The sequence below is a fragment of the Chryseobacterium sp. RU37D genome, from assembly GCF_900156075.1.
Taxonomy (GTDB): domain Bacteria; phylum Bacteroidota; class Bacteroidia; order Flavobacteriales; family Weeksellaceae; genus Chryseobacterium.
Map to the genome: position 1 here is coordinate 1 of NZ_FTMM01000003.1, position 57,671 is coordinate 57,671.

General features: G+C 35.0%; 48 protein-coding genes, 8 tRNA genes, 1 other RNA gene and 2 pseudogenes (1 of these 59 running past the window's edge). 12 read left to right on the plus strand and 47 right to left on the minus strand.

Annotated features, from left to right (window positions below; translation table 11 throughout):
* Positions 1 to 562 precede the first annotated feature (562 nt).
* The gene (locus tag BW926_RS01800; RefSeq protein WP_076443693.1) at positions 563 to 2,035 is read left to right on the plus strand and encodes an alpha-amylase; all 1,473 of its coding nucleotides are present in this window, start codon (positions 563 to 565) and stop codon (positions 2,033 to 2,035) included.
* A 171-nt stretch (positions 2,036 to 2,206) separates the two neighbouring features.
* Here BW926_RS01800 and BW926_RS01805 read toward each other — a convergent pair whose 3' ends face one another.
* Complete coding sequence (locus tag BW926_RS01805) at positions 2,207 to 3,529, minus strand: carboxylesterase family protein (RefSeq protein WP_076443694.1); 1,323 nt, start codon at positions 3,527 to 3,529, stop codon at positions 2,207 to 2,209.
* A gap of 293 nt (positions 3,530 to 3,822) precedes the next feature.
* Positions 3,823 to 4,725, minus strand: coding sequence for a helix-turn-helix domain-containing protein (locus BW926_RS01810; RefSeq protein ID WP_076443695.1), 903 nt, complete (start codon positions 4,723 to 4,725; stop codon positions 3,823 to 3,825).
* Positions 4,726 to 4,895: 170 nt separating this feature from the next.
* Between BW926_RS01810 and BW926_RS01815 the strand changes: the two are divergent.
* Positions 4,896 to 5,949 (plus strand): annotated as a pseudogene (locus BW926_RS01815) (NAD(P)-dependent alcohol dehydrogenase).
* Between the two features lie 91 nt (positions 5,950 to 6,040).
* Here the strand turns inward: BW926_RS01815 and BW926_RS01820 are convergent.
* Entirely contained in the window at positions 6,041 to 6,400 is a 360-nt protein-coding gene (locus BW926_RS01820; RefSeq protein ID WP_076443696.1) for a winged helix-turn-helix transcriptional regulator, read from the minus strand.
* A gap of 80 nt (positions 6,401 to 6,480) precedes the next feature.
* Between BW926_RS01820 and BW926_RS01825 the strand changes: the two genes are divergently transcribed.
* The gene (locus tag BW926_RS01825; protein ID WP_076443697.1) at positions 6,481 to 7,365 is read left to right on the plus strand and encodes an NmrA family NAD(P)-binding protein; all 885 of its coding nucleotides are present in this window, start codon (positions 6,481 to 6,483) and stop codon (positions 7,363 to 7,365) included.
* Between the two features lie 109 nt (positions 7,366 to 7,474).
* Here the strand turns inward: BW926_RS01825 and BW926_RS01830 are convergent, their stop codons facing one another.
* Positions 7,475 to 8,752, minus strand: coding sequence for an alkaline phosphatase family protein (locus BW926_RS01830; RefSeq protein ID WP_076443698.1), 1,278 nt, complete (start codon positions 8,750 to 8,752; stop codon positions 7,475 to 7,477).
* A gap of 311 nt (positions 8,753 to 9,063) precedes the next feature.
* Here BW926_RS01830 and BW926_RS14495 point away from each other — a divergent pair, with 311 nt between their 5' ends.
* The 4 genes from BW926_RS14495 to BW926_RS01850 all read left to right on the plus strand — a co-directional run bounded on the left by BW926_RS14495 (position 9,064) and on the right by BW926_RS01850 (position 10,620).
* Positions 9,064 to 9,411 carry a hypothetical protein gene (locus tag BW926_RS14495; protein ID WP_076443699.1) on the plus strand — a complete coding sequence of 116 codons (348 nt, stop codon included), beginning with the start codon at positions 9,064 to 9,066 and terminating at the stop codon, positions 9,409 to 9,411.
* Positions 9,384 to 9,872 carry a DUF4304 domain-containing protein gene (locus BW926_RS01840; protein ID WP_228403375.1) on the plus strand — a complete coding sequence of 163 codons (489 nt, stop codon included), beginning with the start codon at positions 9,384 to 9,386 and terminating at the stop codon, positions 9,870 to 9,872. Before BW926_RS14495 ends, BW926_RS01840 begins: the two co-directional genes overlap by 28 nt.
* An 82-nt stretch (positions 9,873 to 9,954) precedes the next feature.
* Complete coding sequence (locus tag BW926_RS01845) at positions 9,955 to 10,287, plus strand: hypothetical protein (protein ID WP_076443700.1); 333 nt, start codon at positions 9,955 to 9,957, stop codon at positions 10,285 to 10,287.
* Positions 10,288 to 10,341: 54 nt separating this feature from the next.
* Complete coding sequence (locus tag BW926_RS01850) at positions 10,342 to 10,620, plus strand: hypothetical protein (RefSeq protein ID WP_076443701.1); 279 nt, start codon at positions 10,342 to 10,344, stop codon at positions 10,618 to 10,620.
* A 776-nt stretch (positions 10,621 to 11,396) separates the two neighbouring features.
* Here the strand turns inward: BW926_RS01850 and BW926_RS01855 are convergent.
* The 39 genes and pseudogenes from BW926_RS01855 to rpsU all read right to left on the minus strand — a co-directional run bounded on the left by BW926_RS01855 (position 11,397) and on the right by rpsU (position 48,566).
* On the minus strand, positions 11,397 to 12,185 hold the full coding sequence (locus BW926_RS01855; protein ID WP_076443702.1) for a T9SS type A sorting domain-containing protein: 789 nt from the start codon (positions 12,183 to 12,185) through the stop codon (positions 11,397 to 11,399).
* Positions 12,186 to 12,187: 2 nt separating this feature from the next.
* Entirely contained in the window at positions 12,188 to 12,715 is a 528-nt protein-coding gene (locus BW926_RS01860) for an ankyrin repeat domain-containing protein (RefSeq protein ID WP_076443703.1), read from the minus strand.
* On the minus strand, positions 12,712 to 13,257 hold the full coding sequence (locus tag BW926_RS01865; protein ID WP_076443941.1) for a YceI family protein: 546 nt from the start codon (positions 13,255 to 13,257) through the stop codon (positions 12,712 to 12,714). Before BW926_RS01865 ends, BW926_RS01860 begins: the two co-directional genes overlap by 4 nt.
* A gap of 10 nt (positions 13,258 to 13,267) precedes the next feature.
* Entirely contained in the window at positions 13,268 to 13,606 is a 339-nt protein-coding gene (locus BW926_RS01870; RefSeq protein ID WP_076443704.1) for a c-type cytochrome, read from the minus strand.
* A gap of 2 nt (positions 13,607 to 13,608) precedes the next feature.
* The gene (locus BW926_RS01875; protein WP_076443705.1) at positions 13,609 to 14,451 is read right to left on the minus strand and encodes a DUF5777 family beta-barrel protein; all 843 of its coding nucleotides are present in this window, start codon (positions 14,449 to 14,451) and stop codon (positions 13,609 to 13,611) included.
* A gap of 108 nt (positions 14,452 to 14,559) precedes the next feature.
* A complete protein-coding gene (locus BW926_RS01880) occupies positions 14,560 to 15,207 on the minus strand; it encodes a Crp/Fnr family transcriptional regulator (protein WP_076443706.1) in 648 nt (215 codons plus the stop codon).
* Between the two features lie 119 nt (positions 15,208 to 15,326).
* A complete protein-coding gene (locus tag BW926_RS01885) occupies positions 15,327 to 17,477 on the minus strand; it encodes a TonB-dependent receptor (RefSeq protein ID WP_076443707.1) in 2,151 nt (716 codons plus the stop codon).
* Positions 17,478 to 17,511: 34 nt separating this feature from the next.
* Entirely contained in the window at positions 17,512 to 18,069 is a 558-nt protein-coding gene (locus BW926_RS01890) for a hypothetical protein (RefSeq protein ID WP_143756486.1), read from the minus strand.
* Between the two features lie 10 nt (positions 18,070 to 18,079).
* Positions 18,080 to 18,559 (minus strand): hypothetical protein, encoded by a 480-nt coding sequence (locus BW926_RS01895; RefSeq protein ID WP_143756487.1) that lies wholly within the window; start codon positions 18,557 to 18,559, stop codon positions 18,080 to 18,082.
* Between the two features lie 4 nt (positions 18,560 to 18,563).
* Positions 18,564 to 21,398, minus strand: coding sequence for a T9SS type A sorting domain-containing protein (locus tag BW926_RS01900; RefSeq protein WP_076443710.1), 2,835 nt, complete (start codon positions 21,396 to 21,398; stop codon positions 18,564 to 18,566).
* Between the two features lie 221 nt (positions 21,399 to 21,619).
* A pseudogene (locus tag BW926_RS01905) lies at positions 21,620 to 21,910 on the minus strand (DUF3467 domain-containing protein); the annotation flags it as partial.
* A gap of 146 nt (positions 21,911 to 22,056) precedes the next feature.
* Complete coding sequence (locus BW926_RS01910) at positions 22,057 to 22,362, minus strand: DUF3467 domain-containing protein (RefSeq protein WP_027380924.1); 306 nt, start codon at positions 22,360 to 22,362, stop codon at positions 22,057 to 22,059.
* 86 nt (positions 22,363 to 22,448) lie between these two features.
* Positions 22,449 to 26,714 carry a DNA-directed RNA polymerase subunit beta' gene (rpoC, locus tag BW926_RS01915; protein ID WP_076443943.1) on the minus strand — a complete coding sequence of 1,422 codons (4,266 nt, stop codon included), beginning with the start codon at positions 26,712 to 26,714 and terminating at the stop codon, positions 22,449 to 22,451.
* A 126-nt stretch (positions 26,715 to 26,840) separates the two neighbouring features.
* Positions 26,841 to 30,662 carry a DNA-directed RNA polymerase subunit beta gene (gene rpoB, locus BW926_RS01920; RefSeq protein WP_076443712.1) on the minus strand — a complete coding sequence of 1,274 codons (3,822 nt, stop codon included), beginning with the start codon at positions 30,660 to 30,662 and terminating at the stop codon, positions 26,841 to 26,843.
* A gap of 661 nt (positions 30,663 to 31,323) precedes the next feature.
* A complete protein-coding gene (rplL, locus tag BW926_RS01930) occupies positions 31,324 to 31,692 on the minus strand; it encodes a 50S ribosomal protein L7/L12 (RefSeq protein WP_076443714.1) in 369 nt (122 codons plus the stop codon).
* A gap of 46 nt (positions 31,693 to 31,738) precedes the next feature.
* Entirely contained in the window at positions 31,739 to 32,332 is a 594-nt protein-coding gene (gene rplJ / locus BW926_RS01935) for a 50S ribosomal protein L10 (RefSeq protein ID WP_076443715.1), read from the minus strand.
* Between the two features lie 18 nt (positions 32,333 to 32,350).
* Positions 32,351 to 33,043 carry a 50S ribosomal protein L1 gene (rplA, locus tag BW926_RS01940; protein WP_076443716.1) on the minus strand — a complete coding sequence of 231 codons (693 nt, stop codon included), beginning with the start codon at positions 33,041 to 33,043 and terminating at the stop codon, positions 32,351 to 32,353.
* 11 nt (positions 33,044 to 33,054) lie between these two features.
* Entirely contained in the window at positions 33,055 to 33,498 is a 444-nt protein-coding gene (rplK, locus tag BW926_RS01945) for a 50S ribosomal protein L11 (RefSeq protein ID WP_062162403.1), read from the minus strand.
* 240 nt (positions 33,499 to 33,738) lie between these two features.
* A complete protein-coding gene (locus BW926_RS01950) occupies positions 33,739 to 34,602 on the minus strand; it encodes a hypothetical protein (protein ID WP_076443717.1) in 864 nt (287 codons plus the stop codon).
* A 359-nt stretch (positions 34,603 to 34,961) separates the two neighbouring features.
* Entirely contained in the window at positions 34,962 to 35,504 is a 543-nt protein-coding gene (gene nusG / locus BW926_RS01955) for a transcription termination/antitermination protein NusG (RefSeq protein WP_076443718.1), read from the minus strand.
* Positions 35,505 to 35,528: 24 nt separating this feature from the next.
* On the minus strand, positions 35,529 to 35,735 hold the full coding sequence (gene secE, locus BW926_RS01960) for a preprotein translocase subunit SecE (protein WP_076443719.1): 207 nt from the start codon (positions 35,733 to 35,735) through the stop codon (positions 35,529 to 35,531).
* A gap of 12 nt (positions 35,736 to 35,747) precedes the next feature.
* Positions 35,748 to 35,818, minus strand: a tRNA-Trp gene (locus tag BW926_RS01965).
* 60 nt (positions 35,819 to 35,878) lie between these two features.
* Positions 35,879 to 37,066, minus strand: a complete 1,188-nt coding sequence (gene tuf, locus BW926_RS01970) for an elongation factor Tu (protein ID WP_076443720.1) — start codon at positions 37,064 to 37,066, stop codon at positions 35,879 to 35,881.
* Positions 37,067 to 37,320: 254 nt separating this feature from the next.
* Positions 37,321 to 40,422, minus strand: coding sequence for an efflux RND transporter permease subunit (locus BW926_RS01975; RefSeq protein WP_076443721.1), 3,102 nt, complete (start codon positions 40,420 to 40,422; stop codon positions 37,321 to 37,323).
* Positions 40,423 to 40,674: 252 nt separating this feature from the next.
* A complete protein-coding gene (locus tag BW926_RS01980; RefSeq protein ID WP_076443722.1) occupies positions 40,675 to 41,760 on the minus strand; it encodes an efflux RND transporter periplasmic adaptor subunit in 1,086 nt (361 codons plus the stop codon).
* Positions 41,761 to 41,762: 2 nt separating this feature from the next.
* On the minus strand, positions 41,763 to 43,004 hold the full coding sequence (locus BW926_RS01985; protein ID WP_083672235.1) for a TolC family protein: 1,242 nt from the start codon (positions 43,002 to 43,004) through the stop codon (positions 41,763 to 41,765).
* Positions 43,005 to 43,221: 217 nt separating this feature from the next.
* A complete protein-coding gene (locus tag BW926_RS01990) occupies positions 43,222 to 44,586 on the minus strand; it encodes an ATP-binding protein (RefSeq protein WP_076443723.1) in 1,365 nt (454 codons plus the stop codon).
* A gap of 1 nt (position 44,587) precedes the next feature.
* Complete coding sequence (locus tag BW926_RS01995; RefSeq protein WP_076443724.1) at positions 44,588 to 45,268, minus strand: response regulator transcription factor; 681 nt, start codon at positions 45,266 to 45,268, stop codon at positions 44,588 to 44,590.
* A 118-nt stretch (positions 45,269 to 45,386) separates the two neighbouring features.
* Entirely contained in the window at positions 45,387 to 45,947 is a 561-nt protein-coding gene (aroQ, locus tag BW926_RS02000) for a gamma subclass chorismate mutase AroQ (RefSeq protein ID WP_076443725.1), read from the minus strand.
* Positions 45,948 to 46,128: 181 nt separating this feature from the next.
* Positions 46,129 to 46,200 (minus strand) — tRNA-Thr (locus BW926_RS02005).
* 42 nt (positions 46,201 to 46,242) lie between these two features.
* Positions 46,243 to 46,315, minus strand: a tRNA-Gly gene (locus BW926_RS02010).
* A gap of 86 nt (positions 46,316 to 46,401) precedes the next feature.
* A tRNA-Tyr gene (locus BW926_RS02015) sits at positions 46,402 to 46,482 on the minus strand.
* A gap of 16 nt (positions 46,483 to 46,498) precedes the next feature.
* Positions 46,499 to 46,575: transfer RNA gene (locus BW926_RS02020), tRNA-Thr, on the minus strand.
* 94 nt (positions 46,576 to 46,669) lie between these two features.
* Positions 46,670 to 46,742 (minus strand) — tRNA-Gly (locus tag BW926_RS02025).
* A gap of 86 nt (positions 46,743 to 46,828) precedes the next feature.
* A tRNA-Tyr gene (locus BW926_RS02030) sits at positions 46,829 to 46,909 on the minus strand.
* Positions 46,910 to 46,925: 16 nt separating this feature from the next.
* Positions 46,926 to 47,002 (minus strand) — tRNA-Thr (locus tag BW926_RS02035).
* A gap of 109 nt (positions 47,003 to 47,111) precedes the next feature.
* Complete coding sequence (locus BW926_RS02040) at positions 47,112 to 47,402, minus strand: HPF/RaiA family ribosome-associated protein (RefSeq protein ID WP_076443726.1); 291 nt, start codon at positions 47,400 to 47,402, stop codon at positions 47,112 to 47,114.
* Positions 47,399 to 48,286: a tyrosine-type recombinase/integrase gene (locus tag BW926_RS02045; protein ID WP_076443947.1), complete on the minus strand. Its 888-nt coding sequence runs from the start codon at positions 48,284 to 48,286 to the stop codon at positions 47,399 to 47,401. Before BW926_RS02045 ends, BW926_RS02040 begins: the two co-directional genes overlap by 4 nt.
* Before the next feature lie 82 nt (positions 48,287 to 48,368).
* Complete coding sequence (gene rpsU / locus BW926_RS02050) at positions 48,369 to 48,566, minus strand: 30S ribosomal protein S21 (protein ID WP_062697349.1); 198 nt, start codon at positions 48,564 to 48,566, stop codon at positions 48,369 to 48,371.
* A gap of 289 nt (positions 48,567 to 48,855) precedes the next feature.
* Between rpsU and ssrA the strand changes: the two genes are divergently transcribed.
* The 4 genes from ssrA (at position 48,856) to BW926_RS02070 (ending at position 51,503) form a co-directional block, all read left to right on the plus strand.
* Positions 48,856 to 49,257, plus strand: a transfer-messenger RNA (tmRNA) gene (ssrA, locus tag BW926_RS02055).
* 132 nt (positions 49,258 to 49,389) lie between these two features.
* Positions 49,390 to 49,638, plus strand: coding sequence for a hypothetical protein (locus tag BW926_RS02060; RefSeq protein WP_076443727.1), 249 nt, complete (start codon positions 49,390 to 49,392; stop codon positions 49,636 to 49,638).
* A 251-nt stretch (positions 49,639 to 49,889) separates the two neighbouring features.
* Entirely contained in the window at positions 49,890 to 50,423 is a 534-nt protein-coding gene (locus tag BW926_RS02065; protein ID WP_076443728.1) for a tyrosine-type recombinase/integrase, read from the plus strand.
* Positions 50,424 to 50,714: 291 nt separating this feature from the next.
* Positions 50,715 to 51,503 carry a T9SS type A sorting domain-containing protein gene (locus BW926_RS02070; RefSeq protein ID WP_076443729.1) on the plus strand — a complete coding sequence of 263 codons (789 nt, stop codon included), beginning with the start codon at positions 50,715 to 50,717 and terminating at the stop codon, positions 51,501 to 51,503.
* Between the two features lie 92 nt (positions 51,504 to 51,595).
* Here the strand turns inward: BW926_RS02070 and BW926_RS02075 are convergent, their stop codons facing one another.
* The 4 genes from BW926_RS02075 to BW926_RS02090 form a co-directional block, all read right to left on the minus strand.
* The gene (locus tag BW926_RS02075; RefSeq protein WP_076443948.1) at positions 51,596 to 52,069 is read right to left on the minus strand and encodes a M15 family metallopeptidase; all 474 of its coding nucleotides are present in this window, start codon (positions 52,067 to 52,069) and stop codon (positions 51,596 to 51,598) included.
* Positions 52,070 to 52,467: 398 nt separating this feature from the next.
* Complete coding sequence (locus BW926_RS02080; protein ID WP_076443730.1) at positions 52,468 to 53,754, minus strand: hypothetical protein; 1,287 nt, start codon at positions 53,752 to 53,754, stop codon at positions 52,468 to 52,470.
* Positions 53,755 to 54,391: 637 nt separating this feature from the next.
* A complete protein-coding gene (locus BW926_RS02085) occupies positions 54,392 to 55,144 on the minus strand; it encodes a carbonic anhydrase (protein WP_076443731.1) in 753 nt (250 codons plus the stop codon).
* Positions 55,145 to 55,159: 15 nt separating this feature from the next.
* Positions 55,160 to 56,569, minus strand: coding sequence for a hypothetical protein (locus tag BW926_RS02090; RefSeq protein ID WP_228403376.1), 1,410 nt, complete (start codon positions 56,567 to 56,569; stop codon positions 55,160 to 55,162).
* 1,052 nt (positions 56,570 to 57,621) lie between these two features.
* On the opposite strand from BW926_RS02090, the gene BW926_RS02095 reads away from it, so the two are divergent.
* A protein-coding gene (locus tag BW926_RS02095; RefSeq protein ID WP_076443732.1) for a hypothetical protein crosses the window boundary here: on the plus strand, positions 57,622 to 57,671 show its beginning. 1,372 nt of this gene lie beyond the right edge of the window; only the first 50 of its 1,422 coding nucleotides appear in the window; its start codon is at positions 57,622 to 57,624; its stop codon lies beyond the right edge, outside the window.

Consider the following 57,671-nt stretch of genomic DNA (forward strand, 5'->3'; position numbering starts at 1 on the left):
TCTTGCCAGTTCCGAAATATTAGATCGCTCATAGCTCAATTGGACTGCTTGTTTTTTAAAAGCTGGATCATAGATTTTTCGCCCTTGTTTCATACATTAAAATTAAGGTTTTATGCTTAACTCTAACTGGAAGCTAAATTAGTATATCCAAATTAGGAGAATTAGAAATACTCAATGATACAAATAATATCGGTAAAATTAAGTATATTGATAAATTAAAAGTAACAAAAGTTAATATCGGTAGCGAAGCATGGATTAAAAAAGAAACTTCATATTCACTTAATTTTCTTAATAATAATGGAAATTGGTCAACAATAAAATCAATTATTTCTGGTAAAGATTCTGTGGCTGTATTTAAAAACATTCCGCTAAAAAAAATTTACTTACTTAAAAATAATTCTTCAAGTAAAAAAACAGAACGCCCATTTATGATAAAAAATTCAACCATTGTCTGGTTTTAATAAAAATCAGATCTTTGTTCAACTAAAAATTCCGTTTAAAGAATTTGAAAATTAAAATTGAAAATTTTTCACTACATTGTAATGACCAAATTGACAATTTTATGAATGAAACGATGATTCAATTTTTCCACTGGTATTCGGAAGGAGATGGAAAATTATGGAAGAAGGCAGAAAAAAACGCACAATATTTAGAAGAATTAGGAATCACTTCAGTATGGTTTCCTCCTGCTTATAAAGGTGCAAACGGCGGGCATTCTATCGGTTATGATGCCTACGACCTTTTTGACCTCGGCGAGTTTGATCAGAAAGGCACCATTCCCACAAAATACGGAACCAAAGAAGATTATATTCGAGCAATAAAATCTTTAAAGGAACATCATATCCAGGTCATTGTCGATATTGTTTTAGGCCATAAAGGCGGTGGCGATGAGCTGGAAACCTTTAAAGCTTTCAAAGTAGACGAAGACAATAGAGAAAAAATTATTTCAGACGAGATAGAAATTCAATCGTATACAAAATTCACATTTCCCGGCCGGGGAAAACAATATTCTGATTTTGAATGGAATTTTACTTGTTTCAGCGGAGTAGATTATGCAGAAGGTATGGATTCTCACATTTTTAAAATAAAAAATGAATACGGAACCGATTGGGAAGAAATGATTGATGACGAAAAGGGAAACTATGATTACCTTATGTACAATGACATTGAGCACCGTAATTCTTTTGTGCGTGAAGAGTTGAACAAATGGGCAAAATGGTATTTTGATGAAACAGATTTTGACGGCGTAAGGCTTGATGCTCTCAAGCACATCTCTTTTGATTTTTATAAAGAATGGCTTACTTTATTAAGATCCAATTCCGGGAAAAATATATTTGCGGTCGGCGAATACTGGGCTCCGGGATATTTGAATCTTCTTCAAAAATACATTGAAGTTACGGAAGGCTGCATGAGCTTATTTGACAGTTCATTGCAAAATAACTTCCACAACGCCTCCAAAGAAGGAGACTCTTATGATTTACGAAGAATCTTTGATGGAAGCCTCACTCAGGCTGATCCGCTTCATTCGGTAAGCCTGGTCGATAATCATGATACTCAACCACTTCAGGATCTGGAAGCGCCTGTTGAAAAGTGGTTTAAACCATTGGCTTATGCAATAATTTTATTAAGAAAAGACGGCTATCCTTGTATTTTTTACCCTGATTTATATGGCGCTCATTATATCGACAAAGACCGTGAAGGTAATGATCAAGAGATATTTTTAGATAAGGTGGACGGTATTGAAGAACTTCTGAAAGCCCGGAAATATCACGCTTACGGCGAGCAGAGAGATTATTTTGAAGATACCAACTGTTTGGGATGGGTTCGTGAAGGTGATGAGGAGCATTCTGGATGTGCGGTAGTTTTAAGTAATAAAGACGCTTATGAAAAGCCGATGGAAATGGGTGAAAAATATATCGGAAAAACTTTCTACGACCTTCTTGGTAGATTTAAATATAAAGTAACGATTGACGAAAACGGATGGGGGAATTTTCCTGTTCCGGCGGGGAATGTCAGTGTTTGGGTTGCTGAGTAGTTTTTGGTTGGAAGATTGGGGTTGGAAACTGGAAGCTTGATGCGCAAAGATTTCCACAACGTTTGTCATTCCGCAGGAACCTATGTTAGTATTATTTTATCTCTATTACTATGTCTGGATTCCTACCGGAATGAGAAATACTATGTATATTTCTTTTATTAAATTTTTAAACTAAACTTTCCGGAGTTCTAATATTTCCGGCCTTTCCGAATCATCGGAAATCCTTCCGGTTCTGGCAAACTCTGCCCAAAGTGCACGTAATTTCCGCCCGTTTTCCTGGATATAGTTCCACGGAACATCTTTCAATAATCCTGAATTTTTCCATGCTTCCTCATTTTCAAAAATCAAGGGAAGATCAATGCAGTGTGAGTCTCCGATGTAATTATTTTTCAGAGTTGATTTAATTTTAAACTGATAAATATTTCCACCTCCCTCTTTATAATTCTGAGCAAAGATATTTGCGGGTTTTCCGTAAATGGATTCTGTAGTTTTCTGAACTATTTTATTAAGAATTTTTTCAGGTAAATACGTATATAAACCTTTTTCGGCAGTTTTTATATAGAAAGCGGTTTCGTCATTATTTATCCCAATCAGGACATCATATTTTTTAGCATTTTCTTTCCATTTTGGGAGACTTTCTTCCTCTTTGCATAAAGGTGGAAAACCATATTGAGTACAAAATGGCATTGAGGTTTTTAAACCATATTTTCTAAAAGAAGGTAAAAAATTTAGATAATCTTCCACCATTTTCAGGACATCGGTTTCATCTTTTAAAAATTTTGTTTTCCTGAGAAATTCCAGTGACATTTTTTGTCTTTTGAGACGAAAACCAAGCGGTGCACTATGAATGATTGCTCTCCTAAATAAATTCCCTACACCTTCCGAAATCATCAAATGAGCAATAGCATCTCCTCCGGAAGATTGTCCGAATAGCGTAATATTTTCCGGGTTCCCTCCAAACCCCTGAATATTTTTTTTAATCCATTTTAAAGATTCTATTATATCAAACAGTCCTAAATTGGCGGGCCTTTCTTCATCACCTCCAAGAAATCCAAAAAGGCCGAGACGATAAGAAATGGAAACAACGATAATGTTTTGTTCTTTGACCCAAAGTGCAGGATCGGAAGTTGGTAAATCACCACAGCCAATTTCATACGAGCCACCATGAATCCACACTACGACAGGTAATTTCTCATTTTCATTGAAATCTTCTGGCCTCGTGATGGTCAAAAACTGAGGTGATTCGTCCGGCAGAAAATGTTCAACATCAGTTTTCCCGATCAGTCTTTCCAAAAGCGGGCTGATATGCTGTGGACAAACCGGGATTTTATCCAAAATTTCGTGTAAGCCTGCAGCTTCTAAAGGCTTTTTATATCTTTCCGAGCGGGCATAGCGAATGCTCTTAGCTTTAATAACTCCCTTTTCTTTTAATGCCAAAATTTCCCCAGAAGGGGTATGAAATGTATGAGTTCCTATATTTTGCTGTGTGGTCATAGAAAAAACAAAATTTATTTTTCATATTAAATTTATGAATTTTTTTATTTGCTGATTATACACTTATGACACTATTTTTTTCAACCACAAAAGTCACAAAAAGATTAACACTTTAGTTATTTAAGTTTATTATAACCATAAATAAGAACACATAAGTTCTCTTTAAGTCTGTTTCAAAGTTTGTCATCTCCGTAGGGATCTAAGCATAATATTAGAAAATAGTAAGTAAAGATTCGTGCCTGGATTCTTTCAGAATAACAAGCTGAGTGGATATTTTTCAATATTTTAAAAAATTAATTTAAAGTTTTATATTCACTCGGAGAAACGCCCACCTTACTTTTGAATAATCTTGTAAAATGCTGCGGATACTTGAATCCAAGATCATAAGAAATCTCACTGATTGATTTTAACGGATTAAAAATCTGGTCTTTTGCTACATTGATCAATTTATTATGAATATATTCTTGTGCTGAAATTCCAAGCTCTTTTTTAATTAAGTCACCAAAATAGTTCGCCGAAAGATTTAGTTTTTCTGCAAAATAATTTACCATCGGAAAGCCTATACTTTTAGGTTTGTCAGACTGTAAATATTCATCCAAAAGATTTTCAAACCTGCCGATCAAGCCTTGATTGATATGATCCCTTGTAATAAATTGGCGGTCATAAAAACGCATACAGTAATTCAAAAACAATTCGATATTATTGATAATTAATGATTTACTGTGTTTGTCTATAGATTGTTCAAGTTCAAGTTTGATATTCTTAAAACATTCCAGCACGATTTCCCTTTCTTTTTCGGAAAGGTGAAGCGCTTCGTGAACATCATAAGAAAAGAAGTTATAATCCCTGATATTTTTACCGAGATTCGTTCCTTTGATAAGGTCCGGATGAAAAATTAAGGCAAAACCAGCAGGCTGAATATAAGTATTTGCATTATCAATCCCGTAAGTCTGCCCCGGAGCAATAAAAACCAATGTCCCTTCCTGGTAATCGTAGCTGTGCTTGCCATATTGCATATCCCCACATATCACATCTTTCAGGAAAACAGTATAAAAACCGAACCGCCTTATATGCTGGCAAATAGGATTAGACCTGGAAAAATCAATAACACTCACTAAAGGATGCAGCGTTTCGTGATTCATCATTTTATTATATTCCGAAACGCTATTGTAAATCTCAACTTCCTGATTTCCCATAAAATATATTTTATTCCTATTCAAATGTACCACTTTCTGCATTGATGTTTGCTCTGTCAGTAAAATTGGTAAATCTTTCTGTAATTTATATAAGTATTGTTAATTTTAAACTATCGACTTTTGTAATCGAGAAAGCAAAATATTAATTTAATTAAAACTTAAAAAAACAAATGAGCACATTCACAGTAAAAGCTTATGGAGCAGAATCTAAAACTGCTGATTTAAAAGAGCTAAATATTGTAAGAAGAGAAGTAACTCCAAAAGACGTGGAAATAGAAATCCTATATTGCGGAGTATGCCATTCTGACCTTCACACCGCGAGAAATGACTGGGGTGGGTCATTATATCCAGTATCCGGGACATGAGATCGTGGGAAGAATTACAAATGTGGGAAGCAAAGTTTCTAAATTTAAAGTTGGAGATCTAGCTGCAGTAGGCTGCCTTGTAGACTCCTGCGGGGAATGTGAAAGCTGTAAGCATGATCTTGAACAATACTGTCAAAACGGATTCACAGGAACCTACAACGGTCAGGATAAACATCTGGGAGGCCATACTTTTGGGGGATATTCTCAGAAAGTGGTAGTTGATGAGCACTTTGTATTGAGTGTTCCTGAAAATCTTGATCTGGCAGCAGTTGCACCGCTTCTTTGTGCGGGAATTACAACCTGGTCTCCATTAAGACATTGGAATGTAGGCCCTGATTCTAAAGTAGCAGTTGTAGGTTTGGGAGGTTTGGGACATATGGCCATCAAATTAGCAAAAGGTTTGGGAGCAGATGTCACATTATTTTCTAGAACTCCGGAAAAAACGGAAGATGCTAAAAAATTGGGAGCAGATCATGTGGTGATTTCAACAGATCAAGCACAAATGGATGCAGTAAAAGGCAAATTTGATGTAATTATTGATACCGTTCCATACGAGCATGATATTAATCCTTATATGCAGACTGTTGCATTAGACGGAACGCTTGTTTTGGTAGGATTTGTGGGTGAATTCGAAAATGAATCCCCAAGTACAAGACCAATGATTTTTCAACGCCGTTCAGTAGCCGGTTCATTGATCGGAGGAATCGCTGAAACTCAGGAGCTGCTGGATTTCTGCGGTGAACATAATATTGTCTCTGATATTGAATTAATCAAAATGCAAAACATTAACCAGGCCTACGAAAGAATGCTCAAAAGCGATGTAAAATACCGTTTTGTAATTGATATGCAGTCTTTGTAACGTCGTATATTTTTTAACTATAGCTCTCCTCTGGGAGGGCTTTTTCCATTTAGGGTTTAGGAAATTACGCTTTTATATTGTCATAGTAATTTTATTTATTTTTCTTCATATGCTTGAGGGCCCATTCTGCCATAGCATTTATGACCGGGATTAAGCCTTTCCCTGCGTCACTCAGTTCATATGTTACGTAAGGGGGAACAACCGGTTTTGCTGTTCTTATAATCAAGCAGTCGTTTTCCAATTGTTTGAGATGTTGAATCAACATCTTTTCTGTCACTGCCGGAATGGCACGTTTCAATTCGCTGTATCTTTTATCACCATTTGAAAGATGGTATAAAATAATGGGTTTCCAGAACCCTCCGATTTTTTCCATAACATACGTTACCGGACATGAATCCAGCGCATATTTCTTATTCTGCTGGATAGTTGAGCTTTCTTTAATTGCTGTCATAATACATACTTTAGGGTAAGTACTTGTATAAAAGTAAGTACAAATATAACTTTGCTGCAAGAAATAAAAAAATATTTATTATGAAAATTATCATTACAGGATCATTAGGAAATGTAGCAAAACCTTTGGCTCAGCAATTAATTACAGAAGGACACGATATCACCGTTATCAGCAGTAACGATTCTAAAAGAAATGAGATTGAAGCTTTAGGTGCAAAAGCAGCTATTGGTTCTATCACTGACCTAAATTTTTTACTTAAAACTTTTGCAGGTGCAGATTCTGCATTTCTGATGACCCCTCCCAATATGGGCGCTGCAAACATTGTAGAAAATACTACGAATGCCGGAAAAAATTATGCTAAGGCCATCAGAGAGACCGGAGTTAAAAGAATCGTAATGCTCAGTAGCATCGGTGTGGAATCCCCAATTGAAAACGGCCCGATTAAAGGTCTCCATCCTATTGAAAAATTCTACCGAGAGCTGGAAAATACTTCTGTAACTTTTTTAAGAGCCGGATATTTTTATTACAATTTCTTTAATGATATTCCTTTAATTAAAAATGCAGGAATTATAGGCGCAAATTATCCTGCCAGTGCAAAAATACCCATGGTTCACCCAAAAGATATTGCAAGTGCTGCCGCTGAAGAGCTAGTAAAAATATCCGAAGGCAAAAACATAAGATATATTGTAGGGGATTTACGTCCAGCCTCTGACTTTGCAAAAGTTTTTGGAAAAGCTATCGGAAAGCCGGAGCTTCCTTGGATTGAATTTATAGATGAAGAATCTTTAAACGGAATGCTTCAGGCGGGTGTACCAGAGGAAATGGCCGGATTGTATACAGAAATGGGACGTGGCATCAGGACAGGGATCGTTCAGAAAGATTTTATTAATCATGGCTCTGCTATTTCAGGAAAGATTAAATTGGAAGAGTTTGCGCGAGAGTTTGCGGACAGGTTTAATGTTTAATTTTTCTCTGAAATTAATTTGAATTATATTAAAAAGTTTCGGCGAGCCAAAGGCTCGCCGAAACTTTTTACTAATTTGAGATTACCTTTATTAACCCCGGGTAGGTAATTTATTTTCTTAAAATTCCTTTCAAAACTTTTAATTTTCCATCGATGGGCTGATCTATTTTTAGGCCAAGAATTTCAGCAACCAAAGGGTAGACATTGATATTTTCAAATTCGTTAATATTCAGATTATTTTTGAATTCAGGCCCCCAAGCGAAGAAAGTAGCTTTCATTTCCGGAACAAGTCTCGGATTGTAGCCATGTTTTCCCGCAGATGTTGTTTTTCCTTTCGGTAAAAATACTTTTGGAGCTTTTGGAACCAATAAGATTTGTCCGATTCTGTTGTATTGATCATCTTTAGTTCCAAAATGAAGATATTTAGGAAATCTTTTGTCCATATAAACATCATAATCATCGGTTTTATTGGATTTTAATGTCTTGTAAACATTTTTAACTTCATTTTTATCTTTAACGTGGACTCTTAACAAAGTCTGGGAATTATAAATATCAAATTTATCTTTATCTAAAAGCATTGCAGGGATTTCCAGGGGATTTCCTCCATCAACTTTTATCATCCCGTGATCCGAAACAAAAATAAAATTGACGTTTTTTAGTCCCAAATCATTCACTTTCCGAACCAATTCTCCAATTGCTTTATCAACCAAATGTACTGCCTCTTCAGTTTCCTTGGTATCCGGCCCGAAATGATGTCCGGTGCCATCAACTTCCGGAAAATACAGTGAAATAAAATGCGGCCTTCTATCCATCGGAAGCTTCAGCCAACCAACCACCTTTTCTACTTTTTCAGTGGGCGTGAATTTTTCGTGGTAAGGATAATAATAGGATGGTCTTTTACCTCCTGCATTGCTCGCAGAACCTATCCACATCAGTGAAGCTGAAACCATTCCCTGCTTTTCTGCCAACCCCCAAAGCGGAACGCCACCGTACCAGCTTCCGTCTTCCGCATTCTTTTTATCGCTCATCGCATAACCTTGTTTTCTTGTGTAGTCGTAGAAATAGTTATCAATCAAACCATGATGAGAAGGATATAAACCTGTAACTAATGTCCAGTGATTAGGGAAAGTAATGCTCGGATAGCTGGGAATCATTGCTTCTGAACATATCCCCTGACTTGAAAACTTCAAAAGGTTTTCGGCATTATATTTTTTAGCATAATCATAACGGAAACCATCTGCAGAAATCATGATTACATAAGGCTTCGACTGAGCCTCAGCACTATTATATCTATTGGAAATAACCACCTGAGCTGTGTCAGTTTCTCCTTTCTGGGCAAAAAATAATGTTGAAAGAATAAGTAGTAAAAATTGTAATCCATGCTTCATTGTAAAATTTTCTGTAAAGTTAGCCTGAGTATTTCTGACAAAAAAGCTTTCGGGATTAAAAAAGCATTAAATGTTTGTTAGTCTTAATAATACGTCAAGTTCTGTCGTTATGCCGGTTTATCTTTGCTTCAGAAAAAATAATTCATCCCGGGATGAAAAAAAATATAAAATTTCTTTGATGTCAAATAAAAAATTTATTTCTTTGCAAAAATTAACAAAAAACACATATGAATAAAAATCTTCTCTCTTAAGCGCATAGTTTCTTAGCGCATATTTCAAATCAACATTTAACACACAAAAAAATACAAAAAATGAAAAAACTCTACATGGGTGCATTTGCCTTATGTACTCTCCTCTCATATGGGCAGGAAGTTCTCTGGCAAAAAGATATCCCCTCCTCTACGCAGGATTTTCTTTCGCAAGTTACCACAACCATTGACGGCCAGTACCTTATTACGGGAAGCCCTATCCAAAGCATTAAACAAAAAGAACGAGTTGGGAAAGGCACTTCTCAATTTAAAATCATAACAATCTATCCGTTTAAGGCAGGGGAAAAACAATTAGAAATGTATTTAAAAGAATTACAACATCCTACAACTATTGAAAAGTATCCTCAATTTAAAGGTGTGGAATGGAAAAAGATTTTAGAAACTTATTAATAATTATGGATAGTAAAGAGTTTAAAGTAATATTTGGTGAAATTGCAAAATCCTATGGTTTTATTAAAGCTTTTAGTGGTTGGTATAAAAAAAATGCTGAAAGTATAGCAATTTTAGAACTTCAAAAATCAAATTTTGGAGATTATTATCAATTAAATATAAAAGTTTTTGTACAAAAAGTATTTAATAGAACTTATGAACCAAATAAGGATTTAATTAAATCCTCTTTAGGTCATGTAAATTCTAGCGAAACAAAACCTTATAGCAGGATTCTTAATTTTGATGATCATATGGAAGATAATATTCGGATTGAATTGGTCAATGAACTCTTTAACAATCATATTGTTCCATTTATCAACAAAACCTCATCAATATCAGGCATTCTCAATTTAGAGGAAGCTGGAGAAATTTTTCTACTTCCTGCAATAAAAGAAGAACTTCAAAATTTGCAATATAAATAGTACCAGAAAGTATCTTTTGGAAGACTATGTATACTGAGGGTATAGATGATATGAAAGCATGAAGTATTAAGCCAATTAAAAAATGATGAATAATATTAAATTTTCAGAGCTAATTGAAAAAATTCAAAAAGGAGAAACAGAACAATTTTTGTTAGACAATTCAATAGAAATTGAATATGATTTAATCGATTTATATACAAAAGATACAGTAAATATTAACTGCGAAGTAAGATTTTTTAATGCAGAAGAAATCGTAAATGAAATTTTTATCAATGTCGATGGAATAGACTATGAAAATATTTGCCCGTTAAATATGCTGGAAGATTTAGTTAACGATTTTACCCCGGATAATCCTGATTTAAATTCTACAGAAATAGCAAATAAAATTTTGAGTTACCTAGAAAATGATGCTTAATAATAGCATAGGCAGAGTATTAAAATTAATACTCTGCTTTTTATACTGTATATTATGAATATAATTAATTTTATAAACGACATTGACAAAGTAGATGAAGACTTAATAATCTTTTTACAAGATATTAACAACTTTAAATCAAAAATGATTTTGGATTATCCAGAAGATGGGGATAATGGTATTAAAGAAAAAGATGGACAGAAGTATTATTATTTACTTGAAGTTTTTCTAGCAAAGGAATTTATTGAAGATTGGATTGAGAGCTTAGATTATTCTCCATCAAATGAGGAAATAGCAAAAAGAGTTTATGAATACGGAATAAATGATGCTTAAAAGGACATTAAAGATAAGGAGCCGTTTTTCGGCTCTTTATTTCATGAAATTTTTGGACATTTAAAATGATGAGATAAATATTATGAAACACAGTGTTATTTTTGCAGAGGGTTATAGTGATGATGTAGAGTTATTTACTCGAAATTTAAGAACGGATATACTTATTATTGATAAACAAGGAAACTTATATAACCCTTTTTAATTTAAACTATTTATTATGAATATAAATGAATTAATGTTTTATATTGAAAAAAGACCTCAGATGTATTTCCGTGAAAAAAATGTATACTATTTGGAAGCTTTTTTAGGAGGTTTTTTTGTAAATGAATTTATGCAAGATAATAATTTAAAAAAAGACTTTAGACCGAGTTTCTATGAATAGTTACAAAATAAATATAGCCTTGAAAATACGTTGACATGGGCTGATTTTATTGATATTATCAGTAAAAAAGAAAATCTAAACTCAGTAGATGTTTTTTTAGAGAATATCATTTATTTAAAAAATAAAAAATCATTAAAAAAAGAGACTGTCTAGAAACAGTCTCTTTTTGTTTAATATTGAAATTTTCTATAATTCATATATATAATTATCATCTATTTAGACTACTGCCCCCATGCTGATGCGAGCGTCTCGCTCGTATCTGTAGATAAAACAAGAGGCTGTCTCAAAAGTACGCCCTCTCTCGGAATCCTCTGACAAATTTTGTCATTTAGGAGATTCTCAGAGCATTAGTTTACCTTTTGAGACAGCCTTTTAATATTATTTCAAAAAAAATCTATTCCTTAATCAATTTCTCAAAAGAAGTCGATCCATCTTTCAATGCAATTTCCAAATAATAACTTCCGGCTTTAAGCTCCGAAATATTAATATCTTTTCCATTCATTTTTACAATCTTTACCTTTCTTCCTGTTGATTCGTAAATATCTACAGACTTTATTTTATCAAAATTTTTGAAACTCACAGTTTCTTTTGCGGGATTAGGGTAAAGAAGTACTTTTCTATTTTCTGCTGCGACATCATCTGTTGCCAATACTGTAGCAAAAGTTCCATTTGTAACAGCCGTATTCGCAGCTCCTCCATGTGGCGCTATCGATAAACCTGCGGAACTTGTAATAACACATTTCGTGGTAATATTATTTGCTGTGGCATAATCAAACTGATAATCATTAGCTCCATCCGCCGTTGTTAAATTACGTTCATATGACATTGAAACTGTTCCTGCAGATATTGAAGGTGCATTTATTACTGTCCAATCCTGGGTATCTGAGTTGTAAACTCCAATGCCACCAAGATTTCTGTCATTAAATCCGACATCACTATATGTTAAAGCATCTGTAGGAGCACCGGACATTCCCGAATTTGCTGCACTTCTAAAAGTAAATCCAAACCATCTGTCAGAAGGCCCTGTTAAATCTAATCTCACTTTGTTTGTGGTATTGTTTAAAGTAATATTAGCCGTTACCGATCTTGTACCCACCGTACACGTCATAACTCCTGTAGATTTTAGTTGAGAAGCTCCCCAAAATCCTACAATTAATAGTAAAGAAGATAATACTTGTTTCATACTTAATTTTTTAATAAATTAATAATTTCGTGATTTTTAGAGAAGATGGCATATTCAAACGCTGTTTTTCCTTGTTTATCTGCCAAGTCTTTATTTGCATTATTTTCCAGTAGTATTTTTACCAAATCTTTGTCCTGAAGTTGCACTGCATAAATCAAAGGAGTCACTCCATTACTATCTGCAAGATTGGCGTTGGCACCATTTGCCAGTAATTTCTTAGTGAGTCCTTTGTTACCTTTAAAAACCGAAGCAGTAAGTGCAGACCCCTGGGTAATACCATAATTAACATCTTTCACTTTTTCTATTAAAAATTCTGCAACAGCTATATTTTCTCTATAACATGCTAAAATTAATGGCGAGAACCCATTCTCGTTGGTTTGGTTAATAATATCCGGATTCTGCTTCATCAGCTCTTTAACCTCAGCTACGGTTCCGGTTCTCGCTATATCGAAGATCGATTTTGCTTTTTCCTGAGCAAATACTACTGTAAAACTCACAAAAATACCCAATAGTAAAATCAGCTTTTTCATTGTTTAGAAAGAATATAATTATATTGAACATTTACGCTTTCCGCTATTTTTTTGGTCACCATTTTTGGGATAGTTACATTATGATCCGCGGGTTTAACAACAAACCCTCCATTCATATAGATTTTCCCATCCTTGGTATAAATCGTGGCGGCTGAAGTATACATCTTATTCACCCCGTGAAAATTCAAAGTTCCCTGAACCGAATATTTCTGGGGAGATACGGAAAGCTTATTCTTATCAAAATTCACGATTTTACCGGTAAAGGTTGTTTTCGGATATTTTGCCGTTTCGGCGTAGCTTTCATTGAAATGCTCTTCCATTAATTTTGTTTTAAAATGAAAATTTTTCACAACAGAAACGGATGCAAAATCTCCCGTATCTGCATTGATGACGGCCACATTGTTGTCATCCTGCGCAAAAACATCTTCAAATAAAGGTACAGAAGCTTCAAACGTTACTTTTCCTGTCTTAGACATATACTTTTGTGCTAAAGCAAGGTTGGTAAAAAGCAACGAAATAGTGAGTAATACTAGCTTTTTCATATTAATTTCTTTAATTTTCAAGAAGCCCGTCGGCTTTCCATTTTGTGATAATATTAATTTGTGATGGTGATAAGCTTCCACCCTGCGGCATTTTCAGCGGATCTCCGTTTGGACGGCTTATTCTGTCGATAATATTGTTAATATTTGCTTTTACCTCAGAATAATTCGTAAGAGCCTGCGCCCCCGGTGAATGACAGCTGACACAATTGGCATCAATAATGGGCTTTACATCTTTGGTAAAGGTCACTTGCTCTGCAATCGGCGTATTGTCGGAGATTTCTTCATAAGTTCTGCTTTCACAAGCGATGAGTACAACAGCCGATGAAAATATAAATAGTAATTTCTTCATAATCAAAAGACTCTATAAAGATTAAACCCAAAGAAAATCTGTCCTTTTCCCCACTTTCCAGTTGCATTTGTCAGATAACCAATGTCTGAATTGAGTTGGGAATTGGTAAATAAAAGCTGGAAAACGTGTCCTCCGGTTTCTATATCCATCCCCAATGACAGGGGGTTTTTATAAAAACTGTGATTGTCGAAATTCACAAAATATTCTGCGTTGATGGAAATTCTTTTGGAAATTTTATAGCGGCCGCCCAAGCCTGCCAGAAATTGATTTTTATCTTCTATAGCCGGATCATAAAGGTTTTTATGAACATATGAAGGGGTCAGCTGTAAAGAAAAATCATCGCTGAATCTTCTCGAGATCAAAGCCTGGGTAAGATAAGAAAGTCTGTCCCCGAACTGAAGATGCGGATAATTGTCTTTGCTGAGATCAGTATTCACGGCCAAAACATTGTATCCTACAATATCAACGGGAAATTTTTCACTTTGCTTCACCAGCTTGTATTTTGCGCCTCCTTCAAAAGTTTTAAGGTTGGTTTCCCTGGAAAGGCTTAATGAAAGCCCGTCGGTAACGCCATAGATTACTCCTAATTTAGTAGAGGCATCATCTAATCCAAAAAATTCTTTAAAACCTTGGCTTACATCCCCGAATCGGTGTGCAACAACGATATACCACTCATTTTTTGCAGAGAGTTTTGTAGATTGTCCCGTGACAATCTGTAATGCCTTAAAAGCAGGCTGGGAAATTCCTGTATTAGTTTGGATGGTGTCAATATCCTTCAACAAGTCTTCCTGTGCAAAGACAAGACTTGAAACGAACATTGACAAAAATATGAGAGTTTTTGTCATACACATTTCAATTAAGTTAATATAGCAAACATATAGACTTATGAATTCAAAATCGTGTGATAAAAGTCACCGACTAAATAGTTTTTATCAATCACGATTTTAAAACCTTTAAAATCTAACATTTTCATTTACAGGGATTTTTATTCCTTCTTTTGTCTGTGTAATTTCTCCCTCATTTTCGATTTTTTTCAAAACTCTACTCACAACTTCCCTTGATGTTCCTAAATTGTTGGCAATTTCCCTGTGTGTAAGCTTGATCGGGTTATTTCCTGTGTTTACAATCTGTTGTTTGATATATTTTAAAACTCTCTTGTCAAGTCTGTGGAATACGGCATCATTCACCATATTCATTACATCAGAAAACCTTTTGTCATATTCATTATAAAAAAGCCTGTTGATTTCCGGGAATCTGATCAGCCATTCATGAACTGCAGAAACAGGGATCAGCAATACTTCCGAATCCTCTTCTGCCACAGCATATACTCTGCTTGTATAATCTGTAAAAATGGAAGAAAAGGTCATCAAACAGCTGTCATTAGCTCTTATATAATAATAAATAAGTTCTCGCCCGTCATTTAAGGTAAAAACCCTTATGGATCCTTTCACCAAAAAGGGAACAAACTTATTTTTCTGTCCTTCTCTGATAATTTCGACTTTAGCTTTAATATCAGTAATAATGGCATGCTTATTAAGCTCTTTTAAAAATTCATCACCTAAAAAGCTGAATTTATTAACAATAAATTGATTATTTATCATATCCGTTATATCAAATCTAAAAACAAATTTAAAAAAATAAAGATATTAAGATAATCATTAACAATTGATGAATTAAAGAAAAAACTGCTTTACTTTCGTAAAACAGTTTTTGGTAAATTTTATAATCTGTATTTTAAATTCAAGCCATAAAAGAAATAAGCTTTGCTCGGTCCCGGATTGAGATCTGTTGCAACACCTTTCGGGTAACCATTTCCTGCATCTGCATCATTAATACTGTTCCCTAAGAACAGGAATGTATAATTGATCTGACTGGTTAAGTTATTTCCCATTACATAAGCATCAAGATCAAGCCTTCCGAAAGATTTCTTGTATCCTAATTTTGAATTTAGCAAACCGAAACCTTTTACAAGATTAGTATTCGCAAAATCTGTATATACATTTCCTAAATAATTGTATGTATTTACAAGATAAAAACCGGGTTTTGTATATAAATCCAGGCCAATTGCATATTTATTTCTGGGAACGCCCACTACAGTTTTATAATCGTATATCTGATCCGCCCCTAACAACCTGGTTTTAAAATCTTTATACTTCGCATCATAATAAGAAAGATTCACAAACGGTACCACTCTATTGATAAATGAATTATCATTCTTATACTGATATCCGATATTCACCTCAAGACCATTATTTTTCTGACTTCCGGTATTTGCCCAATATGTTTGGTTATTAGAGTTTGGTATTGTTAATTGGGTTAATTTATTAGAATAATCTATTCTGAATAAAGAAACCTGATAATCTAATTTTGTATCTAGCAATAATCCGTGAACACTAAAATCAAACATTTTTGCACGCTCCGGTTGCAAATCATCATTTGCGGTATTGGTATAATTGATAAAAGAGGAACTTGCTGTAGGCGCATTATACCCTTCGCTATAGCTTAAATTAAAAATCTGATGCTGCCATTCTTTCTGTAGAGCGAAATGCGGAGTGTAAGCAGTTTCATATTGTTTTCCAAATGACTGATCTTTTTTCCCTGCAATTAATCCTGGAAGAGCATACAAATCTTTTCTGTCATAATTAGTCTTATTAGCACTTACTCCTGCAAGGAATGTTAATCCCCAAGGTTTGTATGTTAAATAATCTATTGCAAAGTAAGTTGCCTGATTGTTATTGAACTTAAAGTAAGTTGCCCCGGAAATCCCTGTAGTTTCCAATGGGTTCGTAATTGATCCTGTAAAACGATAACTTGATGTAGTAGACATTGAGTTCTGAATCTCAGCTCCAAAATCCAATTTATTTTCAAAGTCTTTGAAATTATTTTTTAATGTAAATGTAGAGCGCAATCCTACATTTGGAGAGCTCGTTACTCCATAAGATCCTGCAGAAACACTTTCTGTATTCCCATTGTAATAGAACAACGTGGTATAGTTTCTAAGATTCGGAAGAATATCTATAAAATTGCTTAGTCCTACTCTTGAAGATTTTATTTTTGTTCCAGAATTTTTACGGATATAAGCCGGATTGCCATTGTCAATTCCTGCATAATAATCGTCATAAGAAATCTGCCCTGAAGTATGCTCATAAGAATAAGCCTGACTTCCTAAGAAACTCAACTGGTCGCTTTTCCCGAGTTTAACTGTTCCGTTTACATTAAAAAAATTCTTCAATCCACCTCCGCTTGGCCTGTAACCATCAGTTTCTAGGTGGCCATAAGCTGCATTAACAGAGTAATTTTCATCAGCAACATTCAGCTGTGTACGAGACTGAAATGTTTTAAACGCTCCTATCAAAGTATTTTCTGAAACCGTAATGCCTTTTGTAAAATCGGGACGTGTATAAAAACGGACTACTCCCCCTGCTCCGCCTCCATACATTGTTGCAGCCGGCCCTTTGATCACTTCAACGTTATTTACATACGCAAAATCAACATCATCCAGAATGGTGACTCCTTCTGCATTAGTTAACGGTATATTATTCCAGTAGACTTTTACCCCCCAGTTATTAAATTTCTGATCGTTTCCATATCCTCGGACAACCAATCTCTGTCCTCCAAAATTTGTTCGTTTATCAACCTGCAAACCCGGCATTGTAGACAAAGTCTGGTCTATCGCTGCAGGATTGTTTCTGTTCAGTTCTTCTTCTGAAAGGGTTTCTACAGATTGTGCATGTCTTTTGAATTCTGCACGTTCTTGTTTTATTTTTTTCCTTCCATAGATAGCAACTTCCTCAATGGCATTTTCAGGTGATTGTTGGGCATTCGCTATCATACAGCTTAATAAAGCTGCAATACATATATATTTTTTCATTGATTAAAAATTAATTATTATCGTCTTAAAGTTTTTATAAAAGTTGGAAAAACGATTCGGGAGGCGGAATGATGATCGACTGACAAAATGGATTTTCTAATCTTTTGAGATATTCTGATGTTAATTTTAAAAGAAATAGATTTAAAAATTGAATTTCCTTATTTATAAGAAAAATAAAGGAATTAGAAGTTTTAATAATTTTTTTTCCGTGAATCGGCAAGTCAAAATGTCGCCATGCATATACTTTTTTATTTACGAATAATCCCGAAAATTTTAATATGGAATTTATAATTATATCTTTTTTATCCTGATAACAATAAAAATATTTAGTTCCGTCTATAAAATTGGTATTAATAACATCGTATGAAAAACCATTGAGTGTAAATTCTTTTTCTTCCCTCCATTCAGCTTTCACTAAGTCTTTTTCGAAAAAACAAATGGTTTTCGATTTATCAAATTCATGTTTTGAAATGTGGTATTGTGTATTTTTGTATACCTCACTTTTAATAAAGGAAATAACAGAATGAGTCATATTAAAAAATACGACTGTTAAAGGAATACATAAAAATATAAAGAATTTTTTTTTGTTCAAAAGAAAAAGATTATTGTCTTTGAGGAATAAGATCCCCCTCAGGTTCTACTGAAACAAATTCCGGAATGGCTATTTTATACGCTTTTTTAGAATTTTTTGTTACGAATTCTATCCAGTTATCTTTAGAATTTATTTTTGTAGATGCTTTGGGGCTTTTAAAAGTTGCTCCCGAAGGCATATCTTCAAAGTTATCAGGCTTAGGAGTAATTGTTATATTACCTTTTACAGTGATTATATTTCCCGAGATGTTTTGTGTAGGGCTGACCGTATTTCCTTCGGCTCTTAAAGATTTTACTGTAATAAGATCTTTATTGTTTTTTAATTTTAATTTAATGGTATACATTGTACCTCTCACTCCTGGCCTTCCACCAAACCAATCTGTTTTTTCTGCTGATATCACCGAAACTTTATCTTGATGTAACGAGGAAACCGGCGCCTTACAAGAAAGCGCCAATATCCAAAATATTATTATCAATAACTGATTATTCATTTTTTTAATCATTATCACCTACTCCACCTAAAACCAGATAGTTACCTCTATAAACAATTTCTTCTTTATATTCAGCTTTTAATACGTAATTTCCAGCTGTTAATTTCTGACCAAATTCTTCATCGGATTTTACATTCTTTTTACTATAAACTAGTCTTCCTGACCCGTCAAAAATACTGATGTCAAGAGCGTTATATTTTGTCGAATCAAATCTCATATGTGCAATTCCTTTTGAAGGATTTGGATATATTCTTACCTCGCCTTTATTAGACTTAACTTCTCCTGTTGCTAAATTTAAAGTATTCTGAGTAGTCCATGCTCCTCTACCATAAGTTGAAACCAAAACAGTTCTTGTAGCTGGTCTGTAATCTAAGTTTGTAACTCTCACATTGCCTATATTGCCAGAAATAGAAGCCCAGGTTGGTGATGCAGAAAGGAAATTTGTTGTTCCCCACACTCCCATTTCCGTTCCAATAATTACTTCATTGGCATCATCAGGATTTCTTAAAACAGTTCTTACCGGCATATCAGGAAGATCTCCTTCTTTGTTTTGCCATGTTGTTCCACCATCTGTAGAGAAGAATATGCTTGTAAGATTATAGTTTGATAATGTTACAATAATTTCGTTTTCATTAGCTCCAAACTCTATATCCGAGATGGTTCCTGCAGCAGGTGTCGTAAGTACAGTAGATACATATGATGCTGTGTTGGCATTCGTTACTTTAAAAATTCTTCCTAAGTTCGTTCCTACAAATAGTGTAGTGGAAGCTGTTGTATAAGGTGAAACCTTCATCCAAGAAATCTGCTCATTAGTTTGTGCAGTTCCTACTGTCATTGTCACGTTGGTAAACGTTGTTGCTGTTGCCGACAGGCCACTTGTCCTGAAAATAGTTAAGCCTGAACGGTAAGAATAAAATACATTATTGATCCTATCTAAAGCAATCTCATTTACAAAATGACCGTAATTCCTGTTTGCACTTGAAATCAGGTAATTGCTACTGTTGTTCGCCAACAAAAAGTGGTTATTATAAACATAGCTTGCAATTTCATATTTATCCTGATCATCGTATTCTGTATACATCCCGTCCCCACCAGTAGCATTCTGGCTGGTTAAAAAATTATTTGTCTGTGGAACACCATATAACCACCAGGAACCATTATCCTGGGCACCTGCTAATAGTTCTTCATTTGCAGGAGTTGTTGTAGGATTCAATATTGCACTGTAAAACTGCGTAACATTGTATCTTGTATTTCTGGCAGAAAAACCAGATGTGGTTGCAATATTATTTTTATTTGCTACAAAATAAATTCCGCCATCATTTCCGAACATCATCTGATTGGTAGAATAGTTATTAAAGGGATTAAAAACTATTTTGTGCTGATCGGCATGCACCAGAGAAACCTGTAGTGCGCCCATATTATTGTTGTTCGACCACTTCGAAATCTGCGTCCAGTTTGCACCTCCGTTTGTAGATCTGTAAAGATCAATTCCTCCGATATACACAATATTATCATCTAATGGGTCTGTAGCAATAACAAGATCATAAAAAGACTGCCCCCTCGTAAAATCATTTGCCGGAATACTAGTATCTGTAGCTGTGGGAAGAGTGATTACAGGAGTTGCATCATTTGTTGCCTGCCACGTTACACCCCCATCAATAGATCTTGCTATTCGTATAGGCTCCGAAGTGCTGTTTGCTCCCTGCATGAATGCATAGGCTTTATTAGCATCTGTTCTGGAAAGGGTAAAATTAACTCTTGCGCCAGAATTCCCAACATTATAAACTTCGTTGAAAGTATTTCCATCTGCAGATTTAAGAATTCTACCTCCTGAGTCTATATTAGAATATATTGAAAATCTTGTAGAAACCCAAACAGAGTTATCTGCTCCGATTTCTATCTGCTGAATAGAATATCCCGTTGTACTTGTTGTATTCGTAGTAGTATTAAGCGCTAATAAACTGTTATTTTTTGTAAATGTTACACCTTCGTCCGTAGATTTATACAATCCTGCCTGGCTTAGTCCTTGAAATACTCCATCATTGTAATTACCGCTTACTCCTGCATAAACTTCTGAAACACCTGCATTATTTCTAACTTTGATATCATTAATATAAAAATTTCCGTTTCTTATGGCCCCGGAACTGGAGTATGTCGGTGAAATAGTAAAAATCTGTGTCCATGTAGTTCCTCCATTTGTAGATTTCCAGATTCCCGACCCGATAGCATCAGCTGTAGGAGATTCTCCGGTTCCGACGTAAATAATCTGTGGATTGTTAGGATCATAAGTGATGCAGGAAACAGAAGTATTCGCCCAGAATGTACTTAAAGGAGTCCATTCATTCGTGCTGATTGAAGGATCCTGATTTACCCAAAGTCCTCCCGAAACTCCTCCCGCAAAGACTCTTTTTCCAGTGGGGTCATTGGGATCATACATAATAGCTCTCGTTCTTCCTCCTACGCTATAAGGACCTCTTTCAACCCAAGGTTCGTTTACTATTTTATTTGCAGAGGAACCACTCCTGTTAATGAAAGACATTGGTTTAATAGGAGCATATTTCCCCTGAACTATATCCTCATTTAATTTGGCAAGCGAGCCAAAATTATTTTCGCCTGTAACAGGATCCATTGTTCTTTTGTAATCTTCTTCATTATAAAGATTGGGTGGAATTCCTGCACTCTTAGATAATTTATGTTGTTTTTTTAAATTTTTATTGTATTCGGAATATAATTCCTGAATATGTTTTTGATTAGTTTGAATTGTCGTTGTAGTATGTTTCTGTGCATATATCTTTCCGGCTATGCATAACATAACAGTAAATAGAGAATAACGTTTCATTTTATATTTTTCACAAATATACGCACATATAATAAATATATAATAATAAATCATCATATAAGTTATTAAATTAAAACAAAAACAAATATTTTAACGAAAATTAAAAATTTTACATTATTTTCGTTTTATTTTATTAAATTATTTAATCATAAAACAAAAATCATACATAAAAAGTGCTTCAATTTACTTTGAAGCACGTCTGTTTATTTTTTGAGTACATCTTAAGCGTTTATATTATTCCCTCCTAGTACGAAAGATTCAACTTCTTTGATTTCTCCGAACTGCTGCTCATAGTTAGCAATATTTTGTTGAAGAGCTGAAAGTACTCTTTTAGCGTGAAGTGGGGCAAGAATGATTCTTGATCTTACTTTAGCTTGTTGTACACCTGGCATTAATTGGATGAAATCTAAAACGAATTCAGATGGAGAGTGACTTATCAAAGCTGGGTTAGTATGGATACCAGCAGCTATCATTTCGTTTAATTCGATGTTGATGTTTCCGTCTTGTGGATTTTGTTTGTTTCGGCGCGGCTTCGCCGCGCCGAAACAAACAAAATAGTGTGTGCCGAAAGCGGGAAAAAGCTACAAAAATAGACTTTAGAGTACAAAAATGCCCCAATTTTCATTGAGGCATTCTTTATTTATGATTAAGAAAAATCTTAAGCGTTTACATTGTTTCCTCCTAATACGAAAGGCTCAACTTCTTTGATTTCTCCGAACTGCTGCTCATAGTTAGCAATATTTTGTTGAAGAGCTGAAAGTACTCTTTTAGCGTGAAGTGGGGCAAGAATGATTCTTGATCTTACTTTAGCTTGTTGTACACCCGGCATTAATTGGATGAAATCTACAACGAATTCAGATGGAGAGTGGTTTACCAAAGCAAGGTTTGCATAAACTCCTGCAGCTACCATTTCATTTAATTCGATGTTGATGTTTCCGTCTTGTGGATTTTGATTGTTGTCCATTGTTATAAAATATTTTTTATTCGAAATTTTTGAGGTTGTGAAAATATAAAAATAAATCCAAACCTCAAATTTCCGAATCATTAATTTTAGTTAAGATCTTCGAATTCTTTTTTAGAACCTACGATCACGTTTTGGTATTCTTTAAGACCTGTACCTGCAGGAATTCTGTGTCCTACAATTACATTTTCTTTAAGACCGTTAAGATCATCGATCTTACCTGCAACCGCCGCTTCGTTAAGAACCTTAGTTGTTTCCTGGAACGATGCTGCAGACATGAATGACTTCGTCTGAAGAGCCGCTCTTGTAATACCTTGAAGTACAGGCGTTGCTGTAGCAGGTAAAGCTTCTCTTACTTCAACTAAAGCTTGATCTTCACGCTTCAATTTAGAATTTTCATCTCTTAATTCTCTTGCAGTAATCATCTGACCTGGCTGGAAGATTTTAGAATCTCCCGCTTCAGTAACTACTTTAAGACCGAATACCCTGTTGTTTTCTTCTAAGAAGTCATACTTGTGCTCAAGAGCTCCTTCAAGGAATTGAGTATCACCTCCATCAACGATAGATACTTTTGTCATCATCTGTCTTACGATGATTTCGAAGTGCTTGTCGTCAATTTTTACCCCCTGTAAACGGTAAACTTCTTGGATCTCATTTACTAAGTATTCCTGAACCGCAGTTGGGCCTTTAATTCTCAAGATATCTTCCGGAGTAATAGAACCGTCAGAAAGCGGAGAACCTGCTCTTACGAAGTCATTCTCCTGTACTAAGATCTGGTTTGATAATTTAACTAAATAAATTTTTCTCTCACCCGTTTTAGCCTCAACGATCAATTCACGGTTACCTCTCTTGATTTTTCCGTAAGAAACTACCCCATCAATTTCTGTAACCACCGCCGGATTGGAAGGGTTTCTTGCTTCGAATAATTCGGTAACTCTTGGAAGACCTCCGGTGATATCCCCTGCTTTTGCAGATTTTCTAGGAATCTTGATTAGTACTTTACCCGCTTTAATTTTTTCACCGTCATTTACCATCAAGTGAGCTCCTACCGGCAAGTTGTATGCTTTCTGCTCAACACCTTTAGAATCTACAACCTTCAAAGTAGGTACGGCTTTCTTATTTCTAGATTCAGAGATTACTTTCTCTTCGAATCCTGTCTGCTCGTCAATTTCAAGCTGGAATGAAATACCCTGGATGATATCCTCGTATTCTACCTTACCTGAAGTTTCAGCAATGATAACCGCGTTATAAGGATCCCATGTACAGATTACATCTCCTTTTTTCACTTTATCACCCGGCTTCACAGCCAATATGGAACCATAAGGCACGTTAGCGATCATTAATGGAGTTCTGGACTCATTATCAGCAACTAATCTGAATTCCGTTGAACGGGAAACTACAACCTCAGCTGTATTACCGTTTTCATCTTCAGAAGTAATAGTTCTTACTTCGTCCATTTCTACGATACCGTCTCTTCTTGCAACGATAGATGGGTTTTCTGATACGTTTCCTGCAGTCCCCCCTTGGTGGAAGGTTCTCAACGTAAGCTGAGTACCCGGCTCCCCGATGGACTGTGCTGCAATTACACCTACCGCTTCACCCATATGAATCACTTTGCCTGTTGCTAAGTTTCTACCGTAACATTTTGCACAGATACCTTTCTTAGCTTCACAAGTTAACGGAGAACGAACTTCCACAGCTTCTAGACCTGCTTCTTCGATTTTCTTCGCCAATTCTTCAATGATTACCTGATCAGCCTCAGCGATCAACTCATCAGTTTCAGGATCATAAACATTATGTAAAGAAACTCTACCTAAGATTCTTTCAGAGATTCTTTCAACGATCTCGTCATTTTTCTTAAGCGCAGTAACTTCTGTACCTCTTAGAGTTCCACAGTCGTCTTCTGTAACGATAACGTCCTGTGCAACGTCTACCAATCTTCTCGTTAAGTAACCAGCATCGGCTGTCTTAAGAGCGGTATCCGCAAGACCTTTACGAGCACCGTGGGTAGAGATAAAGTATTCTAGGATGGAAAGACCTTCCTTAAAGTTCGCAAGAATCGGGTTTTCGATGATCTCCGCACCGGTAGAACCGGCTTTTTGCGGTTTCGCCATCAAACCTCTCATCCCTGATAACTGACGGATCTGTTCCTTAGAACCCCTCGCTCCAGAATCAAGCATCATATATACAGAGTTGAAACCACCTTGGTCAGTTTTCATTCTGCTCATGATCATTTCAGTTAATCCGGCGTTGGTGTTTGTCCAAACGTCGATTACCTGGTTATAACGTTCTGTATCGGTAATAAGACCCATGTTATAGTTGGCCCTAATCTCGTCTACAGCTTCGATAGATTGTGCAATCATCTGCTTTTTCTCAACAGGAACTACGATGTCCCCTAAAGAGAAAGAAAGGCCTCCTTTGAATGCGTTTGAATATCCTAAGTCTTTCATTGCATCAAGGAACTTCACAGTGGTAGGGAAATCTGTTTCAGCAAGGATCTTACCGATAACATTTCTTAATGATTTCTTAGTAAGAAGTTCATTAATATATCCTACCTGCTTAGGTACAATCTGGTTGAACAAAATTCTACCCACAGAAGTTTCGATCAGTCTTGTAACGATTTCTCCGTTTTCTTTTACAGGAAGTCTACATCTTACTTTAGCATTTAAAGATACTCTACCTTCAGCATAAGCGATTTCCGCCTCTTCAGGAGAATAGAATGCAAGACCTTCACCTTTTACTTTCATCGTCTCAGTAGAGCTTAATTCTTTAGTCATAAAATAAAGACCAAGAACCATGTCCTGAGAAGGTACCGTAATTGGCGAACCGTTTGCAGGGTTCAAGATGTTTTGAGAACCTAACATCAATAACTGAGCTTCAAGGATCGCTTCTGGTCCTAACGGTAAGTGTACCGCCATCTGGTCTCCGTCGAAATCGGCGTTGAATGCTGTTGTTACCAACGGGTGTAGCTGGATTGCCTTACCTTCAATCATCTTAGGCTGGAAAGCCTGAATACCTAGTCTGTGAAGCGTAGGTGCTCTGTTCAATAGAACAGGGTGACCTTTCATCACATTTTCTAAGATATCATAAACTACCGGTTCTTTTCTATCAATAATTCTCTTTGCAGATTTTACTGTTTTTACAATACCTCTTTCAATTAGTTTTCTAATGATGAACGGTTTGTAAAGTTCCGCAGCCATATCTTTAGGAATACCACACTCGTGAAGCTGTAAGTTTGGACCTACAACAATTACCGAACGCGCAGAGTAATCTACCCTTTTACCTAATAAGTTCTGACGGAAACGACCTTGCTTACCTTTCAATGAATCTGAAAGTGATTTCAATGGTCTGTTTGATTCAGATTTTACAGCTGAAGATTTTCTTGTGTTATCGAATAATGAATCTACTGATTCCTGAAGCATACGCTTCTCGTTTCTCAAGATTACTTCAGGAGCTTTGATCTCCAATAATCTCTTCAAACGGTTGTTTCTGATAATAACTCTTCTGTAAAGGTCATTCAAATCGGAAGTAGCGAAACGTCCACCATCCAACGGGACTAATGGTCTTAGTTCTGGTGGGATAACTGGAAGTACACGCATGATCATCCACTCAGGCTTGTTGATCATTCTTGTATTGGCACCTCTTAATGCTTCTACAACGTTCAATCTTTTAAGAGCTTCAGTTCTTCTTTGTTTTGAACCTTCGTTGTGAGCCTTGTGTCTTAAATCGAAAGACAATGCATCAAGATCGATTCTTTTTAATAATTCCTCAACAGCTTCAGCACCCATTTTAGCGATGAATTTGTTTGGATCAGAATCATCAAGATACTGGTTCTCAATTGGAAGAGTTTCCATGATATCAAGGTACTCTTCTTCTGTTAAGAATTCCATGCTTTCGAAATCAGAACCGTCTAATTTCTTAGCAATACCCTGCTGGATCACCACATATCTTTCGTAGTAGATGATCATATCTAATTTCTTAGAAGGAATTCCTAAAAGGTAACCGATTTTGTTTGGTAAAGAACGGAAATACCAAATGTGAGCAATTGGAACAACAAGGTTGATATGCCCAATTCTCTCTCTACGTACTTTTTTCTCCGTAACTTCTACTCCACAACGGTCACAAACGATCCCTTTGTAACGAATTCTCTTGTATTTACCACAAGCACATTCGTAATCCTTTACAGGACCAAAGATTTTTTCACAGAACAAACCGTCTCTTTCAGGCTTATGCGTTCTGTAGTTAATAGTTTCAGGTTTAAGAACCTCCCCCCTCGACTCTTGTAGAATCGATTCCGGTGAAGCTAAACCGATGGTTATTTTATTAAATCTACTTGATTTATTTTTATTTGACATTTTTTTTAATTTGAGATTTGACATTTGAAATTTGAGATTAATGAATCTCTAAAATTTTGTTTTGATTTTTGTTTGAAATCTGCGTACAGAATTTCAAATTTCAAATAAATTAATTTCAAATGGAATTTATTCCTCAAGTCTTACGTCTAATCCAAGACCTTGTAACTCGTGAAGTAATACGTTGAATGATTCCGGAATACCTGGTTCAGGCATCGATTCACCTTTTGCAATTGCTTCATAAGTTTTTGCTCTACCAATCACGTCATCCGATTTCACAGTAAGGATTTCTCTAAGGATATTCGATGCTCCGAATGCTTCAAGAGCCCAAACCTCCATCTCTCCGAATCTCTGACCTCCGAACTGAGCTTTACCTCCTAACGGCTGCTGAGTAATCAATGAGTAAGGACCGATAGAACGTGCGTGCATTTTGTCATCAACCATGTGCCCCAGTTTCAACATGTAGATTACACCTACTGTAGCAGCCTGCGTAAATCTTTCTCCGGTACCACCGTCATAAAGGTAAGTGTGACCGAATTTAGGAAGACCTGCTTTCTCAGTATATTCAGTAATCTGGTCTAAGCTGGCTCCGTCGAAGATAGGTGTAGCGAACTTCAATCCTAATTTCTGACCAGCCCATCCAAGAACTGTTTCATAGATCTGACCGATGTTCATACGAGAAGGCACCCCAAGTGGATTCAATACGATATCTACCGGTGTTCCATCTTCAAGGAATGGCATATCCTCTTCACGAACGATTCTCGAAACGATACCTTTGTTACCGTGACGGCCCGCCATTTTATCTCCTACATTCAGCTTTCGTTTTTTAGCGATGTAAACTTTAGCCAATTTCATGATACCTGCCGGTAATTCGTCCCCGATAGAAATTGCGAATTTCTCACGGTTTTTAACCCCTTGAATATCATTGTACTTGATTTTGTAGTTGTGAATTAATTGTTTGATTAATTCATTTTTATCGTTGTCAACAGTCCAGTCTGAACCGCTTACGTTTACATAATCTTCTACTGAAGTCAATAATTTGTGAGTGAACTTCACACCTTTACCGATGATTTCTTCGTCAAGGTCATTTTTAACCCCTTGAGAAGTTTTACCACTTACCAGTGTATTTAATTTTTCAATTAAAGTGTTTCTCAAATCATCAAACTTAGCTTTGTAAGTATTTTCAATCTCTTCAAGCTTAAGTTTTTCTTCAGTTCTTTTCTTTTTATCTTTAATGTTTCTTGAGAACAATTTCTTGTCGATAACAACACCTCTTAGTGAAGAATCTGCTTTTAATGAAGCATCTTTTACATCACCAGCTTTGTCACCGAAGATTGCTCTAAGAAGTTTTTCTTCAGGAGTCGGGTCAGATTCACCTTTTGGAGTAATTTTACCAATCATGATATCTCCAGGCTTCACTTCAGCACCTATTCTGATCATACCATTTTCGTCAAGATCTTTAGTAGCTTCTTCAGAAACGTTAGGAATATCAGCTGTAAGCTCTTCCATACCTAATTTGGTATCACGAACTTCAAGAGAATATTCATCCACGTGAATTGAAGTAAACCAGTCTTCACGAACCACTTTTTCGTTGATTACGATTGCATCCTCGAAGTTGTATCCTTTCCAAGGCATGAAGGCCACTACTAAGTTTCTACCAAGAGCCAATTCCCCGTTTTCAGTAGCATAACCGTCGCAAAGCACCTGCCCTTTTTCCACTACATCACCTACTCTTACATTTGGCCTTAGCGTAATGGTTGTACTTTGGTTGGTTTTTCTGAACTTAGTAAGGTTGTATGCTTTCGTAGCAGACTCGAATTGTACTAAATCTTCGTCTTCGCTTCTTTCGTATTTAATAATGATTTTATCAGCATCTACATATTCTACAGTACCTTTACCTTCAGCATTGATCAAAATTCTTGAATCTTTCGCAACCTGCTGTTCCAGACCTGTACCAACGATTGGAGCTTGGGGCTTCAATAGAGGAACTGCCTGACGCATCATGTTTGATCCCATCAATGCACGGTTTGCATCATCATGCTCCAAGAATGGAATTAATGAAGCTGAAATACCGGAAATCTGGTTTGGCGCAACATCAATAAGGTCGACCTGACTTGGCTCAACCACAGGGTAGTCTCCGTCTAGTCTTGCAATAATTCTATCTGTTTCGAATTCACCGTTGTCACTTAATTCAACGTTTGCCTGAGCAATTACTTTAGCTTCTTCGTCTTCTGCATTTAAATAGATAGGTTTTGCATTAAGATCAATCTTACCATTTTCTACTTTTCTATATGGAGTTTCGATGAAACCTAAATTATTGATTTTAGCATAAATACCTAAAGATGAAATCAAACCGATGTTTGGTCCTTCCGGAGTTTCAATCGGGCAAATTCTTCCGTAGTGGGTATGGTGAACGTCTCGAACCTCGAAACCTGCTCTTTCTCTCGATAAACCACCAGGCCCTAGTGCAGAAAGTCTACGCTTGTGCGTGATTTCTGAAAGCGGGTTGGTTTGGTCCATGAACTGAGAAAGCTGATTGGTACCAAAGAACGAGTTGATAACTGATGTTAAAGTTTTAGCGTTAACAAGATCAAGCGGAGTAAAGATTTCGTTATCTCTAACATTCATTCTTTCCTTTATTGTTCTTGCAATTCTGGAAAGACCTACACCGAACTGTCCTGCCAATTGTTCACCAACAGTTTTAATTCTTCTGTTTGATAAGTGGTCGATATCATCAACCTCAGCTTTAGAGTTTACAAGCTCGATCAAGTGTCTTACAATAGCAATGATATCTTCTTTTGTAAGAACCTCAGTTGTAGGAGGAATATTAAGACCTAATTTTTTGTTTAGTCTGTAACGTCCAACCTCACCCAATGAATATCTTTGTTCAGAGAAGAATAATTTTTCAATGATTCCTCTTGCAGTTTCCTCATCTGGTGGATCTGCATTTCTTAATTGACGATAGATGTACTCTACGGCCTCTTTTTCAGAGTTCGTCGGGTCTTTTTGTAATGTATTCTGGATGATAGAGAATTCGTTGCTGTTTTCTTTGTGAATCAGAATTGATTTCACCCCAGCATCAAGAATAAGATCTAAATGCTCTTTTTCAAGGATCGTTTCTCTATCCAGGATGATTTCGTTTCTTTCGATAGAAACAACCTCACCTGTATCTTCGTCTACGAAATCCTCAAACCAAGTGTTCAATACTCTCGCAGCCAATGTTCTTCCTTCTACTTTTTTAAGGGCAGCTTTAGAGACTTTCACTTCCTCAGCAAGGTCGAAGATCTGAAGGATGTCTTTATCAGATTCGTAACCAATCGCTCTTAATAAAGTTGTTAATGGTAATTTTTTCTTACGGTCGATATACGCGTACATTACGCTGTTGATATCTGTTGTAAATTCCATCCAAGATCCTTTGAAAGGGATAATTCTTGAATAGTACAATTTGGTTCCGTTTGCGTGGTAAGTCTGTCCGAAGAATACCCCCGGAGATCTGTGTAACTGAGTTACAATAACACGCTCTGCTCCATTAATGATAAATGAACCAGACGGAGTCATGTAAGGAACAGGTCCTAAATATACATCCTGAACCACCGTTTGGAAATCCTCATGCTCAGGGTCTGTACAATACAATTTAAGTCTTGCTTTTAAAGGAACTGAATACGTTAATCCTCTTTCCACACACTCATCGATTGAGTAACGTGGAGAATCTACCAAATAATCTAAGAATTCCAATACGAACTGGTTTCTAGAATCGGTAATCGGGAAATTTTCCTGGAAAGTTTTGTACAAACCTTCGTCTGTTCTGTCTTCCGGAAGGGTATCTAGCTGAAAAAACTCACTGAAAGACTCGATCTGGATATCCAGGAAGTCCGGAGTGATGATTTTTCCCTTCGCTGAAGAGAAGTTAACTCTCTGATTTCCCCTAGTTGTAGGTGTTGTTTTACTCATAAAACTTTTAAGAAAGGTTAAAAAATATTTTGATTCATTAAAAAATATCAGAAAAGGGCAAGAAACAAGTTAAAAGTAAAAGGTAAAAGTGTTTTTGGCGCTCACGAAAGACCTTGGACTCTCTTAACTTTATATTTGGCTCTTTCTAACTGCAACACTGGTATATCTTTTCACAGCGTAATGCAAAATATTTTTATTACTTTTGAGGCAGAGCTGCCGCATTATCTATATACACGAAATCCCTTTCATTTTCATGAAAGAGGTGATTTTCAATATTTTATAAATTTACGTACAATGATTCGCGCCAAAAGAGGAGCAAAGATACAAAAAGTTATCCGTATTCACAATATTTGTTGTATTAAAAATGCGTGACAATTTGTGAGCTTTATTTTTAATGCCAGGATCACTAAGAATGGATAAATAGATTCTATATATTTTTGTTCGCAAAGGCGTTTTACTCAGTAAATGATAACAATGTATAAACTTAAATAATAATTTGAGAACACAAAGTAAACGAGTTTTCTTTGCTAATTATTAGTTTCACAAAGCCGTTTCACTTATAAGAGATCACAACTTTTTAGCCAATATAATTATTTAACTTGAATATAAAAAAACCTGAGTAAACAAATACTCAGGTTCATATTTTTAATGTAAACTAGAATTATTTCAATTCTACTTCAGCACCAGCTTCTTCTAATTGCTTCTTAAGAGCTTCAGCTTCATCTTTAGACACACCAGTCTTGATTGGAGCAGGAGCACCGTCTACGATATCTTTAGCTTCTTTAAGACCAGCACCAGTTAAATCTTTTACTAATTTAACAATAGCTAATTTAGAAGCACCTGCAGACTTAAGAATTACGTCGAATTCAGTTTTTTCTTCAGCAGCTTCACCTGCACCACCTGCAGCAACTACTACTGCAGCAGCAGCTGGTTCAATTCCGTACTCATCCTTAAGGATAGTAGCTAATTCGTTTACGTCTTTTACTGTTAAGCTTACTAGCGTTTCAGCTAAATTTTTTAAATCTGACATTGTTGTAATGTTTTTGTTGATTATTTATTTAATTTTTTGAGTGTAATTATTCAGCAGCTGGCGTTTCGTCAGTGCTTTCTGCTGCAGGAGCTTCAGGAGCCTCAGCAGTAGGAGTTTCTTCAACCGCTGGAGCTGCTTCTTTAGCTTTAGCTTCTACAGTCTCAGGTTTGTTCTGAAGAGCAGAAACAACTCTCTGGATTGGAGATTGAAGTAATCCGATGATTTCACCGATCATTTCTTCTCTAGACTTGATATTAGCCAACATGTCTAAGTTGTTGTCTCCAACGTAGAAAGTTTCCTGAACAAAAGCAGACTTCAATGCTGGCTTCTCTTCTTTCTTTCTGAACCCTTGAATTAATTTTGCAGGAGCGTTTGCAGTCTCAGAAATCATCAAAGCTGAGTTTCCTTTGAAAGACTGGAACATCTCAGAGTAATCTACTCCTTCGATTTGCTCCATTGCTTTTTGTAAAAGTGTATTTTTTACAACTTTCACTTTAATATTTTGCTTGAAAGCCTGTCTTCTGAAATCAGAAGATTTAGCAGCGTTCAAACCTTCTAGATCTGCTACGTATACTACTTTTGCATCCTGAAGCAAATCTTTGATCTCTTGTATTGCTACAACTTTTTGGTCTTTTGTCATTGTCTTAAGGATTTAATATTAGTTAACAGATTTAGTATCAATAGCAATACCTGGGCTCATTGTAGAAGACAAGTAGATGCTTTTCACATAAGTTCCTTTAGCAGCTGTCGGCTTCATTTTGATCAATGTCTGGATTAGCTCCTGAGCATTTTCTCTTAATTTATCAGCATCGAAAGATACTTTACCGATACCTGCGTGGATAATTCCGTATTTATCTACTTTAAAATCAATTTTACCAGACTTTACTTCAGCAACAGCTTTACCAACTTCCATTGTTACTGTTCCTGATTTAGGGTTGGGCATTAAACCTCTTGGTCCTAAAACTCTACCTAAAGGTCCTAATTTACCCATTACAGCAGGCATAGTGACGATAACGTCTACATCTGTCCACCCGTTTTTGATTTTATCTAAATACTCGTCAAGACCTACATAGTCTGCACCAGCAGCTTTAGCCTCAGCTTCTTTATCTGGAGTTACAAGAGCTAATACCTTAACATCTTTACCAGTACCGTGAGGAAGAGATACCACACCTCTTACCATTTGGTTTGCTTTTCTTGGGTCTACCCCTAGCCTTACAGCGATATCTACAGAAGCATCAAACTTTGCAGTGTTAACTTCTTTTACAAGAGCGGAACCTTCTGCAAGGTTATAAATTCTACCTTTTTCTACTTTGCTTAAAGCTTCCTTTTGCTTTTTAGTTAATTTTGCCATTTCAATAAGTTTTAAGCGTTAGTTGGTTTAGTTCCTGTTACTCTTAATCCCATAGATCTTGCAGTACCTGCAACCATAGAAATAGCTGAATCCATTGTAAAGCAGTTAAGGTCTGCCATTTTATCTTCAGCGATTTTTTTCACCTGATCCCAAGATACAGAACCTACTTTGTTTCTGTTTGGTTCACCAGAACCACCCTTGATCTTAGCCGCATCCATTAGCTGGATTGCTGCAGGAGGAGTTTTGATTACGAATTCAAAAGATTTGTCTTCGTATACTGTAATTACTACAGGTAAAACTTGTCCTGGCTTATCTTGAGTTCTTCCGTTAAATTGTTTACAAAACTCCATGATGTTCACACCTGCAGAACCTAATGCCGGACCTACTGGTGGAGAAGGGTTAGCTGCGCCACCTTTCACCTGAAGTTTTACCATTTTAAAGACTTTTTTAGCCATTTTTTGTTTTTTAAATTTGAATAATTAATGAGTTTGGAAGCATTTATTATTCAGTAGATTAACCATTCTCACATTAGATAAACCTACTTTTCGGACTGCAAAAGTATAAAATATTTTTGAAATAGCAAACGGATTGGCTTGATTTTTAGAAAGTTTAAATAAAAAATAATTTAAAAATAAAAACCTCCCCCATCAATAGATGATAAGGAAGGACACACATTGTGAAAAAAAAATTGTAATTTATAAAATCTTATTGATAATTAGCTTTGATGATGTTTTATCAATCTTTAAGTCGCTAAGAGAGGTTACCATATTACTGGTACCATAAGTAAGGAACTGTAGGGTGATTTTTTGCCCGGCCTTAAGCCATATTGTAGAATTCGTTACCAAAAAAAATAAGTTCGCTGCCATTCCCGGATTTTTAGTTCCTTTATATATAACATTGTGAGCTGTGGAAACTCTACCTCCATCAACTACTAAAGCAGTGAATGCATCTCCGGAAGTCCCATCAAAAACTTCTGAATTTTCGGCAGGTGTTATAAAACCGCATACACCATACATAAAATACAATCCGTCTTTCGGAACAATAAACTCACCGGTAGATGGATCATATGAATTCATCGTATCATATTGTTCATTAAGTTTTAAAGTTGTAAACTCATTATCATTCCAATCATTATCTGCAGATAAATTAGATCCGGCTGTCGCATTTAAAATTCTGTTTCCTGAATTGTTGACAGAAAAAGCTTCACCACCAGCAACTTTAATTACACCATTAGAATCAGCAACTAAAAGTTTATCAGAACCTAAACCAATATTGTTATTAATGTCTCTTATTCTAATACTACCATTCACTATGTCAATACGTTCAGTAGGCACAACCGTTCCTATACCAACTGATATTGTTCCCTGTCCGATTCCTGAATTTACCGCTACTGCAAAATCATTTGATTGCTGTACAACAGAAGGAGTTCCACTTTTAGGATTATCCTTACTTCCGTCGATATGGAATATCCCTTGAGGATTTGATGTATAAATCCCAATCTGTGCGTAAATGAATTCTGATAAAAATAATAATACAATAATCTGTAAACTTTTATTCATCTTGTAAATTAACTCTACAAAATTAGAAATCTTAATAACTTTATCAAACAAACTGTGATAAATCTATACTAAAAACTTTATTGACAAACTTTTCTTTTGTTTTAAAAAAAACATAAAAATAAAAATAAACAATAAAAAAATAATTGAAATTAATTCATCACACAAATATGAATAAAATAAAAAGGTTTATTAAAGAATATTTTTCAAGTCTCGGTGAATTCATTGTTGGATAAATAAATATTACAATATTTCAATTTTAAAGAAAATTTTACACAATCAAAAGTAGATATGCCTTAGAATACGTAAATAAAAAAGACTATCTCACGATAGTCTTTTATTTAATTATTTATAATTTATTATTAAACCTTTTCAACCTGCATATAACTCAACTCCATTGGAGTTTTTCTACCAAAGATAAGTACCGAAACTTCAATTTTCTTTTTATCTTCAAGAATCTTCTCTACCGTTCCATTAAACCCATTAAATGGTCCGTCAATTACTTTAACGTTTTCACCCACTACGTACGGAATCTCAACATCACTTGCATATTCTGAAAGCTCGTCCATTCTTCCCAACATTCTATTTACTTCGGACTTTCTCATAGGCACGGGATCACCTCCCTTTGTTAAGCTTAAGAAAGAAATAACCCCAGGAATATTCTTAATAACATGAGGAATCTCACCCATCAAATCAGCTTCAATCATCAGGTAACCCGGATAGTAAGGTCTTTCCTTAGGAACTTTTTTACCATTTCTAATCTGGATAACCTTTTCCATAGGAATAACCACTTGAGTAACGTACTGCTCAAACCCAAGACGTTTGATTTCTGTCTCAATATAGTTTTTCACTTTATTTTCCTGTCCGCTGATAGCTTTCAGCACGTACCATTTCAATTCGCTCATTGTGGGAAAATACTTTTATTATAATTAATTGAACAAGTTGATAAGCATTCCTATTATATTGCTAATTGCTTTAGAAAACAATTCATCAACTCCAAAGGTAAATAATGCCAGAATCACTGTTGCAATAGTTACAACGATTGTAGAAGATTGCAGATCAGCCCACTTTGGCCATTCAACTTTATGTCTGAATTCGTTATAAGAGCCTTTTAAAAAATCGATAAATAAACTCATAATTATTATTTGCACGGGCACAAGGATTCGAACCCTGATCAACGGTTTTGGAGACCGGTATCCTACCATTGGACGATGCCCGTAGATTAAAAAAGCTCCGTAAAGAGTCCCTTACGGAAGCTTTTATATTTTTAAGATATTAATTAATCTAAGATTTCAGTAACCTGACCAGCACCTACTGTTCTACCTCCTTCTCTGATTGCAAATCTAAGACCCTCATTAAGAGCGATTGGCTGTAACAATTCTACAGTGATAGTTAAGTTATCACCAGGCATTACCATTTCTACACCTTCTGGTAAAAAGATCTCACCTGTAACGTCAGTAGTTCTTACGTAGAACTGAGGACGATATTTGTTGTGGAATGGAGTGTGACGCCCACCTTCTTCTTTAGAAAGGATATAAACCTCAGCTTTGAATTTTTTGTGCGGTTTAACAGAATCTTTCTTAGCGATAACCATACCTCTCTTGATGTCAGTTTTTTCAATACCTCTCAACAATAGACCTACGTTATCTCCAGCTTCACCTCTGTCTAGGATTTTTCTGAACATCTCAACCCCTGTAATTGTAGAAGTTAATTTTTCATCACCCATACCAACGATATCAACTGGATCACCTGTGTTAATAACACCAGCCTCGATTCTACCAGTTGCTACAGTACCTCTACCTGTGATAGAGAATACGTCTTCGATTGGCATCAAGAATGGCTTATCTTGATCTCTTACAGGTTGCTCGATCCAAGTATCAACAGCATCCATTAATTCTTCTACGGTTTTAACCCACTTATCGTCTCCGTTAAGAGCACCAAGAGCAGATCCCTGGATTACTGGAGAGTTATCTCCGTCATATTCGTAAGTAGATAATAAATCTCTAAGTTCTAATTCAACAAGCTCTAAAAGCTCAGCATCATCCACCATATCCACTTTGTTCATGAAAACAACGATTCTTGGCACGTTTACCTGACGGCAAAGTAGGATGTGCTCTCTAGTTTGAGGCATTGGTCCATCAGTTGCAGCACATACTAAGATAGCTCCATCCATCTGAGCAGCACCAGTAACCATGTTTTTTACATAGTCGGCGTGACCTGGACAGTCAACGTGAGCATAGTGTCTGTTTTCAGTTTCGTATTCGATGTGAGCCGTATTAATAGTGATCCCTCTTTCTTTTTCTTCTGGAGCAGAGTCAATTGCAGAGAAGTCTTTTTTCTCAGCAAGACCTTTATTAGCCAATACACTACTGATAGCTGCAGTAAGTGTAGTTTTACCATGGTCAACGTGACCAATAGTACCAATGTTCAAGTGTGGTTTGTTACGATTAAACGTTTCCTTTGCCATGATTTAAAATTATTTATTTATTGTTTTTCAAATTTTCGGTGTGCAAATATAATGAATTTTTAAATACCAAAACCTTTTTCTCTAAAAAAGTTTTAATATTCAAATCCAAAGAAATACAAACCTTATAATCCAATGTATTGAGATTGCAAATTTACACATTTTTCTCAATTGAAAAAATCTTTATAAAACCTTTTGCTAAAAAGCCTGAAAGACAATCCCTTCAGGCTCTAGATAATAAAATTATAATGAAAGAATTATGAGATTTGTTGTGACTTTTTGGTCCTGTTGAAAATCCAGAAAATAATTGGGAATATCAATAGTGTTAAAACCGTTGCCGTGATTAATCCGCCGATAATTACAATGGCCAGCGGTTTTTGAGATTCAGACCCTATCCCTGTAGACAATGCCGCTGGCATCAATCCTATTGAAGCCATCAAAGCAGTCATGATTACAGGTCGTGTTCTGGATTTCACACCAATTAAAATGGCGTCATCCAAGCTTAACCCGTTTTTTACATTCTGATGGAATTCGGTAATGAGGATCACCCCATTTTGGATACAGATTCCGAGGAGGGCAATCATCCCTACCCCGGCAGAAATTCCGAAATTAATCCCAGTTATATGAAGTGCAATAATCCCCCCAATAAGGGCAAAGGGAACATTCGCCAATACCAATAAAGAATCTTTCATGTTTCCGAACAGGACAAATAAAAGGAAAAAAATACCTAAAATACTGATCGGAACAACCTGTGCCAATCGCTTTGAAGCTCGCTGCTGGTTTTCAAACTGGCCTGTCCAGCCCACAGAATAACCGTCGGGAAGCTCAATTTTTGAAACCGCTTTCTGTGCATCTGCAATCGTGCTTCCTAAATCCCTGTCGCGAATCGAGAATTTGATCCCGATATATCTTTTAATGTCGTCCCGATAAATAAACGCAGCTCCATTATCCTTAACGATAGAACTGATTTCCTTCAAAGGAATTTTTGTACCATCCTGTGTTGGAACCATTAATGCCGCAATATCATTTTCATCCTTTCTATATTCCTGTGAATACCGGAGACGTATAGGGAATTTTCTCTCTCCATCAAACATTTCCGAAGCTGTTTTTCCACCGAAAGCCATTTCCAGAACAGATTGAGCATCATCAGGCATCACTCCGTATGCTGCCATCTTATCTCTATCTAGCACCACACTTACTTCGGGCTGACCAATATTTTTAATGATTCCTGGATCTTTTACTCCATCAACATCTTTAATCTGCTTTAAAACCTCATCAGCCAATCTGTCTAATGTTTCCAAATTATCACCGTAAATTTTAATCCCATTTTCTGCTTTAAAACCAGCCACCGCTTCAGCAACATTGTCAGAAATAGGCTGTGAATAATTGAAGGTAATCCCTTGGTACGTTCTCAGTTTTTTATCAATTTCTTCAATTAATTGTTCATATGTTATTTTACGCTTCCATTCTTCTTTGGGTTTGAGGCTTACTGCAAACTGTACAAATCCAAAACCGTTCGGGTCGGTTCCATCGTTGCTTCTACCCGTTTGGGCGAGAACGTCCGTCACTTCGGGAAAGCTCATGATATCTTTCTTTAAAAGGTCGGCCGTTTTTAAAGATTCTTTTAATGAAGAACTCATCGGCATTTCTGCAGTGATCCAAAGTGAGCCTTCGTTTAATTGAGGCAAAAATTCCGTTCCTAGAAATTTCCCTGAGAATAAAGTCACCACCAAGAATGAAATGGCAACAATTAAACTCATTTTCTTATGTTTAAAAGTATAATTAAAACCTTTCAAAACAATTCTGTCCCAAAAATTGACAAAAGGATTATTTTTTTCTTTAACATTTTTATTTAGAAGAATATGGGAAAGAACGGGAACCAAAGTCAAAGTAAAAATCAAAGCCCCCATCAAAGCAAAACCAAGAGTGAAAGCCAATGGCGAAAACATTTTACCTTCTACTTTCTGGAATGAGAAAATTGGAATTAATGAAGTAATGATTATTAATTTTGAAAAGAAAATTGCTTTTCCCAATCCGGTTCCAGTTTGCTTGATCCAGCCTCCTTTTGCTAATTTGTTGAATCGTTCTTCGCCATATTTATGTGCTTTGTGGTCCAGCATTACAAACAATCCCTCGACCATGACGACGGCTCCATCGATAATAATACCGAAATCCACGGCTCCAAGTGATAATAAATTGGCACTCATTCCGGCAAGTTTTAAACATAAAAATGCAAACAATAAAGATAATGGGATAATGATGGAGACGATGAGAGTTGTTCGCCAATCTGCCATGAAAATTAAAACAATTACAGTAACTAAAACAATTCCCTCAATAAGGTTGTGCATTACGGTATGCGTGGTGAAATCCATCAAATTATCCCGATCGTAAAAGGTAACCATTTTTACATCTTTCGGAAGGATCTTTTCATTAAGTTCTTTAATTTTAGCTTTAACTCCAACCAGCACCTCGCGAGGGTTTTCACCTTTTCTCATAACGACGATTCCTTCCACTGTATCTTCCTGATTGTTTAATCCTGCCTGTCCTACCCTTGGCATCGAGCTTTCGTGAACTTCCGCTACATTTTTAACCAAAACAGGATTTCCATTATCATTTTCAATAGTGATATTTCCAATATCCGCTATAGATTTCACTAATCCGATTCCTCGGACAACGTATGCCTGTCCGTTTTTTTCGATAACATCACCACCTACATTTAAGTTACTTTTCGTGATAGCATCATATACCTGAAGCGGTGTGAGATTATACTTATCCAAAGCTCTTGGATCAATACTTAATTCAAAAACCTTATCCTGACCTCCAAAAACATTGATATCTGCAACTCCGGGAACGCCCCTTAAGGCCCTGTCAATCACCCAGTTTTGCAAGGTCAGTAATTCTCGGGAATCTTTTGTTTTGCTTTGCAAAGTATAACGGAAAATCTCTCCGGTTGGGCCGTAAGGCGGCTGTACTTCCGGGTCAACCTCATCGGGAAGGCTAACTGTACGCAGCTGGTTATTGACTTGATTTCTGGCAAAAGTATCGTCTACACCATCATCAAAAAGAATTTTAACAATGGAAAGCCCAAACATCGTGGTACTTCTGACACTGGTTTTCTTTTGAACCGGGCTCATTGCCAACTCAATGGGTGTTGTGACGAAACGTTCTACCTCTTCTGCACTCCGCCCGTTCCATTGAGTGATGATGACAATCTGAGTATTGGTAACGTCCGGAAAGGCTTCAATGGGCATATTTTTGAAGCTTATGAACCCAGAAACCGCCAGAATCGCTACCCAGATAAAGGTAAATGCTTTATTTTTTAAGGAAAAAGCAATTATATTTTTAATGAATTTGTTCATGATGGATTTTTTGATGATGATTTTTTAACGCAACGAGCGCAAAGATATTCATGACTTTCTTTCTGCATATTTTGTTCGCTAAAGCGTTTCATTCAGCTAAGTATTGAACTTAAGTCATTGAGGAAATTTTAGCAGCTAAGAATTATTAGTGATTCGCAAGCGAATTGATAAAACACGATTCTAAAAATATTTTTAAATATTTTCTTAATTCAACTTAACTTCTTAATTAAAATCTTAATGGTTTAAAATGAATTAACTATTCAAAGAACGGTAAATCAGCAGTTGATTGTTGATAATCACCTGTTCGCCTTCAGATAAGCCTTCGGAAACATAGGTGATGTCACCGACCTGCTTTAATATTTTTATTTCTTTCACTTTTACCTCCGTTCTAGATTTAAAAACCACTACAAAACTTCTGTTATCATCAAAAATGACTGCCTTTGACGGTACTGTAAGTGCCATACTTTTTTCTGAGCTTGTTACTTTTATGGTTGCCTTGCTTTCAGGAATCAATAATCCGTTTTGATTGTCCAAAACTACTCTGGCCTGCATGGCATTGGTCTCAGGATCGATGATTTTGAAAATTTTGTCAATTTTTCCATCAAAAACTTTGTCGGGATATGACAATGTGGAAACCTGCGCTTTCATTCCGAGACTGATTTTATCAATATCAGATTCATTGACATTCATAATGGCCCAGACGTTTGAAGTGTTTGCAACATCGAAAATATTTTCGCTTCTATCGCTTCTCAGCTGCATGTCTTTATTGATGTTTTTCTGAACGATGTACCCGCTGATGGGAGCTACTACGCTGTAAATATTTCCTTTTTTCACATTGTAAACCGTACTTACTGCGCTTGCTCTTTGCAATTGATCCTGTGCTTTCTGCAGTTGGCTTTTGGCTTCAAGTACCTCCCTTTCCGTGTTCAGTTTTCCCTCATACATTTCTTTTGCGACACGCAGATTATTTTGGGCAACTACAAGATCTGTTTTCGCATCACTTACATCTTTCTGAACTTCCGCAAGCTCCGTACTTCTGATGGTGGCCAGAACCTGTCCTTTTGTAACATGATCTCCTAATTCCACGTTTACATTCAAAACATTTCCCCCAACCAGCGGATAAACATCGATATAGCTGTTTTTGTCAGCTGAAATTTTTCCGTAAAAATTATAATCGTCTTCTATATATTTCTTTTCAACTTTTGCTAAACTGATTGAATTCAGCATTGTGTTGCTCAGCTCAAAGCCTTTTTTTGCCTGGGGCTTAGTTTCTTCTGTCTTTTTAGAGCAGGACAAAATTGACAAAGCTATCATCACCGGAATTATGTATTTTTTCATATTTAATAGAAGATTTTCATTTGTACTAATTGATTTAATTGTTCTGCAGACTGCATGATATTGTTTTTCATGTTGTAGATCTGGAGGGCAGTTTCCCTGTAGCTGTCCATGAAATCTGTAAATTCTATAAGGCTGATGTTTCCTTTTTTGAAATTGCTTAGCATTCCATTGTAGACCAATTCCATATTATTAAGGTCTTCCAGCTTGATTTCTGCCAGCTGATCGTATTGTGACTTCCAGGTTTTGTAAGCTGCCTGAACTTTGGTTTCAAGGTTTAGTTTATGGAAATCTGCGTTTTTCTGGTTTTGCTGAACGGCAAAATTTGCCTTATCTACATTTCCTTTGTTTGATTTCCATAACGGCAGTGGAATTCCTATCATCAGATTGACTTCATTTTTGAAAGTCCCCCCGTTTTGATCCCATCCGGCTCCAAGATTTAAATCCGGAACATTAAGAGATTTTTGCCACTGGGCGTATAGTTTGCTGTTGTCAATCAGCTTTAAATTATATTGATAATCTGCATTGTTTTCCAGTGCTTTTTTCTGAAGTTCCGTTTCGTCTCCGAAAGGTTGCGCTGTGAGAATATCCTTAGCTTCAGATTCGGAAAGACGGGGTTCGATTTCATCTGTAATGCCGGTAAGAATTTTTAAATTTTGTTCAAACTCCAAGATATTTTTATTGATGTCTGTTTTATCATTATTTAACTGAATAACAAGGCTTTGCAATCTTACTTCATCTTTAAGGGAAACATTTCCTTTGGCAGACTGCACTTTGTATGCCGCCAGAAGGTCATTCATATATCCTAATTGCTTATTGGTGTTTTCAAGCTTTAATTTTTCGTAGTAAAGATTATAGTACATTGTATGAAGCTGAGTTTTAAGATCCACAAGAAGCTGAGAAAACTGAAGCTCTGCCAATTCTTTATTTGATTTTGCAAAAGCAATTTCATTTTTCTTTTTACCGCCCATGTAGATCAGCTGTGTAATCTGCGCACCTTTAGCGTGACCGATATCGAATACTTTCCGGTCCTGAGGGTTATATGCATTGATCTGCCCGCTCAGCTGTGGCAGCTCCCAGATTTTAGCCTGCAAAATATCTGCATCAGCCATGTTGATGTTGTACTGTTCGGCGAGCAGTTGTAAATTGTTCTTCTGGAAAGACTCTTCGCAATCCAAAAGCGTCATTTGCTGTTGTGCAGTCATGAATGAGGAAATGACGATGAGCAGCCCTGCAAATTTGTTCATTTTATTGATTTTATGATACAAAAATGCCTTTATAGTATTAAAATGCTCTTAAAGATCGCTTAAAAAAAAATTAAATTTGGTAGACTTTGTTTTAACGGTTTGTTTTTTTGAACATCAGGTCTGCCAAAGAGTTTTGATAAGCTAGTTATTTTTTAGTTTCACCAAGAATACACATAAGCTTAAAAAAACCTGTGGACTTTGTGTTTAAAAATTTAAGTTACTTATTAAAAATCACACTGAATTTATTAAGAAAATCTGCAGGAGATGAATATCTGATTTCCGCGCCGTGATATTCAAGGATTCTTTTGACGATCCTTAGCCCAAGCCCGGAACCGGAGATATTCTGAGAATTATTTCCCCTCATGAATGCTTCAAATAGCTTTGACTGCTCTTCCTCAGGAATGGTGTTTCCGTGTGAAATGACATCAACAATGAGATTTTCGGAAGTTTCTTTAATTAAAACATCTACTTCCTTATTATCGGAATAAATAGATGCATTTTTAAACAAATTAATAAAGACAATATCCAGTAAAGACTGTACTCCTTTTATTGTCAAGAGCGCGTCTTCAGAAGTATCTTCAGAAATGAGAAAATCCATTTTCATTTTTGGATAGCTCTTTTCTACCGCTTCAAATGATTCAAAAATCACCTCATCAATTCTTATTTCTTCGTAAATGCTTTGAATGTTTTCCTTGTCAAATTTTGTTAAAAGCAAAAGGGAATTTGTAAGATCCGACAATTGATAAACATCCCGCTGAATCTGCTGTAACGAAGATAAAGTTTCAGGAGAATGCTGTGCCAGTTTGATTAAATTTTCCAGCTGAAAAGCCATTCTTGTAATCGGGGTCCTGATTTCGTGGGAAGCACTTGCTGTAAAATCTTTCTGTGACTGGAAAACATCATCCAGCCTTGCAATCATTGTATTGAAAGATTTGGCCAAAACATCAATCTCGTCATTGGATTCGCGAACGGGAATTTGTGTGGTAAGCTTATGAGCAGTCACTTCAGAAATCTCTTGGTTCAGATCTTCCAAAGGTTTCAGGAACTGCCCCATAAAATAATAGCTGAAAAAACCGATGAGAAGCATACTCATCACATAAGATGTAATTAAAAGATATTTCAGGTATTCCAGTTTAGATTTTCCGTTGGAGTCTAAAGCACTTGTAAGAATGTAATAATTTTCTCCGCTGATGTTTCGAAGGGCTGCGTAAATTTCGGGAACCGTTTTTTCAGAATAGATAACCTTTTTTTCGTCAAGTTCCTTTAATAAAGTATTGTCCCAGGTAACATTTCTGTCTTTAATGGTGCTGTAAATGAGTTCTTTTTTAGCATTAAAAATTAAAATGGTTTCATTTAAAAGAATATTATCCGAATTTTCATTAAAAAAAATCGGTGCCTCTTCTTCAAAATCCTTAGACTTGGCAATAAAATGAGAAGTGAACTCCAACCTCTGCCTGAATCTTTCCTTAAACTCTTCCTTGCGGAAGTCATTAAAAGACATATAAATTACCGCCATCACAATACCAAAAAGCAATGAGAAGGCAATACTGAGATTGAGCGCTATCTTTCTTTTTAAAGACATTCTACAATGGACTTAAATAATACCCGAAACCGGAACGCGTATGAATAAGCTTAACCTTAAAATCTTTGTCAATTTTCTTTCTTAAAAAATTAATGTAAACCTCAACTGTATTAGTGTTGGTATTGAAATTATGCTCCCAGACATGTTCCGTGATCTGCTGTTTTGAAACAGTTCTTCCCTGTGCTTCGGCAAGATAAACCAGTAGCTGGAATTCTTTTAACGTTAAGCTGATTTCATTCCCTCCGCGATATACTTTTTGCTCTGTTTTGTTGATAATCAAATCATCAATCCTAATGATGTCCTGATCTGTCACATCTGACGGAGCTTTTCTTCTTAACAATGAATTAATCCGAAGTAAAAGCTCCTCAAACTGGAAAGGTTTTACCAGATAATCGTCTGCCAATCTTGTAAAAGCATCTTTTTTATCAGACAGATCGCCATAAGCAGAGATGATGATGATCGGGGTATTCTTATCAAAAGAACGAATGGTCTGGCAAACATCCAAACCATTAATTTTCGGGACATTAATGTCGAGAAGGTATAAATCATACGTGCTGTTCTTTATTTGACGAAGAAATGTTTCGCCGTCATAGATTTTATCACAGGTAAAATTATTTGACTCCAGAAACTTACAAAGCTCTGCCGAAAGAATTAAATCATCTTCCAATAAAAGAATATTCATCAAAAATTATTTTATACGAATGTAACGAATTTTTTATGATTTTAAGAGTATCGGAATACCTGGTAAATGGTTTTTAATTAAATTTTAAGGTTGAATTTCATTTGTTAGAAAAATCGTTTTATTTCATTTTGCAATAGTTTTCAACAGGCTTTATAGCTGTTTCTACAATTTGGTTATCATATGAAATATCTACTATCTTCCGAGCTTCTTTCCTCCATCTTTTTAATGATTGAATATTACAATTTATTTTTTTTAGCTGCAATAACAAAAGTGGGTTCAGGCTATCTAAAATGGGACGCACTTCGGTAGCTAAATCCGGAACAGGATTAAATAAGCCTTGATTCTCAGTTTTCCATTTATCGTGTAATTGTCTTTGCTTAATTTTTCCTGCTTCAAATTGAGCCTGAAAAAAACTATGAGCAAACACTCTATTTATGCCCATTTTCTTTGATTGGACTTCAATACTGTCCAGTATAATTTTTTCGCGTACAGGATCATCGATTGCCTTTTTTGTATTCCATTTGCTTTTCGCCACCAATGGAGCTACCTGAAGTCTTTTATTAATTAATTTCAATAAAATACTATTTTCATTTCCGTCAAAAGTCCGATTTTGAGTTTTACATGAAATAACACATAAACATAAAAAGGACACTGCTAAAAGAAAATTTAAGATTTTCATACCTTTATTTTAAAATATAAAATTAAGAATAATGGATCTGCTTTTCGTTTCGTTATTTAAAATGCTTAGCAATTATCTAAGGTAAGATTCTAACATCATTCTTGTTTAAAGGTATGAATTGAAAATGATATTAGAAAAATCCCGACATAAAAAATCCCGACTAAATCGGGATTAAAATGTGAGCCAACTACGGGACTTGAACCCGTGACCTCTTCCTTACCAAGGAAGCACTCTACCGCTGAGCTAAGTCGGCCTGAACTAAAAAATCACACTAGGATAGCGTGATTTTCTGTTGAGCGGAAGACGGGGGTCGAACCCGCGACATTCAGCTTGGAAGGCTGACGCTCTACCAACTGAGCTACTTCCGCAATTTTGTTTTCCAAAATTATTGGTAACGCTGTGCAAACTTAGGGAAAATCCTTTATTTATGCAACTTTTTCTCTAATATAAAATGTGGGGAGAGCAGGATTCGAACCTACGAAGCCGAAGCAACTGAGTTACAGTCAGTCCCATTTAGCCACTCTGGAATCTCCCCAGATATTTTATATTAATGGAGCCTCCAGAGGGATTCGAACCCACGACCCCGAGATTACAAATCACGTGCTCTGGCCAACTGAGCTATGGAGGCATTTAATATAATGGACTGAATGCTGTGAGAAACTCTACTCTACATCATTTCAGTAGTGAAAAAAAAATCACCCTATAAAAGTGTGATATTTTTGAGCGGAAGACGGGGGTCGAACCCGCGACATTCAGCTTGGAAGGCTGACGCTCTACCAACTGAGCTACTTCCGCAATTTTGTTTTCCAAAATTATTGGTAACGCTGTGCAAACTTAGGAAAAATCCTTTATTTATGCAACTTTTTCTCTAATATAAAATGTGGGGAGAGCAGGATTCGAACCTACGAAGCCGAAGCAACTGAGTTACAGTCAGTCCCATTTAGCCACTCTGGAATCTCCCCAGATATTTTATATTAATGGAGCCTCCAGAGGGATTCGAACCCACGACCCCGAGATTACAAATCACGTGCTCTGGCCAACTGAGCTATGGAGGCATTTAATAAAAAGAATTCAAAAGATCGCTGTTCCCTTTTTGCGAGTGCAAATATAGAGCGGATTTTTTGAATTCTCAAATTTTTCAATAACTTTTTTTAACTTTTTTTGTTATGCTAGTTCTTTTTTCTTGATTAATAGCTTTTTAGCAGTATCAACGCAAAGGTCTAAACTTTCTTCAAAAGTTATGCATGTCTTTTTAACAACGATATCGTCTCCCGGAACTACCAATATTATTTCTGATGTTTTGTTTATTTTATCTGCATTGTTTTCTACTTTTAAGAATACTTTACATTCTTGAATTTTGTCATAAAATGTATCAAGTTTACTTACTTTTTTTTCAATGTGAGATTCTAGTGGTTCATGAGGAGTTAAACCAATTGATTGTACTGTGATCTTCATAATTCGTCATTTTTTGAGGCTCTTGGATGAGCCTGATTAAACACTTTTTTCAATTGTTCAATATTAGCATTCGTATAGACTTGAGTACTTGCAAGGCTCGAATGTCCTAATATTTTCTTTACTTTGGAAATTTCCGCCCCATTATCCAAAACGTGTGTAGCAAAGCTGTGACGAAGGATATGAGGACTTCTTTTTTCTTTTGTTGTTATAAGACTAAGGTACTTATTAACTACCACATAAACAAATTTTTCGGTGAGTTTTTTCCCTTTCTTATTCACAAAAAAATATGATTTATATTCTGTCTGCGGATGGCGTATTTTCAAATAGCTCTTCAACAGATCAGATAAATCTTCGGAAATAGGAATCACCCTTTCTTTATTTCCTTTTCCGATTATTTTTAATCCATTTCCGTTTAAGTTAACATTTTCAAACATCATACCACAAAGCTCAGCCTTACGAATTCCTGTCTGATAAAGCACTTCCATGATACATTTTTCCAAAAGATCGTGGAGCTGGTCAAAAACACGGTCATTAAGCAGCTGCATCTCCTCCTTAGACATGGGAATTTGTTTTTCGGGATAAAATTTGAGGGAAGATATACTTTCGGCAGGAGAAACTTTAATTTCACCTATTTTAAGCAGAAAATGGTAAAAGCTGCGAAGTGATGACAATTTTCTGTTAATGCTTCTTTTTGAGATATTATTTTCGCTTAACTCTACAATAAAGTTTCTGATTATTTTTTTGTCCGCCTTTGAAATATCTTCGGAGGATTCTGTTTTCAGGTAAAAATAAGAGAAATCTTCAAGGTCTTTTTTGTAGCTTGTGATAGTGTGAGGCGAATACCTCTTTTCGAATTGTAAATATTCTAAGAATTTGTCCAGCATCATAAAGTATAAAAACAAAAAATTCACTCCTCAAATATAACCATTTAAAGAGTGAATTTAGTATGCGAATTAAGAAAATTTCTTAAGCCTGTTCTTCTTTGCTAAGATTTCTTTGCTTGTGAGCAGCTTTAAGTCTGGCTTGTCTTAAAGTTACAGAAGGCTTAATAAACTGTTGTCTAGCTCTTAACTGACGAACTGTACCCGTTTTATCAAATTTTCTTTTATATTTTTTTAATGCTCTGTCGATAGACTCTCCGTCTTTTACTGGAATTATTAACATATTTTACATCTCATTTTGGATTGCAAAAGTAGGAATTTTTTATTGATCCGCAAAATTAATCGCAACAAAATACTTAACTATTAATTGTTAATCTTAATTTTCAAATGAATGACCACCACCATAGCCCCGTTGTAACGTTTACCCTGCAACTGGGCTAGAGGGCTTTAGCTATGGCGTGAGGAGTATGAGTGGAAGACGGGATGAAGCTCCAAATAAAAAATAAAAGTTTAGTTTGACAATATTAATGGTATTTGAACAAAAGTATTATCTTTGTATTCACTTTATCAACGGGGTTGACTGGTTTCGACAGCAAGACCAATGGGTAAGTAAGCATGCAGAGAACCGTAGCGCGATCTCTATAATCCCTTGCTACAAAATTTTAACTGGCAACGAAGAGTTCGCTCTTGCAGCTTAATATCGAAGTATAGTAGATCAAGCGTTTCCCCGAAGACTTTAGTAAGGGAGCAAGATATTCCACAAATGCTCTGTTCTGCGGCGTTTGATCCTGGGATATAGGAATGCGGAAATAAGGTTTTAGGTGCTTCGACTAAAACTCGAAAACCTCAGAAGATAAGCTGAAAGTTGGGTGTCTGCTCTCTGCCTCCAGTCGAAAACCAATAGCAGAATAAGCATGTAGAAAGCTTATGTATTGCTTGTTTGGACGAGGGTTCGAATCCCTCCAACTCCACAGAATCTCTCTAAACCACTATTAATACTACGTTTTTGATAGTGGTTACAAAGAGAAAAAACACAAAAAAGCACAAAAGGCACAAAATATCTGATTTTCACCACCCCTGGTATCTGAAACTAAAAATTCAGAAAAATGAAAAACAGATGGACAACTCCAAAATTGAAAACTTACCCTTTAGAAAATGGTAAAGATTGGTATGTATGGTTCCGGTTTAATGGTGGTAATCCTATCCGAGTGAAGGAAGACCTTAACAAAATCGGTAACTATCAAGAACGTGAGCAATATGGACTAGCACTCGCAGAAGTGGTTGAAGACCGACTGAAAAAAGGTTGGATTCCAATAAAAAAAAATGTTACCCCAACCCGAAGACGTAAGTTATAATATTATTCAGGCATTTGATTTTGCTTTCAAAATTTTTGATAAAAAACTTGCCTTAAAAACAAATCAAGATTATAATTCTATTTACAGGTCCATTAAACCTGAAATAACCAATTTAGGATGGCAAAATTACAATATAAAAGAATTTGAATCCTACCATCAAATTATTGTTAGAAGCTACAAAATAAGCTAAAAATTGGTCAAATATCAGATACAATAAAGGTGCTAATGTTTTGCGTTCAGTATTTTCAGTTTTGAAAAAAGAATTCATTGTCAAAAACAATCCGGCACAAGGTCTTGAATATTTATTGGAAGAAGAATCGCAATTTATTGATTTAATTACAGACAAAGAACAGACGCAAATTATCAATCATTTCAAAATTGTTTGTCCGAATTTCAATATTTTTCTAAAAATCATCTATCAATGTGGAATAAGACCTAATGAAATACGCCAAATCAAATGTTCAATGATAGATTTGAACAAACAAATTTTTGTACTACCTAAAGAAATAACAAAAACAAAGGCAAGAAAAGTTCCTATTTCTTATGATTTAAAACTTGACTTGTCAAATTCTGACAATTTTTTATTTGGAATTGAAAGTCCTTATTGCAGAAGAAAAAACAAGCTATTTGTTGTTTCACCTTATCAGTTATCAGTCAATGTTGCAGGGAATATGTGGCGTGATAATGTCCACAAAGGTCTGAAAATCTATAAAAAAATGTACTGGATCAAACATAAAGGGGCAAATGACAAAGAAGAAAATGGAATGAAAATTCAAACTGTTTAAAAAGTGTTTGGTCATTCTTCTGAAAAAATTACAGAAATCTATGCAACCAAACATCAAGAACGAGAATTTGAAATTGCAAGGGAACTGATGCCAAAATTCATTTAGTTATATTGTTGACATTCTATAGACTGCTTCGCGCAGTCTTTTTTTGTTATGAATTCAGTTTTCCGACAAAAAGTGTACATAGTATAGATAAAAAGTATTTCGTTTGGATAATATTTCAAAAAAGTAATACATTTACGCGATTAAGCTTAGTTACATTAAAAACAATAATTTTTTAAATAAAAAAGCATGAAAAAATTCTCTTATTTTATGATTTTATGGACTGTATTAATAGGTTATACCGTAAATGCTCAAACTATAGAGCTTAATGGCACTGCAGACCAGATTATAAATGGAATAACAATAAGCAAATTATTAGGGTCGGGAACGACTGTTAATTCACTACCTGGAGTTTCCTGCTCAGCATCTGTAACATCAACGGGTTATACTTTCCAAACTGCAACATCTACATTTTTAACGTTCAACTTCAGTTCTCCTATAGTTGGATATGTTGATGTAAGCATGAATTGGTTATATAAGGATGAAATTTATCAGGTAAGCACTGATACTGGAATATTTCAATTGCAAAATACTGGTACTAACTGTATAATTGTTGGCCCAAATTACTATAGTGGAGTTTCTCAATATGGTAGTAGCAATGATGGTGGTACCGTGAGAATAAAACTAGATTCACCAACTAATTTTTTAAAAATAACAGCCAGCGGATCAGGCCTTTATTCATTTCAAAATTTCTACTTGACAGTTAATAATGTTTTAGGAGTAGATGATGTTAATATAAAGGCAAAAAACAATACAATAAATATTTTTCCCAACCCAGTAAAAAATAATTTTACTATTTCTTCCAAAGAAGGGTTAAAATCGTATAAGATTTTTGATGAATCAGGAAGAGAGATAAGCTCTTCATTACTTAAAGGAACTCAAGATGAAGTTAATATGTCTTCTGCTTTACCAGGCAATTATACAATAATCATAGAAACAGAAAAACAAAAAATCACAAAAAAACTATTAAAACAATAAGTCGTTCTAAAACAGATTGAATTTAATTAAACAACATTTAATCCCCTTCTTTCGGAGGGGATTGATTTTTGATGAGATTTGTATAAAATTATTTAGAGAAAAACATATCCTTCCGAATCTCTCTTCTTCTGAATCAGATTACGCCATTTGTAGCCTTTCTTTTCAAAGTGTGGAAGGTCTTTGAAGGTCTTCCAGTTACCGCCCCAGTCCCAGCCATATTTTGCAAATATCTTTACACATTCGTACCAGTCGGCCACCTGGTCGTTATCCCAATCCTTTACCGTGTCCCAACTGGCTATTTTTCCATCAATAATAAGGCAAATATCAACGGCTAATCCGTAATTATGAATGCTTTGTCCGGCTTTGGCATTTGTTACCTTTTTTCCGGGTTTGGTCCTCCCATACGCGTACAATTCATCTTGTTCAGCAAAAGTTCTTAAACCCTGTGTAATTCTGACTTTAGCCCGTCCTGTAAGAGCAATATCACACTCTTTTATGATCTGAGTAATCTCCTCTCTTACACTTGGATGAAGCTTCCTTATCCTTTCTTTTGTTGGTTGATCTATCATTCTTATTTTTGAAATATTTTATGTACATTTTATCTAATATCTTTCTACAACAAATTGTACCGGAATAACACAAATAACAGTTAAAACAGCAAATGCTAGTTTTATAAATTCCATGTAATGGATAGCCGGGGACCAATATAATGAGGCTACCTCAAAAGCTCGCTCTCTCGGGCTCCTCTGTCTGAAAACTTTTGTCATTTAGGACATTTCAGAATACCTCTTCCCCTCTTGAGACAGTCTAATTTAGCTTAAATTTAATAAAAAGAATAATTCAAAATCAGAAGAATCAAAATTGAGTTTCATATTGTCAATATAAAATATCAACTAAACGTCATTATCTATTTTTCTAGTTCTAAACGCTGAAAATATTTTGCCATTTTATCTGGAAAGTATATTTAATTGCCAATAACAATCCAATCTTTACCATCACTTTGAATTTGGTAGCGCTGACCAGATGATATGGTTGATATACTAAGGTTTTGAACATCATCATATATAACTGCTCCGCCATTTACAGTTATTGATTTTGTACTAATTCCATTACTTCCTATTAAAATATAAATTCTTCCTTTGCAAGTATTTGGATTTGGAAGATTTACAGATGAAATTTGGTTAAATATTCGTAATGTAAAATTATTTTCAGACAATGTGTATATGCCTGTATTATTAGCAGTAGTATCATATTTAGTAGATAGTGATCCTTCTGTTTGAAGACTTGAATGTGGTAAATTAGTTCCTATTCCAATTTTTCCTGCACCTGTTATAACAACATCTTTTGTATTGACATCGTCCCCATCATAATAAAAGGAGTATCTATTTACTGCAGATCCAATATTTTCCTGGTAGAATCCATAGTAATTGGTATACCCTACCAAGCTGCTATGAATCCCAGAATAAAAACCATAATAATTGGTTATATTACCATTAATTTGGCCTGTAAATTCATTAGAAAAACCTCTCATATCAGCTGTATTAGACCCGGCTCTTAAGTCATAAGTATTAATAAAACCTTTAAAACTACTTATACTTGTTACTTCTCCTCTATACTCATTTAGAGTTCCAACAACATTTGGATAGTTGGTTGTTTGGATATTCCAAAGTCTATTTCTTATTGCCCTAAAGGTGTTCGATATTGTTGATCCATTTCTCAAGTATAATAAATTTTCAATTCCAAAAACATTCGCAGCAGAAGAACCATTTTGCATATTAACAGTATTGTTTGTTGAAATTATCGCGCCTGAATATGATGTAGTGGGATTTAAATTTATATCAACATTTGTAAAACTATTTCCGGCAACTTCATTCCCTATCTTCATTCTTGGAATATTGTTTGTCCGGATTGATAGACTCATATTATCTATATTTCCTAAAAAATCTGTGACACTAGACGTTCCTATATTTCCATTAACATTCCAGCTATTATTTATTAATTTTTTCCATATGTTACCATCAAAGAAAAAAAAGCCTTCAGAATTATTAGTATTGTCTGTATTCCATATTAAAAGCGATTTTTGGGGATTAACAATTGTATTGGTCGATAAATTAACTCTGGGGATCAAGATACCTTTGTCTGTGGCATTAATATCCAACATAGAAGAAGGATCTGGATCAGCTGTTCCTATACCAATTTGAGAAAATGCTATAAAGCTCTTTAAAAGAAATAGAGGAATAATTTTTTTCATAAATTTAAAATTTTTCACAAATAAAAGAAATAATATATAAATTCACAATACATGGATTTATGGTTTGGCAATTTATTAATTTTGAGTAATTTAAAATAAATTCTGTTATAAGGCTTTAATATCCGTTGAATAATAAAAAAATTCGCAAAAATGGTACAAATACCTATCTGTTAATTAATTGTAGATTTATTTCTACTTAATAAAAAAAGAGACCATCATGTTAGATGATCTCTAATTTGTTGTCAATTTTCTAATTGTTAAGCCTGAAACTATCTCCTCAACACCGAAAGCATTTTTCTGAGCTTATAAAGATAATACTGATTGTATTATAAAGATCTGCCTGAGACATTAGTTTTTGGTTCTCCGCTTCATCTAAAGTCTTATGTAGAATTTCTCGATAGACATTAAATATTACTTTATGCTTTTGTCCTATAAAATGCTCAAAGCAAGAAATAAAAAGCATATAAATTATTTTGATCTTCCTGCTTTGTATTTTCTACCTCTTGGTAGAAACGAAATAATTCTCATTTCCAATATAATTATTCTTAAAAGACTTTACAGCTTATACATTATGTCTATAAAAATGTTCATTTCAAAGAAAGTTAAGATAACGGCTTAAGCCTATCCAAATAGAAAATTATTTTGTTGAGGATTTATAACTGGTGATTTTTCTTCCATTTAGAGGTTGTATAGGTCTATTATTACTTTTTGGTAAATGTTTTGCAATGTCTTCAATTTCAGTTTTAGTCATGTCAATTGAATTTTTAAAAACAATCCATGTTACATTATCCGAGCAAGGAGGGGTAGTTAATGACCCGGAATACGTATAGTATGATTTATTTTTTGGATACATATTTTCTGGATTAAAATTAATGTCAGTATCAACTTTTTGGTCTTTTGTAAGATTTTTGAACGCACTTAATTTTTCAAAATAAGAATTCTCTTGTCCTTCTTTCACCATTAAACCTATTACAAGAACAGATCCATCCATAGCTTTATGTACGAAATGGAGCTCTAACGGGTAACGAATTCCATCTATTGTATGTTCAGATTCTTCATGTGAATGAAATTGTATCAAAAAGTATTTTTTTTGATTATAGATAATATAATTTCCTTCCTTGAAATCAAATTGTAAAGTATGCCCATTATCATTAATATCTTTAATATCATTAATATCATAATGGAAAATGATATCTTTTTTTGATTTTCCTGAAACTACTTCTGAAGTAGTAATATCAATAGGAGATTGAGATTTGCTTTGCCCGCATTTTTCATTTCCTTCAAATTCTGACCAATGCTCTGGAGATTTATCTCCTTGATAACTCCATTTTTCTTGAGCATATACTAAGCTTAAAGAGAATAAGCCAAATGTAAAAATTAATTTTTTCATCGTGATATTTTATTTTTAATTAAAAAAAACTTGATATTGTAATAGTAAAGAATTTTTTGTAGTAATTTTGTCCCCAGCATTATTATATACAGGATGATTTTGGTATGATAATGTTAATTTTGAATTTTGCCCTGAAAGCAACCACGTTACCCCCATATCCCAAAAATTCATAGCTTGATTAAGCCTTTCAAAATTTGAATGCTGAAGCGACGCATAAGGCATTAAAGTTGTCTTACCAATTAAATCATCTTTAAATTTGTATCCTGCCTGCACAAAATATGTTGTCCCAGTTCCATTCATTGGGAAAGCAACTCCTCCTCCATTAAGGATATTTGGGTCTCTTTCTCCATTAATAGGATTCATTACTGCAGAATTTCTGATATAATTTTTCCCAAAATCAGAATGCGTAACATTTCCATATAAACTTATTGCCTCTCCATCTTTGCCTATAGGCGCATCATAGAATATATCAGCTGCAATATGTAACATATTGCTTTGTATAGTATCTTTAACTTCGTTGGTTCTCCACATTGCATCTTTTTGATAAACAAATCCCGCTCCAATATTGAATACCTTTTTTTTACCTAGATAAGTTCCTGCAAGATATGGTACCTGATTAGATTCCTGATCTTTTAATTGATACTGAAAATAACCATTGTATTGCATTTTAGGAGGCAATGCCGAAAAGCTTGAGTTCATAGTAATAGCGGGATTATAGTTTGACATTTTTTTTACTGACATAGGTTGTGCCATTTGTAAACGATAATCTAATTTGCCAAGCTTCCCTTTTGCAAAAACGGAAAGCTTTCTTGAAAATTGATCTGTAACATCATTTGTCATTTGTTGATACAGGGGTGCATCAATTCCCAATTGTGATCCAACCGCTGCAGACGCAAAACGGGACAACCCATTCCAGCCGGACAATCCCATTCCTAATGATAATTTTACCTTATCAACAGCATATTCTCCATATGCATCTTCCACAAAGAAACCTGCTTTTCTATCAGATAAAGTATTAAAATTATTTAAACCAAAATAAGAATAGGCAAAAACACGGTCAGTCAACTGTCCGAAGAGTTGAAAACTAGTTCTTCTAATACCGATGTCTGTTCCACTATTTTTCGCAGTCCCATCAAATGTTGAGCCTGGATTATATTGTGCAGAACGCATCCAAATTTGTGTTAAAAATGTCAGCTTAACAAAACTACTCCCATCCTCATTAAGTGGTAATTTCCTGTCTTTAAAGAAATTAGAGTTTTGAGCATTAACTTGCCATGTCCCTAAAGATAGAAGGCACAAACAAAAAAACGTTTTCACTTTTTCCATTTTAAATTTTTTTTTATAATATCGAAATAATGTTGTATTTTTTTCTAAAATTATTAATTTATCATAATTATGTGATATTAGCAATAATAAACCTTTCAATAAATCTGTATTCAATAAATTCGTAAAAGTATAAAAGATACTTTCTTTTTTAAAGGATATCCACTTTTCAAACCAATGCACTAATACTAGATAATAACAAGCTTGTCAAATAGTTTTTCCGAAATATTTACGGCTAGTTTGTAAACAAATTCATTAACTGGATCCTATCCTGAATAAGCTTCATAATCTCAATCATCCTTCCAAAGTATACTTTTTATAACTCGTAAATTTGCTTTTACTTAATTTTTTCGGTAATCTTCTTCCGCACCAAAATGAGTGATAAAACTGAATAAATTCATCTGAATGAGTTAATTTTTTTTAACAAATATACAAATTATCGGACTTAATTATGAATAATCATTTTATATTTTACATAAATCCATTTAAATTTTTCGCATGAAAACAGCTTGTTTATTTTTGTATCGCTGAACCTAAAAACAAACCAATCAGATGTTGTACCAAGTACTTGACAAGGATATAATAGAAAATGAAACAATACCAAATCTATCTCCGTTCCGCTTTTTTAAACGAAAGGTATTTGTTTACATTATTAAATGATAAATTGGTTTATTTCAAAAAAAAATTGCTTCACCTTGCGATGATATAAAACAAAAAAGCGAAGGATTGGTTTTAATTTCTTTAAACTAGTTAAACAAGGGCCTTTCATTTAATTCCGAAATACAAATATTCAAAATAAACAACGGCTTTTTATTTATAAAGGCTAAAATCACATTCTGCAAATACTGATAATTGAGAAAATTTATTGTAAATGAGAATAATTGTAATGATTGTAACCGCACCCAAATCGCACATTCTTAGTCTAAAATTTTGCTTCTTAAATAATAACTAACTGATGCTAAAATGTAAATTTACTTTTAAAATTATATCCGAAGTTATTATATATCATTCAATCAATTTCAATCAAATTTTAATAAATCCCCCTTAAATAAAGCCTTTACAGCAGACACGAAAGTAAAGCCAAACCAAATAACATTAAAAACATAGTTGCTCCACTTTTTTGTAACTTTACCGATAATTTGTAAAAATAAACAATGGAAATATCTCCATTTCAATATCTTATTAGTAATAAAAAAATTGATTT

Coding starts and splice junctions, on each gene's coding strand:
- BW926_RS01985 (WP_083672235.1), bottom strand. CDS start 43,004: ATGAACAAATTTGCAGGGCTGCTCATCGTCATTTCCTCATTCATGACT.
- aroQ (WP_076443725.1), bottom strand. CDS start 45,947: ATGAAAATCTTAAATTTTCTTTTAGCAGTGTCCTTTTTATGTTTATGT.
- BW926_RS01900 (WP_076443710.1), bottom strand. CDS start 21,398: ATGAAACGTTATTCTCTATTTACTGTTATGTTATGCATAGCCGGAAAG.
- BW926_RS14495 (WP_076443699.1), top strand. CDS start 9,064: ATGAAAAAACTCTACATGGGTGCATTTGCCTTATGTACTCTCCTCTCA.
- BW926_RS02080 (WP_076443730.1), bottom strand. CDS start 53,754: ATGAAAAAAATTATTCCTCTATTTCTTTTAAAGAGCTTTATAGCATTT.
- secE (WP_076443719.1), bottom strand. CDS start 35,735: ATGAGTTTATTTATCGATTTTTTAAAAGGCTCTTATAACGAATTCAGA.
- BW926_RS01880 (WP_076443706.1), bottom strand. CDS start 15,207: ATGATAAATAATCAATTTATTGTTAATAAATTCAGCTTTTTAGGTGAT.
- rplK (WP_062162403.1), bottom strand. CDS start 33,498: ATGGCTAAAAAAGTCTTTAAAATGGTAAAACTTCAGGTGAAAGGTGGC.
- BW926_RS01820 (WP_076443696.1), bottom strand. CDS start 6,400: ATGACAGCAATTAAAGAAAGCTCAACTATCCAGCAGAATAAGAAATAT.
- BW926_RS02060 (WP_076443727.1), top strand. CDS start 49,390: ATGAAAAACAGATGGACAACTCCAAAATTGAAAACTTACCCTTTAGAA.
- rpoB (WP_076443712.1), bottom strand. CDS start 30,662: ATGAGTAAAACAACACCTACAACTAGGGGAAATCAGAGAGTTAACTTC.
- rplA (WP_076443716.1), bottom strand. CDS start 33,043: ATGGCAAAATTAACTAAAAAGCAAAAGGAAGCTTTAAGCAAAGTAGAA.
- BW926_RS01885 (WP_076443707.1), bottom strand. CDS start 17,477: ATGAAAAAATATATATGTATTGCAGCTTTATTAAGCTGTATGATAGCG.
- BW926_RS01995 (WP_076443724.1), bottom strand. CDS start 45,268: ATGAATATTCTTTTATTGGAAGATGATTTAATTCTTTCGGCAGAGCTT.
- BW926_RS01830 (WP_076443698.1), bottom strand. CDS start 8,752: ATGAAGCATGGATTACAATTTTTACTACTTATTCTTTCAACATTATTT.
- BW926_RS01870 (WP_076443704.1), bottom strand. CDS start 13,606: ATGAAGAAATTACTATTTATATTTTCATCGGCTGTTGTACTCATCGCT.
- BW926_RS01810 (WP_076443695.1), bottom strand. CDS start 4,725: ATGGGAAATCAGGAAGTTGAGATTTACAATAGCGTTTCGGAATATAAT.
- BW926_RS01865 (WP_076443941.1), bottom strand. CDS start 13,257: ATGAAAAAGCTAGTATTACTCACTATTTCGTTGCTTTTTACCAACCTT.
- BW926_RS01845 (WP_076443700.1), top strand. CDS start 9,955: ATGATGAATAATATTAAATTTTCAGAGCTAATTGAAAAAATTCAAAAA.
- rplL (WP_076443714.1), bottom strand. CDS start 31,692: ATGTCAGATTTAAAAAATTTAGCTGAAACGCTAGTAAGCTTAACAGTA.
- BW926_RS02070 (WP_076443729.1), top strand. CDS start 50,715: ATGAAAAAATTCTCTTATTTTATGATTTTATGGACTGTATTAATAGGT.
- BW926_RS01980 (WP_076443722.1), bottom strand. CDS start 41,760: ATGAAAAAATACATAATTCCGGTGATGATAGCTTTGTCAATTTTGTCC.
- BW926_RS01875 (WP_076443705.1), bottom strand. CDS start 14,451: ATGACAAAAACTCTCATATTTTTGTCAATGTTCGTTTCAAGTCTTGTC.
- BW926_RS01975 (WP_076443721.1), bottom strand. CDS start 40,422: ATGAACAAATTCATTAAAAATATAATTGCTTTTTCCTTAAAAAATAAA.
- BW926_RS01860 (WP_076443703.1), bottom strand. CDS start 12,715: ATGAAAAAGCTGATTTTACTATTGGGTATTTTTGTGAGTTTTACAGTA.
- BW926_RS01895 (WP_143756487.1), bottom strand. CDS start 18,559: ATGAATAATCAGTTATTGATAATAATATTTTGGATATTGGCGCTTTCT.
- rpsU (WP_062697349.1), bottom strand. CDS start 48,566: ATGTTAATAATTCCAGTAAAAGACGGAGAGTCTATCGACAGAGCATTA.
- BW926_RS01850 (WP_076443701.1), top strand. CDS start 10,342: ATGAATATAATTAATTTTATAAACGACATTGACAAAGTAGATGAAGAC.
- rplJ (WP_076443715.1), bottom strand. CDS start 32,332: ATGACAAAAGACCAAAAAGTTGTAGCAATACAAGAGATCAAAGATTTG.
- tuf (WP_076443720.1), bottom strand. CDS start 37,066: ATGGCAAAGGAAACGTTTAATCGTAACAAACCACACTTGAACATTGGT.
- BW926_RS01855 (WP_076443702.1), bottom strand. CDS start 12,185: ATGAAACAAGTATTATCTTCTTTACTATTAATTGTAGGATTTTGGGGA.
- BW926_RS01805 (WP_076443694.1), bottom strand. CDS start 3,529: ATGACCACACAGCAAAATATAGGAACTCATACATTTCATACCCCTTCT.
- BW926_RS02040 (WP_076443726.1), bottom strand. CDS start 47,402: ATGAAGATCACAGTACAATCAATTGGTTTAACTCCTCATGAACCACTA.
- BW926_RS01950 (WP_076443717.1), bottom strand. CDS start 34,602: ATGAATAAAAGTTTACAGATTATTGTATTATTATTTTTATCAGAATTC.
- BW926_RS01910 (WP_027380924.1), bottom strand. CDS start 22,362: ATGGACAACAATCAAAATCCACAAGACGGAAACATCAACATCGAATTA.
- BW926_RS02085 (WP_076443731.1), bottom strand. CDS start 55,144: ATGAAAAAATTAATTTTTACATTTGGCTTATTCTCTTTAAGCTTAGTA.
- BW926_RS01825 (WP_076443697.1), top strand. CDS start 6,481: ATGAAAATTATCATTACAGGATCATTAGGAAATGTAGCAAAACCTTTG.
- BW926_RS02045 (WP_076443947.1), bottom strand. CDS start 48,286: ATGCTGGACAAATTCTTAGAATATTTACAATTCGAAAAGAGGTATTCG.
- nusG (WP_076443718.1), bottom strand. CDS start 35,504: ATGAGCGAATTGAAATGGTACGTGCTGAAAGCTATCAGCGGACAGGAA.
- BW926_RS01800 (WP_076443693.1), top strand. CDS start 563: ATGAATGAAACGATGATTCAATTTTTCCACTGGTATTCGGAAGGAGAT.
- BW926_RS01840 (WP_228403375.1), top strand. CDS start 9,384: ATGGAAAAAGATTTTAGAAACTTATTAATAATTATGGATAGTAAAGAG.
- rpoC (WP_076443943.1), bottom strand. CDS start 26,714: ATGTCAAATAAAAATAAATCAAGTAGATTTAATAAAATAACCATCGGT.
- BW926_RS01990 (WP_076443723.1), bottom strand. CDS start 44,586: ATGTCTTTAAAAAGAAAGATAGCGCTCAATCTCAGTATTGCCTTCTCA.